The sequence below is a fragment of the uncultured Methanobrevibacter sp. genome (assembly GCF_947166415.1).
Taxonomy (GTDB): Archaea; Methanobacteriota; Methanobacteria; order Methanobacteriales; family Methanobacteriaceae; genus Methanocatella.
On sequence record NZ_CAMVEE010000012.1, the window covers coordinates 1 to 50,732 of the forward strand.

Annotated in this window: 58 protein-coding genes and 1 tRNA gene; 15 read left to right on the forward strand and 44 right to left on the reverse strand. The window is 35.8% G+C overall.

Going from position 1 to position 50,732, the window contains the following annotated elements; translation table 11 throughout:
* The 13 genes from infB to thsA form a co-directional block, all read right to left on the reverse strand.
* On the reverse strand, positions 1-1,774 hold a 1,774-nt coding region (infB, locus tag Q0W25_RS03745; RefSeq protein ID WP_298519101.1), incomplete at its 3' end, for a translation initiation factor IF-2.
* A 38-nt stretch (positions 1,775-1,812) separates the two neighbouring features.
* Positions 1,813-2,265, reverse strand: a complete 453-nt coding sequence (gene ndk / locus Q0W25_RS03750) for a nucleoside-diphosphate kinase (protein WP_297824489.1) — start codon at positions 2,263-2,265, stop codon at positions 1,813-1,815.
* Positions 2,262-2,423: a 50S ribosomal protein L24e gene (locus Q0W25_RS03755; protein ID WP_298519105.1), complete on the reverse strand. Its 162-nt coding sequence runs from the start codon at positions 2,421-2,423 to the stop codon at positions 2,262-2,264. Before Q0W25_RS03755 ends, ndk begins: the two co-directional genes overlap by 4 nt.
* A gap of 14 nt (positions 2,424-2,437) precedes the next feature.
* Positions 2,438-2,644: a 30S ribosomal protein S28e gene (locus Q0W25_RS03760; protein WP_297824492.1), complete on the reverse strand. Its 207-nt coding sequence runs from the start codon at positions 2,642-2,644 to the stop codon at positions 2,438-2,440.
* Between the two features lie 33 nt (positions 2,645-2,677).
* Positions 2,678-3,046 (reverse strand): 50S ribosomal protein L7Ae, encoded by a 369-nt coding sequence (rpl7ae, locus tag Q0W25_RS03765; protein ID WP_297824494.1) that lies wholly within the window; start codon positions 3,044-3,046, stop codon positions 2,678-2,680.
* A 465-nt stretch (positions 3,047-3,511) separates the two neighbouring features.
* Positions 3,512-3,715 (reverse strand): histone family protein, encoded by a 204-nt coding sequence (locus Q0W25_RS03770; RefSeq protein ID WP_367269911.1) that lies wholly within the window; start codon positions 3,713-3,715, stop codon positions 3,512-3,514.
* A 241-nt stretch (positions 3,716-3,956) separates the two neighbouring features.
* Positions 3,957-5,153 carry a threonine synthase gene (gene thrC, locus Q0W25_RS03775; RefSeq protein ID WP_298519109.1) on the reverse strand — a complete coding sequence of 399 codons (1,197 nt, stop codon included), beginning with the start codon at positions 5,151-5,153 and terminating at the stop codon, positions 3,957-3,959.
* A 43-nt stretch (positions 5,154-5,196) separates the two neighbouring features.
* Positions 5,197-5,823 carry a stage II sporulation protein M gene (locus Q0W25_RS03780; RefSeq protein WP_298519112.1) on the reverse strand — a complete coding sequence of 209 codons (627 nt, stop codon included), beginning with the start codon at positions 5,821-5,823 and terminating at the stop codon, positions 5,197-5,199.
* Positions 5,823-6,920, reverse strand: coding sequence for a tryptophan--tRNA ligase (locus Q0W25_RS03785; RefSeq protein ID WP_298519115.1), 1,098 nt, complete (start codon positions 6,918-6,920; stop codon positions 5,823-5,825). The genes Q0W25_RS03780 and Q0W25_RS03785 overlap by 1 nt, the downstream gene beginning before the upstream one ends.
* A gap of 96 nt (positions 6,921-7,016) precedes the next feature.
* On the reverse strand, positions 7,017-7,532 hold the full coding sequence (endA, locus tag Q0W25_RS03790; protein WP_298519119.1) for a tRNA-intron lyase: 516 nt from the start codon (positions 7,530-7,532) through the stop codon (positions 7,017-7,019).
* An 87-nt stretch (positions 7,533-7,619) separates the two neighbouring features.
* Complete coding sequence (locus Q0W25_RS03795; protein ID WP_297824504.1) at positions 7,620-8,333, reverse strand: metal-dependent transcriptional regulator; 714 nt, start codon at positions 8,331-8,333, stop codon at positions 7,620-7,622.
* A 152-nt stretch (positions 8,334-8,485) separates the two neighbouring features.
* Positions 8,486-12,223, reverse strand: a complete 3,738-nt coding sequence (locus Q0W25_RS03800) for a transglutaminase domain-containing protein (protein WP_298519121.1) — start codon at positions 12,221-12,223, stop codon at positions 8,486-8,488.
* A 418-nt stretch (positions 12,224-12,641) separates the two neighbouring features.
* Positions 12,642-14,282: a thermosome subunit alpha gene (thsA, locus tag Q0W25_RS03805; protein WP_298519124.1), complete on the reverse strand. Its 1,641-nt coding sequence runs from the start codon at positions 14,280-14,282 to the stop codon at positions 12,642-12,644.
* A 118-nt stretch (positions 14,283-14,400) separates the two neighbouring features.
* On the opposite strand from thsA, the gene Q0W25_RS03810 reads away from it, so the two are divergent.
* Genes Q0W25_RS03810 through Q0W25_RS03825 form a run of 4 tightly spaced genes read left to right on the forward strand, consistent with a single transcriptional unit; the run spans position 14,401 to position 16,752 of the window.
* Positions 14,401-15,417 (forward strand): hypothetical protein, encoded by a 1,017-nt coding sequence (locus Q0W25_RS03810; RefSeq protein ID WP_298519127.1) that lies wholly within the window; start codon positions 14,401-14,403, stop codon positions 15,415-15,417.
* A 38-nt stretch (positions 15,418-15,455) separates the two neighbouring features.
* A complete protein-coding gene (locus tag Q0W25_RS03815) occupies positions 15,456-15,611 on the forward strand; it encodes a hypothetical protein (RefSeq protein ID WP_292785600.1) in 156 nt (51 codons plus the stop codon).
* Positions 15,612-15,647: 36 nt separating this feature from the next.
* Positions 15,648-16,100 (forward strand): hypothetical protein, encoded by a 453-nt coding sequence (locus Q0W25_RS03820; RefSeq protein ID WP_298519132.1) that lies wholly within the window; start codon positions 15,648-15,650, stop codon positions 16,098-16,100.
* Between the two features lie 10 nt (positions 16,101-16,110).
* The gene (locus Q0W25_RS03825; RefSeq protein WP_298519134.1) at positions 16,111-16,752 is read left to right on the forward strand and encodes a DUF116 domain-containing protein; all 642 of its coding nucleotides are present in this window, start codon (positions 16,111-16,113) and stop codon (positions 16,750-16,752) included.
* Here Q0W25_RS03825 and Q0W25_RS03830 read toward each other — a convergent pair.
* From Q0W25_RS03830 to Q0W25_RS03845, 4 genes are read right to left on the reverse strand one after another with little or no spacing between them, the layout of a single operon-like run.
* Entirely contained in the window at positions 16,749-16,955 is a 207-nt protein-coding gene (locus tag Q0W25_RS03830; RefSeq protein WP_297824516.1) for a hypothetical protein, read from the reverse strand. The genes Q0W25_RS03825 and Q0W25_RS03830 overlap by 4 nt on opposite strands.
* 1 nt (position 16,956) lies before the next feature.
* Positions 16,957-18,159, reverse strand: coding sequence for a hydroxymethylglutaryl-CoA reductase (NADPH) (hmgA, locus tag Q0W25_RS03835; RefSeq protein ID WP_298519137.1), 1,203 nt, complete (start codon positions 18,157-18,159; stop codon positions 16,957-16,959).
* Positions 18,159-19,022 carry a succinate--CoA ligase subunit alpha gene (gene sucD, locus Q0W25_RS03840; RefSeq protein WP_297824520.1) on the reverse strand — a complete coding sequence of 288 codons (864 nt, stop codon included), beginning with the start codon at positions 19,020-19,022 and terminating at the stop codon, positions 18,159-18,161. Before sucD ends, hmgA begins: the two co-directional genes overlap by 1 nt.
* 12 nt (positions 19,023-19,034) lie before the next feature.
* The gene (locus Q0W25_RS03845) at positions 19,035-19,760 is read right to left on the reverse strand and encodes a hypothetical protein (RefSeq protein ID WP_298519139.1); all 726 of its coding nucleotides are present in this window, start codon (positions 19,758-19,760) and stop codon (positions 19,035-19,037) included.
* Between the two features lie 199 nt (positions 19,761-19,959).
* On the opposite strand from Q0W25_RS03845, the gene aroD reads away from it, so the two are divergent.
* On the forward strand, positions 19,960-20,634 hold the full coding sequence (gene aroD, locus Q0W25_RS03850) for a type I 3-dehydroquinate dehydratase (RefSeq protein WP_297824524.1): 675 nt from the start codon (positions 19,960-19,962) through the stop codon (positions 20,632-20,634).
* A 9-nt stretch (positions 20,635-20,643) separates the two neighbouring features.
* Positions 20,644-21,246, forward strand: coding sequence for a S24/S26 family peptidase (locus tag Q0W25_RS03855; protein ID WP_297824526.1), 603 nt, complete (start codon positions 20,644-20,646; stop codon positions 21,244-21,246).
* A gap of 65 nt (positions 21,247-21,311) precedes the next feature.
* On the opposite strand, the gene Q0W25_RS03860 is transcribed toward Q0W25_RS03855, so the two are convergent.
* Complete coding sequence (locus Q0W25_RS03860) at positions 21,312-21,650, reverse strand: P-II family nitrogen regulator (RefSeq protein ID WP_297824527.1); 339 nt, start codon at positions 21,648-21,650, stop codon at positions 21,312-21,314.
* A gap of 11 nt (positions 21,651-21,661) precedes the next feature.
* Positions 21,662-22,879, reverse strand: coding sequence for an ammonium transporter (locus Q0W25_RS03865; protein ID WP_298519144.1), 1,218 nt, complete (start codon positions 22,877-22,879; stop codon positions 21,662-21,664).
* A 345-nt stretch (positions 22,880-23,224) separates the two neighbouring features.
* On the opposite strand from Q0W25_RS03865, the gene Q0W25_RS03870 reads away from it, so the two are divergent.
* From Q0W25_RS03870 to Q0W25_RS03895, 6 genes are read left to right on the forward strand one after another with little or no spacing between them, the layout of a single operon-like run.
* Positions 23,225-23,557, forward strand: a complete 333-nt coding sequence (locus Q0W25_RS03870) for a hypothetical protein (protein WP_298519147.1) — start codon at positions 23,225-23,227, stop codon at positions 23,555-23,557.
* Positions 23,558-23,561: 4 nt separating this feature from the next.
* Positions 23,562-24,788: an HD domain-containing protein gene (locus Q0W25_RS03875; RefSeq protein ID WP_298519150.1), complete on the forward strand. Its 1,227-nt coding sequence runs from the start codon at positions 23,562-23,564 to the stop codon at positions 24,786-24,788.
* A gap of 8 nt (positions 24,789-24,796) precedes the next feature.
* Complete coding sequence (locus Q0W25_RS03880) at positions 24,797-25,345, forward strand: UbiX family flavin prenyltransferase (protein ID WP_298519153.1); 549 nt, start codon at positions 24,797-24,799, stop codon at positions 25,343-25,345.
* On the forward strand, positions 25,346-25,909 hold the full coding sequence (gene cbiT / locus Q0W25_RS03885; protein ID WP_298519156.1) for a precorrin-6Y C5,15-methyltransferase (decarboxylating) subunit CbiT: 564 nt from the start codon (positions 25,346-25,348) through the stop codon (positions 25,907-25,909).
* Between the two features lie 16 nt (positions 25,910-25,925).
* Complete coding sequence (locus Q0W25_RS03890; RefSeq protein WP_297824540.1) at positions 25,926-26,684, forward strand: hypothetical protein; 759 nt, start codon at positions 25,926-25,928, stop codon at positions 26,682-26,684.
* 19 nt (positions 26,685-26,703) lie between these two features.
* The gene (locus Q0W25_RS03895; protein WP_297824542.1) at positions 26,704-27,330 is read left to right on the forward strand and encodes a molybdenum cofactor guanylyltransferase; all 627 of its coding nucleotides are present in this window, start codon (positions 26,704-26,706) and stop codon (positions 27,328-27,330) included.
* On the opposite strand, the gene rrp42 is transcribed toward Q0W25_RS03895, so the two are convergent.
* The 8 genes from rrp42 to Q0W25_RS03935 form a co-directional block, all read right to left on the reverse strand.
* Positions 27,327-28,112 (reverse strand): exosome complex protein Rrp42, encoded by a 786-nt coding sequence (gene rrp42, locus Q0W25_RS03900; protein ID WP_298519160.1) that lies wholly within the window; start codon positions 28,110-28,112, stop codon positions 27,327-27,329. The genes Q0W25_RS03895 and rrp42 overlap by 4 nt on opposite strands.
* A gap of 12 nt (positions 28,113-28,124) precedes the next feature.
* Positions 28,125-28,820 carry an exosome complex exonuclease Rrp41 gene (gene rrp41 / locus Q0W25_RS03905; RefSeq protein ID WP_297824545.1) on the reverse strand — a complete coding sequence of 232 codons (696 nt, stop codon included), beginning with the start codon at positions 28,818-28,820 and terminating at the stop codon, positions 28,125-28,127.
* A 33-nt stretch (positions 28,821-28,853) separates the two neighbouring features.
* On the reverse strand, positions 28,854-29,792 hold the full coding sequence (gene rrp4, locus Q0W25_RS03910; RefSeq protein ID WP_297824547.1) for an exosome complex RNA-binding protein Rrp4: 939 nt from the start codon (positions 29,790-29,792) through the stop codon (positions 28,854-28,856).
* A gap of 29 nt (positions 29,793-29,821) precedes the next feature.
* Positions 29,822-30,523 (reverse strand): ribosome assembly factor SBDS, encoded by a 702-nt coding sequence (locus Q0W25_RS03915; protein WP_298519165.1) that lies wholly within the window; start codon positions 30,521-30,523, stop codon positions 29,822-29,824.
* A 35-nt stretch (positions 30,524-30,558) separates the two neighbouring features.
* Positions 30,559-31,341, reverse strand: a complete 783-nt coding sequence (gene psmA / locus Q0W25_RS03920; RefSeq protein WP_298519167.1) for an archaeal proteasome endopeptidase complex subunit alpha — start codon at positions 31,339-31,341, stop codon at positions 30,559-30,561.
* Positions 31,342-31,565: 224 nt separating this feature from the next.
* Positions 31,566-31,922: an Rpp14/Pop5 family protein gene (locus Q0W25_RS03925; protein WP_298519217.1), complete on the reverse strand. Its 357-nt coding sequence runs from the start codon at positions 31,920-31,922 to the stop codon at positions 31,566-31,568.
* A complete protein-coding gene (rnp3, locus tag Q0W25_RS03930; RefSeq protein WP_298519170.1) occupies positions 31,912-32,622 on the reverse strand; it encodes a ribonuclease P protein component 3 in 711 nt (236 codons plus the stop codon). Before rnp3 ends, Q0W25_RS03925 begins: the two co-directional genes overlap by 11 nt.
* Before the next feature lie 67 nt (positions 32,623-32,689).
* Entirely contained in the window at positions 32,690-33,340 is a 651-nt protein-coding gene (locus Q0W25_RS03935) for a zinc ribbon domain-containing protein (protein ID WP_298519173.1), read from the reverse strand.
* A gap of 181 nt (positions 33,341-33,521) precedes the next feature.
* Between Q0W25_RS03935 and Q0W25_RS03940 the strand changes: the two genes are divergently transcribed.
* On the forward strand, positions 33,522-33,809 hold the full coding sequence (locus tag Q0W25_RS03940) for a winged helix-turn-helix domain-containing protein (RefSeq protein WP_298519176.1): 288 nt from the start codon (positions 33,522-33,524) through the stop codon (positions 33,807-33,809).
* Here Q0W25_RS03940 and Q0W25_RS03945 read toward each other — a convergent pair whose 3' ends face one another.
* The 17 genes from Q0W25_RS03945 to aroA form a co-directional block, all read right to left on the reverse strand.
* Positions 33,810-34,784 (reverse strand): zinc ribbon domain-containing protein, encoded by a 975-nt coding sequence (locus Q0W25_RS03945; RefSeq protein ID WP_298519181.1) that lies wholly within the window; start codon positions 34,782-34,784, stop codon positions 33,810-33,812.
* An 8-nt stretch (positions 34,785-34,792) separates the two neighbouring features.
* On the reverse strand, positions 34,793-35,680 hold the full coding sequence (locus tag Q0W25_RS03950) for a zinc ribbon domain-containing protein (protein ID WP_297824562.1): 888 nt from the start codon (positions 35,678-35,680) through the stop codon (positions 34,793-34,795).
* Between the two features lie 26 nt (positions 35,681-35,706).
* Positions 35,707-37,965 (reverse strand): DHH family phosphoesterase, encoded by a 2,259-nt coding sequence (locus Q0W25_RS03955; RefSeq protein WP_298519185.1) that lies wholly within the window; start codon positions 37,963-37,965, stop codon positions 35,707-35,709.
* 12 nt (positions 37,966-37,977) lie between these two features.
* A complete protein-coding gene (locus Q0W25_RS03960; protein ID WP_297824566.1) occupies positions 37,978-38,493 on the reverse strand; it encodes a hypothetical protein in 516 nt (171 codons plus the stop codon).
* A gap of 83 nt (positions 38,494-38,576) precedes the next feature.
* The gene (locus Q0W25_RS03965) at positions 38,577-38,942 is read right to left on the reverse strand and encodes a desulfoferrodoxin family protein (RefSeq protein ID WP_298519189.1); all 366 of its coding nucleotides are present in this window, start codon (positions 38,940-38,942) and stop codon (positions 38,577-38,579) included.
* Between the two features lie 55 nt (positions 38,943-38,997).
* Positions 38,998-39,372 carry a Fe-S cluster assembly scaffold protein NifU gene (gene nifU, locus Q0W25_RS03970; protein WP_297824570.1) on the reverse strand — a complete coding sequence of 125 codons (375 nt, stop codon included), beginning with the start codon at positions 39,370-39,372 and terminating at the stop codon, positions 38,998-39,000.
* Positions 39,373-39,374: 2 nt separating this feature from the next.
* The gene (locus tag Q0W25_RS03975; RefSeq protein WP_298519192.1) at positions 39,375-40,583 is read right to left on the reverse strand and encodes a cysteine desulfurase family protein; all 1,209 of its coding nucleotides are present in this window, start codon (positions 40,581-40,583) and stop codon (positions 39,375-39,377) included.
* A 76-nt stretch (positions 40,584-40,659) separates the two neighbouring features.
* Positions 40,660-41,955, reverse strand: a complete 1,296-nt coding sequence (locus Q0W25_RS03980) for an O-acetylhomoserine aminocarboxypropyltransferase/cysteine synthase family protein (RefSeq protein ID WP_298519195.1) — start codon at positions 41,953-41,955, stop codon at positions 40,660-40,662.
* A 197-nt stretch (positions 41,956-42,152) separates the two neighbouring features.
* Positions 42,153-42,500 carry a potassium channel family protein gene (locus Q0W25_RS03985; RefSeq protein ID WP_298519198.1) on the reverse strand — a complete coding sequence of 116 codons (348 nt, stop codon included), beginning with the start codon at positions 42,498-42,500 and terminating at the stop codon, positions 42,153-42,155.
* The gene (locus Q0W25_RS03990; RefSeq protein ID WP_298519200.1) at positions 42,460-42,906 is read right to left on the reverse strand and encodes a hypothetical protein; all 447 of its coding nucleotides are present in this window, start codon (positions 42,904-42,906) and stop codon (positions 42,460-42,462) included. Before Q0W25_RS03990 ends, Q0W25_RS03985 begins: the two co-directional genes overlap by 41 nt.
* Before the next feature lie 88 nt (positions 42,907-42,994).
* Positions 42,995-44,341: a cysteine--tRNA ligase gene (cysS, locus tag Q0W25_RS03995; RefSeq protein WP_298519202.1), complete on the reverse strand. Its 1,347-nt coding sequence runs from the start codon at positions 44,339-44,341 to the stop codon at positions 42,995-42,997.
* Between the two features lie 42 nt (positions 44,342-44,383).
* Positions 44,384-44,455, reverse strand: a tRNA-Cys gene (locus Q0W25_RS04000).
* 75 nt (positions 44,456-44,530) lie between these two features.
* Positions 44,531-44,905: a transcriptional regulator gene (locus Q0W25_RS04005; protein ID WP_297824580.1), complete on the reverse strand. Its 375-nt coding sequence runs from the start codon at positions 44,903-44,905 to the stop codon at positions 44,531-44,533.
* 2 nt (positions 44,906-44,907) lie between these two features.
* On the reverse strand, positions 44,908-45,621 hold the full coding sequence (cysE, locus tag Q0W25_RS04010; RefSeq protein ID WP_297824582.1) for a serine O-acetyltransferase: 714 nt from the start codon (positions 45,619-45,621) through the stop codon (positions 44,908-44,910).
* 61 nt (positions 45,622-45,682) lie between these two features.
* On the reverse strand, positions 45,683-46,630 hold the full coding sequence (gene cysK, locus Q0W25_RS04015; protein WP_297824584.1) for a cysteine synthase A: 948 nt from the start codon (positions 46,628-46,630) through the stop codon (positions 45,683-45,685).
* 135 nt (positions 46,631-46,765) lie between these two features.
* Entirely contained in the window at positions 46,766-47,395 is a 630-nt protein-coding gene (gene nth / locus Q0W25_RS04020; protein WP_298519206.1) for an endonuclease III, read from the reverse strand.
* Positions 47,392-48,711, reverse strand: a complete 1,320-nt coding sequence (gene aroA / locus Q0W25_RS04025) for a 3-phosphoshikimate 1-carboxyvinyltransferase (protein WP_298519209.1) — start codon at positions 48,709-48,711, stop codon at positions 47,392-47,394. The genes nth and aroA overlap by 4 nt, the downstream gene beginning before the upstream one ends.
* A 45-nt stretch (positions 48,712-48,756) precedes the next feature.
* Here aroA and Q0W25_RS04030 point away from each other — a divergent pair, with 45 nt between their 5' ends.
* Positions 48,757-49,329 (forward strand): sugar O-acetyltransferase, encoded by a 573-nt coding sequence (locus tag Q0W25_RS04030; RefSeq protein WP_298519212.1) that lies wholly within the window; start codon positions 48,757-48,759, stop codon positions 49,327-49,329.
* A 292-nt stretch (positions 49,330-49,621) separates the two neighbouring features.
* On the forward strand, positions 49,622-50,732 hold a 1,111-nt coding region (locus tag Q0W25_RS04035; RefSeq protein ID WP_298519215.1), incomplete at its 3' end, for a YhgE/Pip domain-containing protein.

Genomic DNA, 50,732 nt, shown 5'->3' on the forward strand with positions numbered 1-50,732 from the left:
ATTTACCCCAATCTGGATCTTGTTTACGTTTGATTTCTAAAAATTCATATAAAGTCTCAAATTCATCCTCAGTTAATTTATCCTTGAATTCCCTTTCGATGAACTTATAATGTTTTTCAGGAATGTCAACATACAATTCATCCCCTTCTTCAAAATGTTTTCCTACAATAGCATCTTTAATAGCCATAGCAACTCTTTGACCTCTGGAAATGTCAGGCAATGTTTCGCCCTTGTCTTCCATACTTGCAATAACACCAACATATTCGCCATTCTTATTGATTAAAGTCTGGCCCTGTTTGATTGTACCGCTGATTGATTCTATTCCAATAATGGCCGGTTTGCTTTGGCGGAAAACCAATTTCGGTAAAGACATGAATTTAGCAGGCTTGATGATTGCATCATAAAATGCTTTCTTCTTAGCCTTTTCCATTTCATCAATCCATTCCTCATAATCTTCAATGATCTGATAGATTACATCACCCTTAAAGAGCTTGACATCAGAATTATTGAGGTCTTCAACTGAATTAGGATGAACATTAACGTTAAATGCAATAATTGCTCCATGCGCATCATTTTCATTTAATGCGATGGATGAATTGATAATGTCTCTACGACTTACATCACCTATGTCCGCTTCACGAATAGGAATATCCAATTCCCTCAATAACTTGACAATAGCTTCAAGAGAGCCTAATGTATCAGCTTTTACTAGGATTCCTTCATCTTCAGTGCTGATGGTAATGTCTTCAATTTCCTTCAAGATTTGTTCCTCGACATCTTCCTCATCGCTCAATACTCTGAGCGGTGAACCTGAAACGACATCATCCAAATTAGGAGCAGCAATCTTGATACCTGCAGCGGCAACCACTTCATCGAACTTTTGGAATTTCTTTTTGGAATCCCTCATCTCTTCCAGTGGAAGCGGCCTTAGGATAGACCTGATTTTAGTGGTCAGCACTTCGTTTGAAGAAGTCATTAAAGCTATTTCGTCATTAGTTCGCAAAACACCATCATAGATGATGCTATCAATAGTGAGACCTAATCCTACTTCTTCCTTAATCTCTAGAACAGTACCTTTTGCAGGAGCGTCAGCATTGATTTCTAGCTGCTCGGTCAGATATTCCTGAGCAAGCCCTAAAAGCATTGCCAAAACTTCAATAATACCTTCACCGGACCTTGCGCTAATAGGTATGATACTGATTTGTGAAGCAAAATCGCTTATCCTATCAAACCTTTCAGACTGGAAACCTTCCTTGTAGAGGGTACCAACGATTTCATAGACTTTAGCATCCAAATCCTGTTGGACACTAGGAGCCTGTTGGTTAAATGTTTCTTTAAATGAAGCTCCCTCATGGGTTTCCCATCCAAACAACATGTCAATTTTATTAGCTACAACAATGAATGGAGTCTTGTACATCTTAAGAATGTTCAATGCCTCATATGTTTGTGGCTTGAATCCATCATTAATGTCAACTATTAAAATGGCCAAATCAGCCAAAGCGCCACCACGTTTCCTTAAGCTGGTAAACGCAGCGTGTCCAGGAGTATCGATGAAGAACAATCCTGGGATTAAATCTTTAATAGTTAATCTTGATATGAAGTTTCCACAGATTTCTTCAATAGTATCGTTAGGGATTTCTGTAGCACCAATATGTTGTGTAATGCCCCCTGCCTCCTTATCGGCAATTGCACTACCTCTAATATAATCTAACAATGTAGTTTTTCCATGGTCTACATGACCTAAAACTGATACAATCGGGGATCTGATTTTCATAGTATCTTTCTTAATAATAAACTTTTAAAATATTAAATTTATTCATAAATTAAATCATTGTCGACGATTTCGTAATCGCAAATTTCATCTTCATCGAAGAATAAAGCGATTTCTCTTTCTGCAGATTCAGGAGCGTCGGATGCATGAATAATGTTTCTACCTGTATCCATACCGAAGTCTCCTCTGATAGTTCCAAGATCAGCTTCTAAAGGATTAGTTGCACCAACAATTTTTCTAATGGTGGTAATAGCTTCTTCTCCTTCAATTACCATTGCTAATGATGGTGAAGAAGTGATATATTCAACTAAACTTGGGAAAAATGGTTTTTCAGCATGTTCTCCATAATGAGTTTTAGCTAAATCTTCATCGATTTGAATTAATTTAACAGCAACAATTTGAAGACCTTTGTCTTCAAAACGGGATAATATTTTACCCATAAGACGTCTTTGTACAGCGTCTGGTTTCATCATTACAAAACTTTTTTGAATCATTCTTTAACCCATTTAACTTTTCTTGGAACTCTTCCGAGTTTAATCATATTTTTTTCACATTTACTGCTACAAAAGAAATAAATTGAACCGTCTTTTTTAACGTACATTTTTCCTGTACCTTCTTCTATTTCCTTTTTACAGAATGAACAAGTTCTCATGTTCTTACACCTTCTTATGGAGTCTTAATTTCTTTAGCTTCTCTGATTGTATCAAGTAACATTAAAATGTCACCTTCTCTAACAGGACCCATAATGTTTCTTGTTAAAATTCTTCCTTTATCTCTACCTTCGAGGATTCTGCATTTGATTTGCATTACCTCACCAGTCATACCAGTTCTTTTTAAAACTTCAATGACTTCAGCAGGAGTTCCTTCTTCCATTTAAATCACCGTATATTCATTAAAAGAATTTATCTATTCTTTTAATTCAGCAACTTTTTCAGCAATTTCACTAACAGCAGCTTCAGCGTCACCAGCGTCTACAATACATGCAGATGCAGTACCAACAGTTAAACCTGCAGCTCCACCAACTTGTTCTTTGGTAGGTAAGTATACGTAAGGAATTTCTTTTTCATCAGCGAGTACAGGAATGTGAGCAACGATTTCAGCAGGATCTACATCTTCTGCGATAACTACTAATTTTGCGTCTCCTCTTTCGATGAATTTGGTTACTTCGTTAGTACCTTTTGCTACTTTACCGGTAGCTTGTGCGGTTTCTAATGCTTCTTCAGCTTGTTTAGCTAATTCTTCAGGTGTGTCAAATTTTACATAAATGTTTGCCATAAAATATACCTCCTTTTTCATCTGGCTATGCCATCCATCGGCAGATATTATAATTCTTTTGAATCATAATATGATGTAATTATATATAGTTATATTATTTTTTAACTATAGAAATTACTCAAATTATTCAATGAGAGAATAATTTAATATAGTTTTTAATAATACTAATTCTTGAACAATTCATATATCACTAAATATAATCCCATAATAAAAAAATAAGGGGGATTAGACTTTCAATACAAATACTTCTGAATTTCATATAATTTTTAGCAAAACTAAAAATAAAAATTTAGTAATTAATGAAATAATTCTAGAGAACTAGACAATATTAAATTGGTTAGTATAGTATATAAATGTTTGTAAAAATAGGTTAAAATAAGTAATTAAGAACTAGAAAAAATAAAAAATAATTAAAAAGTGTAAAAGAGATAGTAAATTAATTACTATCTGTGACCATCAGCAAATCTATTTGATTGCTAATTTTACGTCTTCTGCTTTTACAGTTTTTCTACCAGCGTGACGAGCAAAGCCTACAGCTTTTTGAGCGATTTCGTTTCCGTAATCTTCGATAGCTTCGGTTAAAGCAACTTTTGCGTCATCACTTACTCTTTGTGCACCAGCATTTTTTAAGATTCTTCCTACAGGAGCAATTGGTAATTCACTCATAATATTCACCTCATTTTTTTGTTAATAATAGTTTTTATTTGCTTATATATAAATATATTGGTTTATTAGTTCTAATTTTGAAAGATTTCAACACTAAAAACCAAAATTTTATAACCTAAATATTGACACTAATATCTTTTGAAATGTTTTTCATAGGTTACTTTAATGCAAAATTGTATACCTTAAAATTGAAAAAATGAAAAATAAAAAGCAAAATGAAAATTAAAAAAAAGTATGAATAAAATTATTTATTCATGAGAATTTTTCTTAAAGTGTCTATATCAGCATCCACTTCAGTAGGCTGTGTACATGCTTCAATAGCAGTGTTAGGGTCTTTAAGCAAGTGTCCTGTAACAACACAGGTTATGGTCTCTCCTTTATCAATCACACCTTCATCCACAAGTTTTTTAAGTCCTGCAATGGAAGCTGCTGAAGCAGGTTCGACACCGATACCTTCTGTTCTTGCAAGCAACTTTTGAGCATCAAGGATCTCTTCGTCAGTTACTGTTTCTGAGTATCCGTTGGAATCATAAATAGCATTCAATGCCTTGATGTCACTGACCGGAGCACCTATACGAATTGCAGTAGCGATTGTTTCGGGATTTTCAACAGGAACTACCCTTTTGTCCCCTTTTCTGAATGCATTTGTAACCGGACATGCACCTTCAGCCTGAATACCTGTCATCATAGGAAGATCTTTGATGAAACCTGCATCATAGAACTCCTTTACACCTTTCCAGATAGCGGAAATGTTTCCTGCATTTCCTACAGGTAGAATAATCCTGTCAGGAGCTTGCCATCCTAAATCCCTGACGATTTCATATCCTATTGTCTTTTGACCTTCCAATCTGTATGGGTTGATTGAATTTAATAAATAAAGATGTTTTTCTAATGCCAAAGCTGTCATTGCCTCAAGTGCCTCATCAAAGTTTCCATTGATTGACATCACTTCAGCACCGTGGAACATTGCTTGAGCCAATTTTCCTAAAGCAACTTTTCCGGATGGTAAAAATACGATACAACGTAAACCTGCTCTAGCGGCATAAGCGGAAAGTGATGCAGAGGTATTTCCTGTTGAAGCACAACCTACGGTACTTACGCCTAATTCCATTGCTTTTGTCATTCCTACAGTCATTCCCCTATCCTTGAAACTTCCGGTAGGGTTGGAACCTTCCACTTTGACGTATAGGTTTACGCCAAGCTCTTCGCCTAACTTGTCGCATTTGCAAAATGGAGTTCCCCCTTCATCAAGAGAAACGATTTTGGATTCGTCAACTGGAATGCATTCTTTAAATTTCCATAAGTTGTCTCTTCTTCCATCAAAAATATCTTTAGAAACATCAATTTCATTAACGAGTTCAAGTACAGATCCACATTTTTGACAAGTGTAGATCACTTCATCGTCGTCATATTCTTCGCCACATGAAACACATCGTATCATAAATAATCACACTTATATTTTTTAAATTATTATTATTTAAAATTTAACTTAGAAACGAGAGTAAAAATTTGCCCAAAGGCAATGTAACATAAACTTCAACAATGCCTGCAATCACCATCAAAATCGAAGCGACAGCCAACAGAATAAATGCCTGCAGCAATTTATCAAAATTTTTATCATAAGCCTGCACAAATCTGTCGAAAAATTTCATTCCATTCATCTTCCAGAACGTTTTAACGAGCCGGATGACAAAATCGAACAGGACAAATCCTGATGCGCATGCCAGAATGCATGAGGAAAATTCGAATATTCCGTGAGGAACTATGAAGACCAGAACTTCCAACAGATTATCGGCAATAGCCACATAATATCCTGTAAAAAAGCCGTTGAATGCCAAAATCAATGCAGAACCGCAGCAAAATATTCCAAAAATAAACATCTCAAGAACAATAATGATATTGTTGATGAAAACGTCTCCAAAGGTCAGCTTGATTACTCCGCTTTGAACCTTGTTGGTCATGTCTTCAACAACAGGATTTAATATGCTATAGAGATACGGTTCAAACACGTAACCCAATATTATAGAAATAAAAAGGATTGATGCGGAAGCAATGATAGCTGTCTTATTCTCAATGAAAGCTGCCTTCACTTCGTTTTTTAAATCAAACATTATATCAGAGTTTTAGCTATTTCACGAGCTTCAATCTGCTTATCCTTTAGTTCATCAAAGAACTTTTCCATCAATTCACTTGCCAATGCTTTGCAATCGCCGCATCTTAAAGTTCCGTTTAAACAGCTGTTTCTGATTTTTTCAAGTTCCTTTTCATCATCCATCAGGTGGTATAAAAGCAATTCATAAACGACACATTGGTCCACTTCCCCACCTAATTCCTGCTGTTCTTTAAGGCTTTCTCTTCCACCGGTTTTTGCGCTTTTAACTTTTTTGGCGGCAACCTTGGAATCATCGTTGAGATAGATTGCAGTATTCGGCTTGGAACTGCTCATCTTATCTCCGCTCAAACCGGTCAGGAACCTGTGATATGTGGATGCAGGGGTCAGGAATCCCAATTCTTCATTCAGTTTATGGGCAATGTCCCTTGTCAATCGGATATGAGGGTCCTGGTCTATTCCAACAGGGACAACAACTTTTTTAGGACCTCCAAATTCCTCAGTTTGAGGAAGCAAGATGTCTGCAACCTGCATTAATGGAGATTGGATATGAGCTATGTTGGTGGATGGAGTAAATCCATAAATTGATTTGAGCTGGCTGAAATTGGTTTTGTTGGATGCTCTGAAGGCTAATTTTTGCAATTCAGGGTTTTGGGATTGCAAATAAACATTGACATTATCCCTTTCCAAATCAAGACCCAATGCGATCCAATTTGTCAAGTATTCATCGACAGCTATTTCCTTTGCCTTTTCAAAGCTCATTCCCCTTGCAGCATATGACTCCAAATCGGCAATTGGAAGTGACAGCATTGCGCCTTTTTCCTGATACCAGAGCAATTGGTCTACAACCATCTTGTGACCTATATGCATTTGTCCACTCGGCATCATACCGGTAACAACTGCAAAGTCCTTATTCTGATTGATTAATTTATTGATTTCATCGAATTCCCTATGTCCGAAGATGACTCCTCTTTTCATTAGTTTTTGAGGGTTTTCAATGTCTTTCAATATATCTGAAATCTTACCAATACCAAAATGATTAACCAACTTATCATAATCTAGGCTAAATGATGCCCATGGATCAATTAACTCTGCCATATTATCACCAATAACTCTTTTAAATTAAATCTTCAATTAATGTAATTAATTTTAAATAAAAACTATATAAAAATATAATAACTTCCTTTAATTAAATTATGGTCTTGTCCATTCGACATTATAGTATGTAATGTCGAAGTCCTCGTCGACAATTGCAAGGAGAAGTTTTTTGTTTACTCCGTGAGAGACTCTGACATAACTTGCAAAATCAAGAGCGCTAATGTCATAATTTTCAAATATTATTTTTACGAGATAATCTGAGTGCCCTTCACCCGGACCTCCTCCACGATTGTACAATCTAAACTCTGAACCATATTTGAATCCTGTCTTGATAACATATCCACGGTCTTTTAAATCACGAAAAACGACATATTTACTATATAATTCCTTTTCTTTCAACATATCAATCAAATAACCTACAGTGCACTCCACATCGTCTTCATAAATATTCAAACGACCTTTTTCCAAAAGATAACAAGCTTCAATCAAAGAAAGATTCAGTGCATCAGCTTCAATTTTACCGAACTTACTTTTTTCATGTAAAGCAATTGGCCTTTTACTTCCTTCTTCAATTTTGATTGATACTATTTCATTAGATAAGTTTCCGCGCATTAAAACACCGTAAAAAGAAAATAATTATATTTAATGCTAATATGTTTTAAAAAGATATTATATAAATTTTTGTAAAAAAAAGAAAAGTTAAATTTTGATGAAAATGTTATTGGCCATTTCTCTTGAAATATCCAACCTTTCATCATTGATAACTACTGAAAACTGATTGTCCTGACCTTCTTCATTAAGTTCATAGGTGATTTCAGAGCCGATAGATATGCCCAAACTTGAAATGTCATCCAAAAGTTCAGGGCTTCCGCGAATGAATGAGATTGTTCCTTCAGCATCTGAAGTCAATTCTGAAATAGACAATAAGTTGAATTGTCTGTAAATAATCTGGTCAAAATCAGTGAATGAATGACATTCTTGGCAGCTTCCAAAATCAAAGTTGCAGGCAGGAATGACGTTGTCGTCAGGACATACATCAGGATTTTTGAGCATGTTGCATAAGGCCCTTTCCGCTTCATCGGATAATGTATGTTCCATTTCACAAGCCTGATTATGGACATTTTCCTCTTTGATTTTTAAAACATCAGTTAGGAATTTTTCCAAAATCCTATGTTTTCTTGTGATTTTTTGAGCTATTTTCATACCATCGTCAGTTAAGGTAGCTCCTTTATATGGAGTATAACTAATGTAACCGAGTTTTTCTAGTTTTTTAAGCATTTGTGTTACGCTTCCAGGTGCAATACCCAAATCTTTTGATAGTTGTGTAGTGGAAACCTGTTCACCATTGCTTCCATTACGATATAAAACTTCTAAGTATTCCTCAATATTTTCACTAATTTTGCTCTCATCCATACGATTCACCTTAGACTATATTAATATAATATTTATAGCTATGAGTATAAAAAAGTTTTGGTAAACCTAAATATTTGAGGCGAAATTGTCAAAAAAAAGTTAACAAAAATTAGATTTCAAGATTTATTAAAAAAAAATAAAAAAATAATTAATTAGAACGGTAAACTAGCATAGTAACCATTGTGACTATAAGAGTTAGTATTCCAATTAACTACATTTCCAAATGAATTTCTTGTACTTGTTGGATCGCTTACTATCCATACATCATTTACTAAAACTTGAGCCCACACGTGACCATATGTACTTCCACTTGAGAATGTACATGTTCCGTGTTGATATCTGGCTGCAAGACCTGCAGTCCTAAACATGGCTACAACCAAGTGTGCTTGGTCAACACAATTTCCGGTTCCAGCATTCAATGTTCCTACAGCACCATAATGGGTGTCATAATAGAAACTGTATGAAATATGGTCCCTTACATAATTGTAGATAGCGTTAGCTTTCTGCAAATCAGTAGTTAATCCACTAGTTATGGAATTAACAACACTTCTGATAGCAGAATTGCCCACTTGACAGTTAGTAGTTGCTTTGAGATAAGGAGAAAGGTCCTTAATAGTATTTTTCACATTCAATCCACCAACAGGAATTGATGGTATTGGAGATGAAGGGTCTACATATCTGATAGCAACTGTAGTTGGCATCACATTGTCATTATTTTTATAGAAAGCCAATATACGTGATGATGAATCAATCAATTCTGAATAAATGATGCTACCTAAAGATGAAGATGCATAATTAGGTGCACGATTATAATTGCTTATATATGTGGCAACATTCTTAGCTAATGTCAGATAAGCGGATTTAGATAAAGTTGAATCTATTGAATCCCCACTTGGATCAGCTGGAGCTTTAACGCCATAAATACATTTGATTGCTTTTGTATTTGAGTTACCTAATTGATATATGGCTTGTTCCATCAGATAAAGGAATTCAGGCATAGTGTATTCGTGCTTAGCCACAGTAACTGTAGATGGAGCCTTACCATATTTAGAATAATAATTTTTTATAGTGTTTGCTCCCCCGATAATGTTGATTATTGAAAGGGAAGTAGGACCATCTGTAGTTGGAGTAGTGGAACTTGAACTGCTAGGACTTGGCATAGTTTTGAAGTCCACAGCATTTGATACGCCGTATCTGAATAAGATTACTCCATTAGCATTAGCATTTACCGCTGCTTTTGAATCAGCAGTGATTTCAGATGTTGACAACGGAGTTGGATTATCATCAGATTTATAAGCTTGTAATCCTGCCCATACTGCAGCTCCTTTTGAATTTGAAACAAACCATTTTGTAGTGGATGTAATCCAACTTGTGGTTTTGACGTAATTTCCTTTGTAAATCATAGGAACAACAACATCCAGTTCTTTACTGAGTGTAGCATAATCCTGACCATAATACTTGACGTTATCATCAGGTTCAGGCATTAATGCTGCAGAAATGATTAGGTTTGAAACAGTATTGTGGAGCCTGGAATTAGCAAGGGTTACAAATTTATTAATCGCTGCTGTACCACCTGTAGTTTTATAAGCTGTACCAGGATATCTTAAATAATCAAAATGAACACCAGAAACACCTTTAAGTTTTGCATATCCCATAGCTTCGGATATTTTATTATTAAAGTAGGTAGTGTCTGGCTGACCATTTTTGACAGGGTTGATCCAGTTACCATCGTAGAAAACCTGCATCCACATGTGCACTCTCATTCCTAACTTATTGGAACTTGCAATCCATGATTCCACAGCGGATTTACCGTGTTTTTCAATTGCATAATAATTCAAGAAGATATCAGTGACTCCGTGAGATGATAAGGTGTTCAAATTAACATCTTTCATATCTCCACCGAATACCCAGTACCCATAACCGTTATCGATTTTTTTGAGTGTGAGCACTTTAACGGATCCGCTGCTTGCACCGTCATATGAATCACCTTCGAATTTGTATGAAACTGTTTGAGTTCCTGCAGGGAATGTGATTTTGAATGTAGCATATCCGTTTGAGGCAGTTTTGGCAGAGTAAGTTTTAGAGTTTGCAATAATTTTAATAGTTTTGCCGGATACCGGCTTTTTATTAGCATCTTGCAATAATACTTTAATAATGTTACTACCTTGTGTAAAGGTTGTTCCAGCTTTCCAATAAACTGAAGAAGATGCCTTTTCAAGAACTGATATTGTTGCTGAACCAGTACTGGAAGACACTTTGGATTCAGCTTTATTAGTAAAAGTGATTGTATGTTTACCTACAGCCAAGTTGACCGCCAAAGTTGCAATACCTTTATCATCAGTGGTTCTGGTAAATTCTGTTGATTTACCGTCAATTTTGAAGGTGATTGTTCTTTTTGCTAAAGGAACACCACCTGCAGTTAAAGCAACCTTAACTGAATTATCAGCACCTTTCAATAAAGTTGTTGAACTTTTTAAGGTGAGAGTAGGAGTTTTGGTTGGTATAACCACTACCTTAAAGGAAGCTGAAGATGGGTCATAGAAAGAATTACCATCATAACTGACTTTTGTTATGTAAATTCCCTTATCCAAGTTTACATTAACAGCAGCTACACCATTACTGTTAGTAGTTGCATAATAATTGTTGTTATTAATGGTGAATTTAATAGTCTTACCTTCACCTGGTGCATAATTGAACGCATTGTTTAATGTCGCTCTTATGACTTTGGAATCGGATGTTAAAAATGTGTAATCAGTAGTGAGCAGTTTGGAACTGCAGTGACTGACAACCTTAATGGTATTAACTTCAGTTAACCCGTCATTTGTATTGTATGTAGTAATCTTGTAAGTACCTGGTTGAAGGTTCAGTAAAGAAACGTGTGCTACACCATTTTGATTGGTGGTTACCTGATAATTATTACCGTTTAAGTTGAATTTAACAGATTTACCCGCTAAAGGGTTACCATCATTTTTAAAGAATTTAGCATAGAAATTTTTACCGTCAGTATAAACTTTAGAAACATCTGCGGTCTTAATTGTAGATAATATTTTAAAAGTATTAGTTAATTGATAACCAGTGATTGGATCAGTAGATGTGACCTTGTAGGTTCCTGGTTTAAGATTAATTGCGAAATAAGCAATACCATTAGCATTAGTTTTTCTATTGTAAGTTTTACCATTAATACTAATCTTTACATATGTATTTGCCAAAGGCTTTCCGTTACCATTTAAAAATGTAGCGGAATATTGTGTATCTCCTTTATAATATTTGGAAATCGCTTTGGACTTGATAGTAGGCAATATGCTGAAGTCAATTTTAATCTGTTGAGCTTCATAAGTGGAATCTCCTGCAAACTTGATTGTTGCAGAATATTTACCTGTATACAATCCAGGTTTAACGCCTGCTACCCCGTTAGCATTAGTGGTTGCTGTATAAGTCTTACCGCTAATTGTAAAACTGACTGTTTTACCTGAAATTGCATTTCCATTAGCATCTTTCAAGACTACTTTAACCGGATAGCCGTAATAAGCATCTCCGAATGGAATCAATTGAGTAGCCTTAGCAGCAAGAATCTCTTGATTTTCATTTGTACTACTTAAACTAGTATCATTTACAGTGTTAGTTGATAAAGTATTTGAATTATCAGATTCTAAAACTTCTTCACTTGCTAGAGAAACTTTAGATGAATCATCAATATTCATATTTGAATCACTAGATACAGACATATCTGATGTGTCAGCATTTTCAACACTAACAATATCATCGGATGTGTCATCCACTAAGTTTGTAGTGTATGAATCTGTAACATTAACATCACTAGCTGAAACTGCACTGGCCGCTAAAACAAGGGCAAGCACTAACAGAAAAGTGAGTAATATTTTTCTTTTCAAAATATTTTACCTCCATAACAATTTATTCCGTGAGCTATAAAAATCTCACTTCAACAATATTTATTTATAAATATACTATATAAACCTATTTATTTAATAAATCGTGTTAAATGAGTTCAATTTCAAAAAATAAGCCTAAAAATTTATGAAAACCTCATTTCAAGTAAAAATATACTTGAAAATGAATAATATAATATAAAAATGAACGAAACTATATTTAACGATAAACAAATTTATAAAAAATTAAACAGTTGTTAGATTGCTTATCATATAAAATGAGATATAGTTTAAATATGATAAATATAAAAACATGAAGAAAACATGAGTTATGATAAAAATAAAGAAGTTTAAGGCTTTAAATAGAAAAACAAGCCAAAAAAAATAAAAAATAAAAAAATAATGTGAAAATTTAAAAATTTTACATCATTGGAGGCATACCGCCCATACCAGGTGCAGGAGGCATACCACTTGCATCGTTACCAGACTCATCAGGTCCGGTTGAATTTAATGCATTTCTTGCTGCAATCATATCGTCAATACGTAAGATCATTTCGGAAGCTTCTCCAGCAGATTGAAGTGCTTGGATTTTGACTCTTAAAGGTTCGATAACGCCAGCCTCTTTCATGTCAGCAACTTCACCGGAAAATACGTTGATACCAGTGAATGCTGAATCTTCGTGTGCAGCTTTCAAGTCAGCGATTAAGTTAATGGTGTCTAAACCTGCATTTTCAATTAAAGTTCTTGGGATAACTTCCAATGCTTCAGCATATTTTAAGATAGCTAATTGTTCCCTTCCACTTACAGATTCACCGTATTCTCTTAATCCTTTAACTAAATCAATTTCACAAGCTCCACCACCGATGAGAACTTTACCTTCTTCAATAGTAGCTGCAACAACACCTAAAGCATCATCTAATGCTCTTGCGATTTGTTCAGTTACGTAACGGGTACTTCCTCTTAACACAATGGAGGATGCTTTTGGATTTTCACAATCCTCAATGAAAGTCAATTCGTGGTCGAAGAGTTTGTCAAGGTATACGCGTCCTGCGAAACCTAATTTTTCTTCAGATAAATCATCAATATCAGTTACGTATTTAGCGCCTGTAGCTTTAGCGAGTCTTTCCATGTCAGATTTTTTAACTCTTTTGTAAGCCATGATTCCTGCTTTTTTCAAGTAGTGTTCTGCCATGTCGTCAATACCTTTTTGACAGAATAAAACATTAGCGCCTGAAGCAATAACTTTATCCACTAACTCTTTAACCATTTCCTCTTCTTTTTTGATGAAAGCTTCAAATTGATCAGGATTTGTAATGTCGATTTTAGTGTCAATATTTGTGTCTTTTAATTCGATAGGGTATTTGATGATAGCTATTTTAGCATCTTTGACTTCTTTAGGCATGTTTTTGGAAACCGGAGCCTTGTCAATTACGATACCTTCAGCTAAAAATGAATCTTCTACAGAATCTCCAGAAACCCTTTGGATATTAATATTATCGATGTCGGATTCTCCGTCTTCTTCGATTCTTAAAGCTGCTTCAACAACAATGTCTGCTAAGTGGTCTTTTGCATAGTCTGATCCTTTTCCACTCATAGCTGTAACAGCTACCTTTTTAAGAGTTTCTTTATCATCAGCATCAATAGCAATTTCATTTAAAAGTTCAATTGCTTTGTTTGTTGCATTTCTGAAACCTTTTACAACAACAGAAGTTGCAATACCATCATCTAATAATTCTTCAGCTTTAGATAATAATTCACCAGCAATTACAACAACGGTAGTAGTTCCGTCTCCAACAATTTCTTCTTGTTTTTTAGCTGTTTCTACAAGCATTCTTGCAGCTGGTTGATTGATTTCCATTTCTCTCATGATAGTTGCACCATCATTGGTGACAGTTACATCACCTAAGGAGTTAACTAACATTTTGTCCATTCCTTTAGGACCTAAAGTGGTTCTTACAATACCTGCTAATACTTTAGCAGCTGTGATATTCATTCTTAAAGCATCTCTTTTTGAATATCTTTCAGTCCCTTCAGGAAGAATAAATATTGGTTGATTTGCCATTTCATAATCACCTTTAATTTTTTTAAGAATAATATAAAAATAAGTTTTTTATATATTAATAATATGAGTTAGAGGTTATATAAAAATATTACCCATTAAAGTAACTATAGGTGTTTTAATGTATGATGAGATAATAAATGAAATTAAATCTAACTTGGGTACGAACAAGGATTTAAACAGGAAATACTTGTCTGATGAAATGGAAAAATATACAGACCATCCATACAGCAAGGAGATTATACGGGAGATTTCCAGAATGCTGTGGGACTGCCTCACCGACAGCGAAAAGGAAGAGTTCCTTGAAATTTCGAATATTGAAAATCCTATAATGGATATTCTGAACGAAATCACCCCAGATATCGAAACTGGAGAGTATAAGCTTGCATTAAATAAACTGGACAACTTTATGGAAAGTTTCTATCCGATGTTTGAAGACGATAAGGTAAGCGAATATCACTATTTCACAAATATCCTCGAGGAGATAATATTCCGGGAATATGTGGGGGCGAAAAAGGAAGTCAGATACATACCTGACAATCAGCCACTGCTCGATTTATATTACATCTACGGATTCCTGCTTTTGGAAGACCAGCAATATGAAAAATCCGAGCTTTACCTGAAAAAAGCAATCAAGATCAATCCCGTCTCATCAAGAATAATTCTCGAACTGACCGAAATCTACAAGGTGCACACTTACACTTTGAACAAATACTACATGTTCGTATCCGATGCCCTGAAATATGCATATCTTCCGCAGGACATCGCAAGGTGCTACAGGGGATTGGGCTACTACTATGTTGAAGAGGACCAGCTGGAAATAGCCTTGGCATTATTCATTTACAGTATGGAATACGAATTGAGTCCAATGGCCTACAGTGAAATGAACTACATTAAAACAAAGAATAGGGAGTTGGAGTTGGATTTGGAAAAGTCAATTGAAATAATCAAAAACAAAAACATCCAATTGGGTCCTAATCCATTCATTTTGGAGACCCTGTACAACCTCTCCAGAGAATATGAAGAAAACAGAATATACAATCCTGCAATATACTACTATGAAATTCTCTATAATCTGACAAATGACGAAAAGATTGCTGAGAAAATCAAAAACATTGCATCCGAAATAAACTATTAAATATAATATATAATATATTATAATATAGGTGATATAACATGTGTTCTAGTGGAGGGCCAATGGCCGATATCGATTTAGCGAAACTGAAAACAAAAAAATACAGATGTAAAGACTGTGGAAATACCTTTAAAGGTCTTGGAAAGAAAGTCGTTTGTCCATCCTGTCAAAGCGACAATGTAGAACTTGCAGAGTAAATTTATTTACTCTCTTTTTATTTTTTAAGTGATTTTATGAATATTGATTTTAAAGATGACGAAATACTATTTTTAGAAGGCGAGACCGGAATGGTCGGCATCGTTAAAGTGGCATATGAAAACAAGATGCTTTTCATAGCCACACAGGACAACGAGGAAATAGTTCAATTTTTAGAATCAGACGATATCATAGCGGTTTCCAACTTCAAAAAAGACAAAAGAGCAATAAGATCCCAAGCATACCTAAGCCGTGAAGAGTCATCGCCACTAGTAATTTTAAACAAGGCCCACCCGTCAACCAAACGATTGGAAACAGTAATTTCAATTGGAGATGGAGTCAATCTAAACTGCAACATCACTCCCGGAACACACCCCGAACAAAATGTCTTATGTTCCTGCGACAGCTTATCAGGCCTTGAGATATTGAAAACACCGACAGGAGTAAAATTAAATAGGGAATTTAATAATTACACAATTGAAGAATTTTAGGTTAAAAAAAATGCTATTCATTGATTCATTCTATATGTTTTTAGGCCAACTGGTTGTTTTTGTGGCCATTCTGATTATAATATTATTTATAGTTGTAGTTATTCTAGGCTATTTAATCGCAAGGAAAAATCAAATAAAATTCCCAAGATTCCTGTTATACATTGTTGATTTGCTGTATTCACCGTTTAAAACAATAGCTCATTTTTTAAAATTCGATGATGATTTAATTGATGATATTGCAATTAAGGTTAGAGACGAAATCAACAAGGAAAAGTTCAAGCAGATTCCTGCCGAAAAGACTTTAATATTCCTTCCTCACTGTTTAAGACATAAGGATTGTCCTGCAACACTTCAAAAGGAAGGTTTGAATTGCGTTGAATGCGGATTATGCTCAATTGGAGTCATCAAGAAAAAGGCAGAACCGTTAGGATACAAATTATATATTGTTCCAGGATCAAGTTTCGTTAAAAAAATAGTTATGGAAAACAAGTTTAAGGCCGTTCTTGGAGTGGCCTGCCATGAAGACCTAAATCAGATGATGATGTTACTCTCAGATTTCTGTCCGCAAGGAGTGCTTCTTGAAAAAACAGGCTGTTTTGAAACAAAAGTAAATGTTAAAAAAGTATTTGAAAAAATTGATTCCAAATACTAATCATCAAAATATCTCATGAAATCATCGGATTCGGGGGTTTGAGAAAATTCATTTATAAAGTCTTCCAAATCTTTAATGAACTCTTCTTTTCTCTTTTCAAAATCCTTGATTTCTGAATAATCTTTTTTTATAGCTAAGGTCATTAAAATATCATCAGTTTCAAGAGTTAGTTCCGGATACAACTCATCTAAAAAGTCATCCATTCTATCCTCTTCCAAGTTCCTGATGGGCTCTTGCCAAGTGTCCTGCAGCCAATGCTCCAAGTAAAGACAATTCACCTGCCATAACAGTACTTGCAACAATTTCTGCAAATTCGCGTGCTTTTCCGGAACCCGCAACACCTAAAATATTCAATCCTTCTTTAGCTACTTCCAAACTAGTTCCACCACCAACGGTAGCTATAGGCAAGTCCGGGAGATTGACTGAGAAATACAAATCTCCGTTCCTGTTTTCTGCGGTGGTAATTCCAAGGGAACCTTCAACCACGTGTGCGGCATCCTGACCGGTTGCCAAAAATATGGCTGCAACCATGTTTGCATAATGGGCATTGAATGCCATTGTGCCTGAAGCGGCAGAACCGATAAGGTTTTTGGCAATATTTACTTCTTGAATTGCTTCAGCAGTGGTTTTGAGCTTTTTAGCTACAATTTCTTTTGGAATCAATATGTCCGCCACAACGCTTTTTCCCCTTCCTTCAACAATATTTATTGAGGACGGTTTCTTGTCCACGCAAACATTTCCGCTTAACGCCAAATGAGTAGCGGTAGTTTCACTAGCTAATTTATCTAAAATCTTTTCGGATGCAATGGTAACCATGTTCATCCCCATACTGTCACCTGTAGAGTAAACGAAACGAGGATATACATAATTTCCAACAATTAAAATAGGATCTATTTTTACAAGTTTACCATGAGAAGTGGTACTTTCTGCAATTTCTTTTAATTCATCGAAATTATCAACAAACCATTGCTTGATTTTTATCGCATCAACGGCATTTTCACATTTGATGGCCGGAGCTCTTGTCATGATGTCGGATATGACCCTTGCATTTGCTCCGCCTGAAGCGGTGATTGTTGATGCACCACGATTAACTGATGCTACAAGTGCCCCTTCGGAAGTTGCAAGAGGAACATAAACTTCTCTTTGACAGTATTCGCCGTTAACCTTTAAAGGACCTGCAATTCCCATCGGCAACTGCAATACTCCAATGGAATTTTCTATATTTCTTGCTGATGCCCTTTCCATGTCCAAGGAATAGTTAGATATGTTGGATAAGTCAATCCCATATTCCTGCTCTAAAAATTCCCTTCTGATGTCTGTGGCTTCTTTAGCACTAACTTCCTTGTCAACCTGGTAAAGTTTAATTTCACCATTCAATAATTTATCAATAATTTCTTGATTTGTCATTACATAACCTTTTTAAGTAAATCTACAATTTCAGACGGTTTTTCAGCTACATCAACGCCAGCTTCATTCAAAGCTTTGGTTTTACTTGCAACAGTACCGGAATTTCCTTGGATAATAGCTCCAGCATGTCCCATTCTTTTACCTGGAGGTGCAGTTCTTCCTGCAATATATGACACGACAGGTTTGGACATCTCTTCTGCGATGAATTTTCCAGCTCTTTCTTCAGCAGTTCCTCCAATTTCACCGATTAAAACAACTGCATCTGTAGCGTCGTCCTTTTCAAATCTCTTTAAGATATCAACATAATTATCCCCAGTAACAGGGTCTCCTCCAATTCCAACAGCAGTACTCTGACCGATGCCCGCATTTGTAAGTTCACTGGCGATTTCATAAGTTAATGTACCGCTTCTTGAAATTACTCCCACATTACCTTCCTTGAAGATATGGGTTGGCATGATACCTAATTTACCAACGCCAGGGGAAATGATTCCCGGAGTGTTTGGACCGATGATGGTGGTATCCATCTCTTGTGCGTATGCCATGATTTTCATACTGTCGTGAACAGGAATATGTTCAGAAATGATTACAACCAAATCCAAATGTCTGATTGCTTCAAAAGCAGCGTCCTTTGCAAATCTAGCAGGTACAAAAATTATTGAAGCATTGATGTCTACTTCCTCTTTAGCCTCTTCAATGGAATTGAAAATCGGAACTCTATCCATGAATTTTTGGCCACCTTTTCCAGGGGTGATTCCAGCAACAATGTTTGTATTATAATTCAACATTTGTTCTGTATGGAAAGAACCCTGTTTACCAGTAATACCTTGAACTAAACATTTTGTATCTTCATTTAATAAAATCATAACAGATAACTCCTATTTTAATATTCTTGTTTTGTTTTCGAATGGAACAGCCAAATCAATTACGTTTCCATTCATAAATGCAGTGGCTGAAAATATTACACTGCCTGGCAACACATTACAAGTTGTTCCGCGTTTAACTAAATAAGTATTCTTGTTTCCGAGTGCAGCTCCAATCATCGCACTGGCAATTACTCCTACTGATTCCAAGTTTTCAATAGTTGCCACTACAACCGGATCATCGGTTTCAGGTGAAACATAACCTACACCCGGTATTTTCCTTGTTTTCGCTTCGATATAATCTGATACATCAGTCATGTTTTTCATGCCCTTCGCGGCATCGATTGCTGAGTTTGCAACGTCTGCTACGAATGATTCTCCCCCATATGTATCAAAACCCAAAACGATTGCATCTGGAAGCCTGTCTGATCTTATGTTGGCTTCGGCATAAGAGATTCCCTCACCCGCTTCATCAGGATTTTGGGAGATGCCAGACAAATCGCCAAGATTTTCCGCACTCAATTTCAAAACATTCACAATACCTTCATTTACGGATTCAAGCAAATCATCTTCAACAAATGCACTGATAACAACATCATCACCAGTGACATTGGTCAAAGCGACATCCTTTGCGCCTAACTCCTTTACTTTATGAAGGTTTTTTTCAATAGTTTCTACTAGCATAGAACTACAAGATACATCATTTCGTGAAATATCTGCACCTATTGCTGTAATTTTCAAAATAACACCTTGTATATCTGATTAATAAAATAAATAAAATATAATATTTTATTGTAATTTATTTATATTTTTTTTAATTAATAAATTTTAATAGTTTATGGAATTTTTGACTCTTTCAAAAACTTTGTTGATTTAAATATTTTGAAAGAGTCGGATTTTTAGAAACCTTAATAAAATACTAAATGTAAAATAAATATTAATGTATTCTGAAACTAAAATTGCAATTCCTATTTTTCAAGAAGATTGCAAAAAAGTTGTTGAAGTAGCTAGAGATTGTATTGACAAGGGAGCTGATGTTTTAGAATTTAGAATAGATGGCTTGAAAAACCCTGATATCGATGAAATAAAACATACAATCAAAGAAATTGATTTTCCAATGATAGCTACCAATAGAATAGAAGGAGAAGGAGGATCCTTTAAAGGTTCTGAAGAAGACCGCATAAACATTTTATATGAATGCTGCGATTTAGTTGATTATGTCGATATAGAACTTCAAAGCAACGACGAATACATAAACAAGATCCATGATACAGGAGTAAAAACCATCGTATCATATCACGATTTCGAAAAGACACCTGGCCTTGATGAAATTACATATATTGTTGAAAAGGAACATGAACTTGGAGACATCGCCAAAGTCGCATTCATGCCTCAGGATTTGGAGGACACCTTAACAATTTTGGCTATCCTTTCACACTTTGAAGATACAATTGCCATTTCAATGGGTGATTTGGGCAGCTATACCCGTATTATGGCTGCAAAATTCAATTCTCCAATAACTTTTGCAGTTGGAACCGACGTTACAGCGCCAGGCCAAATCGATATCGAAACAATGAAATCACTGATAAACATGGACCTGAACATTATGGAATAGGTGATTTAAATGGCTAAAAAAATAATTTTAGCTATAATAGCTATTATCATAATTGCATTTTTCGCATTTAACTTTTTTTTAAACGACACTGTCAATGTCTATATCGATGGTGAAAATGTCAGCGTCACAACAAACACCCTTCCAGGAGTCAACTCCAGCGGATTGAACCGTGAAATCTGTGACTATGCCATTTATGTGATGAACGATACCTCATCAAACATTACAGCTCTTAAGGAAGGCATTGAAAATATCTGCAGGGATTACGGAATGGAAAATCCAAAAGTAACAATAGACTCAAGCATCGGCAAAAATCAGATCCCTGTTATCGTACATGTTGATGGAACTTCAATGCTTCCGACACTGCAGGACGGACAAGCTGTTTTAATAAACAAAACTCACGATATACAGCCTGGAGATATCGTGGTTGCAGATTCCGATGAATACGGAGCAGTCATAAAAAGAGTCGGTGAAATCGATGGCAGCCAAGTTTACCTTGAAAGCGACAATAAAAATGTAGCGTATGAATACATAAATGGTGAATTATACGAAATCAAAGGAATAACAACCTGGGTGGACATCTCTGAAATCAATGGCGTGGCTATAGCATATTAAAAAAAAAGGAAATAATGCATTAAGCAATATTTCCTTTAGGAAGGTTTTTGTCAATGAGAGATAAGTTACACGGCATTATCCCCCTCTTCGCCTGTTCTAATTCTTATTACGTTGTCTATAGGATAAATGAATATTTTCCCATCCCCAATGTTTCCTGTGTGTGCACTCTTTTTGATTGCTTCAACAATCTCATCCACACTTTCATCTCTGACAACGACTTCAACACGTGTTTTTGGAATTAAATCAATGCAGTAACTAGATCCTCTATATGATTCCCTAATTCCTCTTTGACTTCCCCTTCCCTTAACTTCGGTTACGTTCATTCCTTCGCATCCGACAGCCAAAAGAGCATTCTTAACATCTGTATATTTTTCCGGTCTTATAATCGCGACAATACTTTTCATAATCAACACCCCTATGAGTTAAAGTTATATGCGGATTCCTCGTGAAGATTGGTGTCCAGTCCACCAATTTCTTGGTAATCTTCCACTCTTATACCGTTCATGGATTTATCTAGAACTTTGGCAAGTATAAAGCTTATTATAAATGAGTATGCAAGAGTTGCAACAACACTTATAATCTGTATCAATAACTGGTTAGGGTTGCCCGCAATTAATCCTGCAACTCCTCCGACTGTTGGCACTGCAAATATTCCTGTTGCTATTGCTCCCCATACTCCAGACATTCCGTGAATGCCCCATACATCCAAAGCATCATCATATCCAAGTTTTGCTTTCAGGTAATAGATTGCGAAATAGGATACGAACGGAGCTATAACACCAATAGCTATTGCACCTGGAACGTCAACAAATCCTGCTGCCGGAGTAATACCGACTAATCCTGCTACTGCACCGGAAATTGCGCCTAATACAGTAGGTTTTCCAACAATATAAGTATCCAATAGGGTCCATGAAATCAATCCGCATGCTGCAGCAACATTTGATACTATGATTGCATTTGCTGCAAGACCGTCTGCTGCAAGACCTGATCCTCCATTGAATCCCATCCATCCAAACCAGAGCAATGCTGCACCAAGTACTGCATATCCAAGGTTATGTGGAATCAATGAAGTGTCTTTTCTTTTACCAAGCACTAATGCGACAGCTAATGCGGCTGCACCTGAATTCATGTGCACTACTGCACCTCCTGCAAAGTCGAGTGCTCCCATTTGCATCAGCCATCCTCCACCCCATACCCAGTGGGCTACAGGGATATAGACTAAACAAATCCATAATAAGGAAAAAATTACCCATGCTCTTGTTTTCATCCTTCCAACAAGCGCTCCTGAAATAAGAGCCACTGTCAAACCGGCAAAGGCACACTGGAACATTACGAATAACAAAGTCGGAATTGTTCCAGTCAAATCATCTAATGCAATTCCCTGTAAGAAGAAATTGGTTGGAGATCCTATAAGTCCCCACATGTCGCTACCGAATGCAATTTGGTAGCCAAAAATCACCCATAATACGCTTACCATAGAAAATGCAATAAAAGTTAAAAAAATTGTGTTTAAAACATTCTTACGTTTACTTAATCCTCCATAAAAAAATGCGACTGCTGGAATACTCATCAACAATACCAATAAGCTACATACGAGTATCCAAGCTGTGTCACCTGCACTAAAAACTACCATTTTATCTTCTCATTAATTAAATTGTAAATAAAACTCGCCGGCAAAACACCGGAAGTAACATGTCGGAAGTAATGTTCCGACATATACCTATTGAACTCCATAGTATATAAACATTTTGTATGATGAAAAAAAGCAGAATATCAAAAATAAAATAAACAAAACAAAATGAAAAATCAACACTTTAAAAACTTTGTTCAGTTAAAAATTTTGAAAAAAACACATTCATTTAATGCCAAAATAAAGGCTTTTTAACAAATATTAAATATTACATTTAAATAAAAATAATAATTGTATAAATTAACTTATTTACGATGGATAAAACTAATAAAGAATGAAAGTGTTATTATGAAAGACTCTATAAAAGCTAATTTAATAATTATTTTTATAATAGCCATTGTTGCATTTGGAATCAGTTCTTCATTTGCAAAACTAACAATCTCTGAAGATGTTGATTCCTATAAACTAATTTCAATTGAAAACAATTCATTTAAACCAAATTACATAGATGAAGTGCCGACCATAATTGAAACAACAAACACTACAAACAGTACAAATAGCACCTATTCTGATAACACTACTTACACAGATAACTACACAGGCTATGACAACAATTATGGAGGCTATTCAAATTATACCTATGGAGACATAGTTACAACTACTGATTATTCGGAGTATTGATAAAATGGGTGAAAAAAAGAAATTCATAAGGGATAGTGTCTACGGAGATATTAGCTTAAGTGACTTTGAACAGCGCATTATGGATATGCCCCAATTTCAACGCTTAAGAAGAATAAAACAATTAGGACTTATCAGTTTAATTTATCCCGGCGCTACACATACCCGATTCGAACACTGTGTTGGAACAATGAATCTGGGTTCAAAATTAGCTACCGAACTGGGACTTAACGATGATGAAATCGAGCTAATTAGAGCATCCGCCCTTCTGCACGATTTAGGACACGGCCCATTTTCACATGTTTCAGAAGGAGTTTTATCAGTACCCCATGAAGAGTTGACAAAAAACGTGATAACCCAAACATCCATGAAAGATCTCCTTGAAGAGAAATTTGACGTCAACAATATAGTTGACATCATTAACGGAAGAGGATATCTGGGCCCGATTGTTTCCGGAGAATTGGATGTAGACAGAATGGACTATCTTTTAAGGGATTCCCACAATACCGGTGTAGCTTACGGAATTATCGATTATGAAAGAATCATTTCAAATCTGAAACTGGAAGACGGATTGATATTGGATATCAAAGGAGTTCAGGCTGCAGAGGGAGCCTTGGTTTCCAGATATTTCATGTATCCTAGCGTATATCAACACCACACAACACGTGTTGTCAATTCAATGTTTAGAAGAAGCCTCAAAAAGGTAATCGACCAGGGAATAATCCTTGAAAAGGACATCTACAAATATGACGATACAGACATTGTCTCAATATTCAGGAATTGCGATGACGAATATGTAAACGACATAATGCACAGGCTGGATAACAGGAAACTCCTAAAAAGAGTTAAAACAATCAGACTGGACAACTTCAAAGTTCCGGAAAAAATGTATAAAATCAAACCGGAAGAGCTTAGAAAAGCTGAAGAGGAGATTTCTGAAGATTATGATATCGACAAGGATTACGTATTCATCAACATTGCCGAATATCCTCGCTTTGACGAAATGAAAACCCAAGTGGACTTGGATGGCAAATTATATCCATTGACTGAGATTTCAAATATCATTTCAGCATTAAGCAAAGCAAGATTCAATATTCCAGATATCAGCGTTTATGTTCCTGAAGAAGAAAAGCCTAAATTTGGCAAATTCAAATTAGAACAATACCTGGATTTACCTGAAATAGACAAGGAAAAATTCCATGGAATTCACTATGATCAGATTAAATTGTTTTAGGAGATAGAATGATAATCGTTGCAATTACAGGAGCAAGCGGAGTAATATATGGAATAAGATTACTCGAAGCATTAAAAGAGCTAAAAATAGAAAGCGGATTAGTCATAAGCGATGCCGGAAAAGTTGTCATTGAATCAGAAACAGACTATTCAGTTGAAGACATTATCGGATTATCCGACAACTACTACAATTTCCATGACTTGACAGCTTCAATCAACAGCGGGTCATTTAAAGCGAAAGGCCTGGTTATCGTACCGTGTTCAATGAAAACATTATCATCAATAGCTAACGGATACGGAGCTAATACAATTACAAGAGTGGCTGATGTTAGCCTGAAAGAAAGAAGGCCAACCGTGATTGTTCCTCGTGAAACACCGCTTAGAAGCATTCATATACAGAACATGCTAACATTATCACAAGAGGGAGCCATAATTTTACCTGCAATGCCTGGTTTTTACTCAACACATGACACTGTTGACGACCAGATCAATTTCATTGTCGGGAAAATACTGGATTCCTTAAAAATTGAAAATGAATTATTTAAAAGGTGGGAGTAAATGTTAGAAGATAAGGATTTCATCAAATCCTGTGATGTGCCAGGACCTACAAAAGAAGCCATAAGGGCTATCATACTTTACAAATCCGATGTGACCTCTGCAGACAAGGTCGTTGACTGCGGATGTGGAACAGGAGGCCTAACCTGTGAATTCGCCCAAAGGGCCAGTGAAGTGATTTCAATAGACACCAATCCCGAAGCTATTGAAATGACTAAGAAAAACCTTGAAAAATTTGGTCTTGGAGACAATGTCACTTTAATAAATGATAATGGGGCAAATGCCCTGAAAGATATTGACGATATCGATATCGCTATTGTGGGAGGTAGCGGTAGAGAACTTGAAAATATCCTTGATATCATTCATTCAAAATTAAATTCAAAAGGCAGAATTATCATTACGGCTATACTGGTCGATACGAAAGTTGAGGCCATAAACAAACTCAAAGAACTCAATTACAATCCAAAAATCATGGAAGTCAATATCTCTAACGGAAGAGTCCTTGACCGAGGGATTATGATGATGAGTGAAAATCCGATAGCCATAATCACTGCCAAAAAAAGATAAGTTGGAGATTACAAAAATGGACGCTCACAAAAAATGGAAAATAAAATTTTCTATATTGATGGTTATTCTGATTATAATCATTTACGGATCCAATTACCTTGTATTGGGTGATGGGGAACATATCATATCATATGTTTGGACACATTTAGGATTTATTCCCGTTGACATTTTAATTGTCGCTTTTTTACTTGATGAAATTATAGAAAAAAAGGAAAAAGAGGCAATGCTTGAAAAATTAGATATGCTCATGAGCACATTCTTTTCTGAAGTCGGAAACGAACTCATTGAACAGTTAAGCAGTGCAAACAAATACAAAGCAAGCACTGAAAACTTAAAATCCATTAAGGATTGGGATGAAAAGGATTATGACAATAAATTGGCTGAACTTAAAAAATCAAGCCTCGATTTTACAGCAGATATTCCTCCTGAAGAGAGGGATGAATTCCTTGATAACCTAAGAACAATGCTTTCCGATAAAAGGGAATTCATTATCAACTTAATCAACAATCCGAATTTGCTTGAAAAAGAGGAATTCACCGAATTGATTAATGCAATCCTTCACTTGGATGAAGAATTGGAACACAGAAAAGAATTATCTAAAGTAACCGATGCAGACTTTGCCCATTTGAATGGGGACATGCAAAGGGTCTATAACAGATTGGTTTACGAATGGGTCTACTACCTTAAGTACCTCTACAAAAATTACCCATACATGATTGCACTTATCATACGTACCAATCCGTTCGATGAAGATGCTGATGTTTATGTAAAATAAATGAAAATGGAGATTTAATATGAGTAGTGGAAAAAATGATGAAAGTATTAAATCTTGCATTATCTTATGTGGAGGGCAGAGTAGAAGAATGGGTAAGGATAAAGGATCTCTCATTATTCAAGATAAACCTATGATCAAACACATTCTTTCTACATTAAACCATCAAATAAACGAAGTTATTATAGTTTTAAATGACAAATCTAGGATTGACAAGTATAGTGAGTTCATTGACCCTACCGATTACACCTACACCATCAGATTTGTTGAAGACAAAATAAAAAATAAGGGACCATTGCCTGGAATCATGACCGGACTTTCATACATCTCAAGTGACTATGCCCTGGTGCTGCCATGTGACAGTCCATATGTTTCAAGAGATTACATCAACATCATGTTTGGAGAAATCAGTGAAAACTCACAAGCCATCGTTCCATACCATGATGATGAAAATAAGATAAAAACCTCAGAACCACTCCATTCCATCTATGATAAAAACATCATTCCTGAAATTGAAAAATTAATTGGTGAAGATACACTTCATATCAAAGGTCTGATAGAAAAAATAGAAACAAAATTTGTTTTGATAGATAATAAAAAAATATTAAAAAAAGAATTTAGAAATCTTAATCGTCCAGAAGACATTTAAAGATATTCAATTAATTCTTTTGTTTTTGAAATTGCTATATTGACTGCTCCAAGAATTTCATCTTTGGTGAACGGTTTGGAACCGCCTTTTTGCATGGAACAGATTCTGCCGTCTTTAGTAACACCAACATTCAAACGAGCACTAGCTACTCTTTCTTCATCTAATGTTGGATCTAAAACCATCTTGTCACCAATTTTAACGAAAGTGCATAAAGCCAATTCGTTGTTGATTGGTAAATCGAAGGTTTCATCTTCACTAAGGACTACTTCTTCATCCACTATTTCAGCAACAGGCAATTTAGTGGATTTGAGTGCAGCCATAACAGCCAATTCACAAGCGTCGAAAAGGTTTCCGCAGTTGTCGATAATGTGTAAGTCAATGAATAACATCCAAACATGTTTTCCTTCTTCAACACATAACTTATCCAATTCAACCAATTCACTTTCACGGATTCCTCTGTCCACTACACGTGCAAGTTCAATGGAATCGTCACTAGGTGGACCAGGTTCAAAATTCGGATCAGCCATAGGCAACATTTCACAATTGGTCATTAACACTCCAAGGTCTGGAGTATCAGGGAATGGGCTTCCAAGTTGTGGTTTAATACCTACAATAACTTGAGTTCCACCGAGTTTTACACGAGCAGAACCTTCAGCTTTTGAAATAACATTAGTTTCAATAGAGATATCCCTATATTCATTTAATTCCCTGCCATCTTCTCTTTTATCATTTTTGACAAGGTTAGTTATACTTTGTCTTGTAATTTCTGGTACTATATCCATTTTATCCACCCACTATTCTGTAGCATATTTTTTCATTAAAGCTTCTTTTTGGAGCTCGCTTACTTGGCGACATCCTTCCATAGCTAAATCAATTGCTTTTGCAAATTCTTCTTCTGTTAAATTACCGTCACTTTGTAATAAGGTAATTTCTCCGGTTCTTGGCATCATAGCTATTGGAACATCCGCTTGACCTTCCTTATCTTCATATTCGGATAAGTCGAGTACAACTTCATCATTTACTTTACCTGCAGCGCAACCTACAACAATGTCTTTCATAGGTACTCCTGCATCCACTAAAGCAACGGAAGCCGCAGTGATTCCTGCACAACGGGTTCCTCCTTCAGCTTCAATTACTTCTATATAAATATCAATCATTGAACGAGGATAGTTTTCTAACATTAATGCTGGCCTTAATGCATCAGCAGTGATTTTAGAAATCTCTGATGACCTTCTGTCAGGTCCTGGTCTTTTTCTGTCATCTACTGAAAATGGAGCCATATTATATCTAACTCTAATTACACCTGTATTAGGTTCAAGCAATCTTCTAATATAGGATTCTCTTGGTCCATAAACAGCAACTAATATTTTATTTCCTCCAACTTCTAAATAAGCAGAACCATCTGCACGTTCAAGAACTCCTGCTTCAATTTTAATAGGACGTAATTCATCAAACTTCCTACCATCTTGTCTTATCATTTCTGACATCATATCAACCTCATTTAATATTCGAAGAATAAATAATCATTGCTTATTATTTAAAATAAAAGAATTGTTTGAGTTATCTCCATAAGATAAAGTTGTATCTTTTTTGTTTTTCCTCTTGAATTCTTCAATAACTTCAGCTATATTAGGCTTATCTTCTTTTTCTTTTTTAATTTCTTCTGCTTCTTTTTCCTGAGCTTCTCTTTCTTCTTGCTCTAATTCTTCTTTGAAATTTTGGAGCTTAGGTTTTTCTAAAACAAATTCTTCCTCTTCTTCGTTCTCTTCAGGAACTTCTTCAGGAGGAAGTTCACCATCAATAGCTAAATACAATTTGTTTTTGATTTTATTGGTTAAACCGGAAGTGTGAGCTTCAGCTTCAATTAAATGAATAACATCTTTGGTAAGCTGTTCCATGTCTTCATCTCCTTTAACCCAGACAAGACCGTTTTGACCAACGACAATTTTACATTTGGTTTTGTCCTTAATCATGTTGATCATAGAACCTTTTTTACCAATTAATCTAGGAACTTTGGTTGGAGCGATATCTACAATGATTCCTCCTTTAAATTTACCCATTCCTCTTCCTTTCAAACCGAGTTTTGCCTTTTTGATTTCATCAACATCGACAACTCTTAAAAATAGCACATCCCCAACATCATAAACCTTGTTGAGCTCTTTTTTCTCACGACCAAACACTTCAAAAGCAGGTAAAATTCCGGAATATGGTGAATTGATGTCAACATCCCACATTGAGAATCTTACATCATTAATTTTACCAATAACGACATCTCCTTTTTTAGGAACATATTTACTTTTAAGAGGAATAACTCTAATCTTCTTATTCCTTAAAGAAACAAGTCCCATTAAAGAAGAACAAACTTTACCATTCTCTTTAAAGGTACCTCTTCCTGAATAGTATTCATCATCGGATAATACTTGTCCAGGAATAACTAAATCTTTATTCTCCACATATATCATAATAATCCCATAAGTTGAAATTAATTAAATTATTTAATCGTTCTAGTTTCTGCTTCTCCGCCTGAAATTTCCGCCATTTTAGCGGCGAAAGAATCTTGAAGACCACCAGGCATTTCTATAATTCCAATCCAGAAACCGTCTTGCTGCCATTCCTCATTGATGATTTCCCCGAATCCATGAATGACTGAATAGGCGCCGCCTGCTGCTGAACCAGGAAGCCTGACCGCAACTTTGACTTTCTCAAATCTGATTGGAATAAGTGGCTTGATGGCTTTTAAGGCATTTTGCACTTGCTGGTCCACGGATGTGAATGGGTCAAACTTGACTTTTGCCTCATCAATTGCATTTTCAATTCTTTGTGCAGGATGAGGTAATCCGTTTTGAGGATTCACTGCCTCTTTAGCTATTTTAGCAATGACCATCTTTCTTTTATCCTCTTGCATGTGCCTTTTCTGTTCAGCGGTTAATTGAACAGTCCCCTTTTCAAGTATGACTTTGGAAACTTCAATAGGGTCTGTAGTTTCAAAAATTTTATTCATTGCTTCTTCTGAAGCCTTATCCCCTTTTTTGGAGTCTTTAAAAATTTCTTCAACAGCTAAAAGATCTTCAATGGCAACGTCCTTGCCATCTGGATTTCTATATTCAGCTGCTAAATCAGGGTCAACCAATATCTCAAAATGTTCACCGCAGTATTCATATTTAGCAATTATGGCTTCATCAACATTTACCATTGAAATATCCCCTAACTAACATTTTATAAGATTAATTATTCGTCTTCTTCAGAATCTTCTTCAGTTTCTTCAGCTTCTTCTTCAACTTCCTCTTCTTTTGCCAATACTTCATCGATGTATTTTTGCACTTCGTCTTGAGGGAGTTTGACATATTCGCCGTCATCTTTCTTGATGACTGCGATTTCAACATTATTAGAAGTGGTTTCGTGGTCTGTTGCATCATTGATTGCAGTGATTGCCAAACTGATTGCTCCTTCTAATGTAATGTCATCTTCATATTTTTCTTCAAAGATATCCATAGCAGCAGATCTGCCTGAACCAATAGCGGTTGCTTTATATTCGATTAATGCTCCACTAGGGTCTGTTTCGAACAGTTTGCATTTACCATCGTATACTCCTCCTATGATTAAAGCGGAACCGAATGGCCTTACACCACCGTTTTGAGTATACAATTGTAGCATGTCACATAATTTTTTGGATAAACTTTCAACCCTGATAGGTTCGCTGTATGTGATCTTATTGATTTGAGCTTCGACTCTTGCTCTTTCAACCAAAGCTCTTGCGTCTGCTACAAGACCTGAAGTAGCTGCTCCAATATGCTCATCAATCTTGAATATTTTTTCAATTGATGATGCTTCAACTAAACTAGAAGTAGTTCTTTTGTCAACAGCTAAAACAATTCCTTCGGAACTTTTAACACCGATTGATGTAGTTCCTCTTTTAACAGCTTCTCTTGCATATTCTACTTGGAAAAGTCTTCCATCTGGGCTAAATACAGTAATAGCCCTATCATATCCGGCATTTTGTAAAGGTTGCATATTAATACCTCATATTTTTATATAAATATTTTAATAAATATCAATTTTTAAATTCGACAACATAAAAAATAAAACCAAATCTTCCATGAAAAGGCAAATTTTAATTTTAATTACTACATTGTAGCATATTAAAATATTTTTTTATTCTTTTTCCATAAATCCAATTGATATTTATATTAATATATTATTTATATAGTTTTCTATTTTAAACTAACAAAAAGTAATTAAATAAATTTGTCCGATGATTTTATTGTTCCGGACAAGCCGATGGTTGTAATTGAAATCCTACTTCCATTGAACCTGTTTGCCAATGCAAGAGATGACCTGACCTCATCAACATAATCCCTTTGACACCTAATAATAGCCTTATAACTATAAAATTCACCATTATTATCGCATTCATAGAATTTCATGACCCATAAGTTGAAATTGCCTGAATTGAGTTCCCCCTGGAATCTTACACAGGCATCCCATACGATTGTAACCAAATCATCTTTAGTAATTCCGGATTCACTTTTGATATCAACAGTCAAGTATCTGTTGTTTTTCCTAAGTGTAGGCGGCAAGACTTTAAGACCCATCATCAACCCTCCTGACACCTTTAAAAATCATATTCTCCCTATTCTTATTGAATTCAAGTATTTCTGAAGCAGTATGGAATGACTTGTCAATATCTCCATCTGACAATCCTGTTTGCTTGAAAAAGGCTACAAAATCATGGGTTGTTCTGATATCAAATATGGAATGAGCCCTTGAGGATAAAATCAATGGAAAATCATATTTCCAGTATAGGGTATAAACATCCTTAAAATTAGAAATTATTTTTGATCTATATGACAAATAGCTTTTTAGAATATCATTGAAACATAATTCAACGGCAACATTGTTTTTTAACGCTTCCTTTGCAAGCACATGATTCAAGCCGCTGTCATAACGCTTTAGATATGGCCTTGATAAAACATCTATTTTCACATTCTCCAAAGAGGACCGGTTCACTTTCAAATCCCCTCCCACAACAGAGATGCATAATGCCTTGTTCCTGAATTTGGAAACGCTCTTTCTTATTTCATTAATGTTATTTGATTTTATTTCCAGAGTATAATCAATGGAGATGTCTTCGCATAACTCCTCTTGCAACTCCTTTTTAAAATTTAGCGCATTTGAAAAATCATTCTGACTATAAGAAAAATTAATATGGTCCCAGCCATATTTTGAAGCTTCCTTTGCCAGAATTATATTGTTTTCAAAGCTATTTCCCACAATGTTTAAATCAAAAAACATGTTTCATAATTTATTGTTTAAAATATTAATAATTTTTTAAAAAAAAATGAAGTGATTGAAAAATCACTTATTGGTATCTGTAGAAATCAACTTGCCAACTTACAGTCTCATAATAGTCTATAGTGATTGTTTGAGCGCTGGATGAGGTATATTCAAATGAATCAGACCTGGTTTCTACAGCACTGGTGGAACCCCACTCAACACCTCCAGAATGCCCATTAGGTGCGGTAACATACAAATGGTTGTCTGCATAATTTTTAATAGGAAATGCTGAAAGCTCAACCTTTATCTTTCCTGCAGGAACATTGATTGTTTGTGAACCTGAACCTGAACCGGAATAGCTTCCTATTGATTCCCATGACTTGGATTCTGCCGGCTTCGCCGTGGTTGTGGATTGGGAAGATGAGGAAGTTTGAGTATTCTGTGAGCCAGATTCTCCACTAGAACTGCTGGATTCTTCATTAACAGCCTGAATTGCAGAAGAAGCGGCACTATTATCCTGATTACTTGATTGTACAGAACCTGAATTCATATTCAAAGCAAAATAGCCTATTGTGGCGACAAGAATAATTATTATTGCAAGCAAAGCAATGATAATATACTTTGAATTATTGGAACTTTCCTGCACAGTTGGTTTTGGTGTTTCCAAAGAACTACCGCATTTAGTACAAAACTTTGATTTATCCTTATTTTCAAAACCGCAGTTACTACATTTCATAGTTATCATCAATACATTTAGTTACTTTTATTTTTAACACAAGATATATATTAAATTACTTATTCTAAACAATCCATTATAAAAAAAGATTATACCGATTTAAAAGGTACATAACTTAATATTAATAACATTATAACATGTTATAAAACATTTTATAGTATAAACAATATAATAGATTAGTATGACAAAAGAAAATGATGAACTTTTGAAATTAACTTCATACGTTCAAATTTCTAAATATAGGGAAAAAACTTTAAAATCTATTGGAGACGATGTTAAGATACCGACCAACATTGCAAAAGATAGTGGAATTAGAACTAACCATATTTCCAAAGTTCTAAGCGAATTAAAAAGTAAAGATATTGTCGAATGTATCAATGAAGAAGCTCGTAAAGGTAGATTATACAGGTTGACCGATACCGGCAAGGAAGTTTTAGACACTATTAAAGACAAGGAGAACAAGGAATGATCAGATATCCATTCCTTCTCTAATATGTTCTAATTCTTCTATAATATCTTCATTGGAAGCTGTTTTAAAAACATCATACAAAACTTTTAACAAAATACTATTTTTAACCCCTAACGGGAAACATTCATCTGTTTCTATTTGAATCGAATCATTTGATGGAGAGTTCAAATCTTTTCTATACTGCAATTTAATCTCTTCTCGAATGTCTTCATCAATATATTTTTCCAGATAGACAATAATTTCATTGGCAAAGCTATTGCCAAAAATAATCATTTCATTTAAAGAATCCTTATCATAGTCCAATTGATTAATCAGATTATTGAATGAACCATAATTTTGATAACCGTAAGGAATGAACCTTCCTTCAACCGTGTGGGCGCAATATTCATTCATTATCTTAAATTCAGGAAGTGTTAAAAAGAACCAGATGAAACTTTCCAATGTGGATGATGTCCTAATGTTGAATATTCTGCATAACAGGTTTTCGATTATATCAAACAGCAGGTAGTGAGCCAATTCATGAATGATTGTGGCAATCTGAGTGGAATCATCCAAACGATCATCATAGTAAATGCAGTTGCCTAAAAATATGTATCCCCTTTCAAAGCCTCTTGCTTTAGGTTTGCACTCAGTGAATATGCCTGCTAGCCTTAAAATCTTATCTTTGATTGTGCTGCCATAAATTTCAACATAGTCTGCTCTTTTAAAGATGTTGGACAGCAGTTCACCGTATTCCTCATCACTGATTTTGGCATTCAAAAGCAGATTTTCATTATATTCACTGAACAGGATGTCAAAATCTTCTATGGTAATTGGATTAATCTGCTTATTGCATCGTGTGCAGAAGACAGCATAATCAAGATTTACTTCACCGCAATAAGGACATACATGTTCCATAATCAGTTTATTACCGCAATGAGTGCAGTAATTATTTTCCTTTAAATTCAAAGTCCCGCAAATATCACAGTGTATCAAAATTACCACTACCTAAGAACGCTTTTAATGTTTTTAACTGTTTTGTGAATTGAATTAGAATAATCTATGCTTCTTTTAATATTCTTTCCGCAATTATGGCAAAAATCAGTATCCCAATCTAAGATTTCACCACAAGAACAGATTATTTTTGTTTTGATTATTTTTTGAGGATTGAGTGGCCTGTCACATGTTTCGCAAAATTTTAATCCTCTCTTATTCTTATGGCCGCAAACACAAATCAAAAGGGAATCTTCCTTATTCAAGCTTTTTCCACAACCTACACAAAAGTCGGATGTGACTTCATTGATTGTGGAGCAAGTGCATAAAATTGAAATTGAAGATGATGGCCCATAATTCTTCAATGGCCTTCCGCAGTTTTTGCAGAACTGGGAGAACTTTTCATTTTCCTCACCGCAAAAACAGAAAATTGAATCCTTGAATTCCAGATTGAAATTGCTGAAATTGTCTTTGTTTTGAAACGGAACCTCTCTCAATTGCCTTCCGCACATGTCGCAGAATAAGTTTTCTTTGGGATTTACATTGCCGCATTCGCAAAGGACATTTCCTATTTCAAATTTTGGTTTTGGTTTATGCTTTAAAATTCTTGATAGTCTACTTTGAGATCTCTTAGCACCACACATATAACAATATTCGTTATTTACATCATTCAAATAGCCGCAAGAGCATATTTCATATTTGAAATCAATGTTATCCCTTTCAATATATGGCGAAAAGTCTATGCTGAAATTAAAAAAACCGATATCGTGAATAGGCGGTATCAGAACAATTAAATCACCGCTGTCAACATGGCCTGTTTTACATCCACATTGCGTGCAGAAAGGTTCGTTTGGAAGAACTCTATGGCCACAATTATGACAAAAATTCTCTAAAGCCACTTAAAACACCCATTCACTTAATTGAATTATTTTGACATTGATTGGATTTCCTTAACAACTTCGGTCAGTACCTCTTTTCCAAGACCTTCAATATATTTGATTGATCCTGCACATTCGTGACCTCCACCGTCAACACCTGCTTGAGGGACCTTTTCGGCAATTATGGATACGATTTCATTCACATTAAATCCATACTGTTCATTGACCGCATCGGTTGCCCTGAATACTCCAAAATCAGGTCCGTGTCCTAAAGTGACAATTGGTTTATCTTCCCCTAACTCCCTAATTATCCTATCATGGACAAAGCCGCAAGTCTTTCCAGGAGCAGGGAATGTGAATTTGTGCGCATACTTTTCAACATCGATGACGTTGAAGTAAATGCCGTTTTCAAGTTGTACCTTTTTGATATTCGGAAGTGCTGCCTTAAGCTGGGTGTCAACTCTTTTTTGATATTCCTTATATAATGCACCAATCATTTTTTCATGTTTATCCAAGTTATCGACAGCCAATATGGTATCCATTATTCCTCTACCATTCATAAACCTTAGGAAAAATGCTTCAAAGTCAACGCATTCAGCTATTTTTGCCAAATGTTCTTTTGAAAACCCTTTTTGGTTTGCTAATTCAAGGTATTGGTAAACTTCACCGCATTCAGCACGGTCCCCCAATGCAGCAACAGCAGGCAAATGCTTGATTAAATCCTTTACGTTAGGATTTATAATGTGTGCCACTTCTGTTGCTAATGCTCCGGCTGTCAGCTGTGAATCTCCTCCAACCAGATAAGGGTTTACATGAGTATCAACATATTCGTCCACAGCCACAGTTGCGCCGTAAATCTCTCCATCCCTCTCGTCTTTTGTGATTAATTCACCAGGGGAGTGGTGATCTATAACTACCACTTCTATATCATAGATTTTGGCTTGCATCAATGCAACGATATCCTCTTCTGTAGATCCGTTATCCAAAAGCACGATAAGAGGCAACTTCTGACCATGTCTTTCCTGGTCTTCAAGCGCAAAGGATAAATCCTTAACAACATCCTCCAGTTCATAGAATGGAGCTTTACTCGGGGACCTCTTGAAATAGTAATATTGGGCATCATTGCTCGGATTTATTTCCTCAATCAATGGAACAATAGCTTTTTCCATTGCAACTCCTGAACAGATTCCGTCTGCATCATTGTGGTGTCTTAACAAAATTGTCCTTCCGTCAAGAATCGCCCTTCTGATTTTTTGAGCAGCCTCTCGCATCTTAGGTTTAAGCCTGTTTAAAACATCACTTTTGACCAAAAAATCGACATCTTCCGGTTCAGCTCTTTTGTTTAATGCATCATCTATCAATTTATGTAGCTTGCGAGTGTTTTCCTCATCAAGCTTTACCATTGAAGATGCTTCAATCTGTGTTTTTCCACCATGTTCGTTGACTTCACCAATGACCTGAACCGCATCGGCCAGCTCGATTTCAGGATAAGACCTCTCACCGGCCTTATCAAATGCTGCCACTTCACTGACTCCTGATTCATCGCTGATCATGAATATGGTAGGTCCAGAAGTTTGCTGAATCTGCTGAACTTCACCATCGATTCTAACGATTTTTCCCTTATTCTCTTCCAATTGACGGATAAGAGTTCTTGGAATGGATTTAGTTAATCTTTTAAGGTTGTAATCTTCAACATATGCTGGGGCAAAATCTATTTTTCCTTCTCTGGATTTTATGGAAGTGATGAACACTATCACTTCATCCCCTACCTTGTATTCGGAGACATCGCCTCTCATAAGTCCCCAAACATTATTATTCAATGATACAAAGGCTCCATAGCGTTCAACTCTTGTAATTTTACCTTTATATAACCTATCTTTATCTATGTCTCTCATTTGACATAATGAATCTAAAACGTAAACGTCACGAGTGGCTCTTCTTCGAGCTTCAAATTCGTCGTGCTTCATTTTTTCTACCTTCCTCTTTTCTTCACATTCCGGACATACGTCAATTTGTTCACTGATTATCTTTCCACAGTCTCTGCAAACATTAATCTGACCTGTCCCCTTACAGTAAAGGCACTCCTCATATACTTCAACCTGACCTTTCCCATTGCAGACTTCACAAGGGATATCCTGGTCTGAACCTAAATCAAATTTGGCCCTTGCCTTGTTGTTTATGCCTTTGAAATGACTTCCCACATCAAATGAGTCATCTTCATAACCAGTTCCCCCACAGGCATCACATTCCTTATAGTCCACAACAACGGATCCTATGCCTTTACATTTTGGACATTTTGTTTTCACTTTAAAACCTCGTTAAATAATAAAATTTTGCTTAAACATATTCGGATTTTGGGTAACTAATGAATCCCTTGCATCCCTGTATTCAAGGGATTGATCCATATAAGTATTCGCTTCATACCCATAGTTTGTACCGGTATAATTATATTCTATCTGGAAACACCCAATAGCTTCCTTTAAATTCTCTACAGCAAGAAGCTTCAATTCCACTTCGTTTATTGTGTTGTTAATGTACTGCTTATGCACTAAATTAACATCAGGAGTGAACTTATCCTTCAGAATATTGAGCTTACTCAAACTACTATTATAATTATTTCCGGCAGATGTTGCCTTTTTCATTGCTTCGGCATAATTTTTATCATTGACTAGATTAACAGCATCATTATAATCCTTATCCCCATTGACTATGTTTTCACTGATTACTGGCATCAATTCGTTCATATTATCAACTGAACTGTCAATGAATAGGATGGCTGCTGAAATAAGTAGCAAAACTAAAATAAAAATTATCAATTTAATATAGCTAGACACGATATAAATTATGTAAAATAAGTTATTTAAAATTTATTATATTGGAAAAAATAAAAAAAGAAGTTTAAAAACTAGTTTTAAACTTATTCGCTTGACCAAAGGCCGTGTAAATTACAGAATGCAAATGCTTTTACATCATCAACTGCATTTACAGTGAAAGTTGCTTCTGCAACATCTCCAGGTTTGAAGCATTTTGCGTATTGTTCTGCTCCTGCTTCAACAACTAAGAATTGAATGTAGTGGTCATCATCCATTGGGTGAGCTGCTTCACCGACTTTAACGGTTACTTTGTCACCATCAATTTCAACTACAGGTTTATGTTTAGGAGCTTTTTCCCCTTCAGTTTGAACTGGGATTTCGAGCATGTGAGCGTTACATGCGTCGCCTTCGCCGTCAACAAAAACTTGGATAATACTTCCACATTCGTCACATTTTAATATTTTTGCCATTTAAAACATCTCCTTATATAAGATACACATATTTTATTTGACAAAGTATTTATTATTATTGATTGTTTTCTTTATAGTTTTCAATTGCTGCTTGAAGCCCGTCTGCTGCAAGGTTTGAACAGTGCATTTTAATTGGTGGAAGACCATCCAATTCTTCTGCAACATCATTTCTTGAGATTTTTAAAGCTTCTTCAACAGTTTTTCCGACAGCAATTTCAGTAATCATGCTGCTGGTTGCAATAGCCGCTCCGCAACCGAATGTCTGAAAGCTGATATCTTCTATTACTTCATCATCATTGACCTTGATGTAGATTGTCATCAAATCTCCGCAGGTCGGGTTTCCGACAGTTCCAACACCATTTGCATCTTCCATTTTTCTACAGTTTCTTGGGTTTGCAAAGTGATCCATTACTTTTTCTGAATAATCCATAATTAACACATCCTACAGTTATCTCCGTGTTTTGAACACATTACACCATCATAATCTAATTCCTGATTCCAGAGAGGAGACATTTCTCTTAATCTAGCAACTGCTTCTTGTATTGTTGCTACAAATTCATCCACATCAAATTCATCGCTTTCCGGAGCTAAAGACACTCTCAATGATCCATGAACATCAACAGGGTCCAATCCTAATGAAGTTAGAACTGGGGAAGCCTCCAATTTGTTTGAAGAGCATGCTGAACCGGTTGAAGCCTGATAACCTTTAGCATCAAGCAAGAGAATTAATGATTCACCTTCAATAGCTTTAAATCGGAAGTTCACCACATTAGGTAATCTTTTTTCCTCATCTCCATTTAAATAGGCTTCAGGAATGGTAGTCAATACCTTTTCAATGAGTTCATCCCTGATTGAAGCTAATTTTTCATAATGTTCATCCAATTGGGAAGCGGCCAGCTCGCAAGCCTTTCCAAATCCTACGATTCCAGGAACATTTTCAGTACCGGATCTGATTCCTCTTTCCTGGCCTCCACCATGGATAAGCGGAACAAGACGAACACCTTTTTTAATATATATTGCTCCAACACCTTTTGGACCGTTAATCTTATGGGAGGATAAAGATAGCAAATCAACATTCAATTTTTCAACATCCACTTCAATCTTACCGAATGTCTGGACTGCATCAGTGTGGAAAATAATGCCTTTTTCACGAGCGATTTTACCAATCTCTTCAATAGGTTGGATTGTACCGATTTCGTTGTTACCGTGCATGATGGTTATCAAAATTGTTTCAGGAGTTATAGCTTCTATTAAGTCTTCAATTTTAATGATACCATTTTCATATACCTGCAAATAGGTTACCTTAAAGTCAAAGGACTCTAAAAAGTTCAAAGTATCTTTAACGGCAGGATGCTCAATTTCAGTAGTTATAATATGTTTGCCCTGATTTAGAAATTTGAAGGCAATCCCTTTAATCGCTAAATTGTCTGATTCGGATCCTCCGCTTGTGAAAATAATTTCATCCGGTTTTGCATTAATTGCATCAGCGACTCTTTGACGAGCCAAATTCAATGCCTTTTTTGATTCACGACCTATTTTATAAAGAGTGGAAGGATTTCCAAACTCTTCCATAAAATATGGTTCCATTTCCTCAAAAACTTCCTCACTAACTTGTGTAGTTGCTGAATTATCTAAATACATTCTTTATCCCCCAATTGTCGTTTTTATAAATTAATTCAATGTATAAATATTTTAAGTGAGTAAAGGATTACTTTACTCAGATACTATCTAAAGCCTGACTTAAATCATCAATCAAATCATCAACATCCTCAAGACCGATAGAAAGTCTGATGAAGTCAGGAGTTACGCCAGTTGCTTCCTGTTCTTCCGGAGACAATTGCTGATGTGTTGTACTTGCAGGGTGAATTGCAAGGCTTTTTGCATCTCCAATATTTGCAAGAATGGAGAATAATTCCAATTTTTCAATGACTTTTCTTCCGGCTTCTTCTCCGCCTTCAACACCAAAGCCTAAAATACCTGCAAAATTGTCCTTCAAGTATTTTTTGTTGATTTCATAGGTAGGATGTGATTCCAATCCAGGGTAGTTTACCCATTTAACTTTAGGATGGGATTCTAAAAATTTAGCTACTTTTAAAGCATTTTCAGAATGTCTTTTTACACGTACATCCAAACTTTCAAGACCTTGCAGGAATAGGAAACTGTGTACAGGAGCCAAAGTTGCACCTAAATCCCTTAAAAGTCTTGCTCTTATTCTTACAGTAAATGCCAAATTGCCTAGTTCAGGAACATCACCAAAAGCATCCCAGAATACCAATCCATGATAGCTTGGATCAGGTTTTGTGAAATTTGCAAACTTGCCGTTTCCCCAATTGAATTTACCTGAATCGACAATGTATCCTCCAACTGCAGTACCGTGACCGCCAACATATTTGGTAGCTGAAGATGCAATGACATCTGCACCATGTTCCAATGGCCTTACAAGACCGACACCAACAGTGTTGTCCACAATCAATGGAATGTCATGTGAATGTGCAATTTCTGCAAGGGCTTCGAAGTCCGGTACGTCCAGTTTTGGATTTCCGATTGATTCCACATAGATTGCTTTAGTTTTTTCATCGATTGCATCTTCAAAAGCCTGCAAGTCCTGTGAGTTTACGAACTTAACTTCCCTTGCCAAGTCCTTGAAAGTGTAATTGAATAGCTGGTAAGTTCCACCATAAAGGTTGTCTGCAGATACAATGTTGTCTCCAGGTTCTGTTACGTTTAAAATTGCATATGAAATTGCTGCAAGACCACTTGATGTAGAAATACCAGAGTTACCTCCTTCGATAGCAGCAATTCTTGCTTCGAATACATCACTGGTTGGGTTTGTAAGTCTGGAATAAATTTGACCAAACTCTTGAAGGGCGAATCTTCTTGCAGCCTCATCTGAGTCTTTAAATACATATGAAGTTGTTTGATAAATCGGAACAGCTTGTGCCCCAGTTACGGGGTCTGGAGTTTGTCCTGCGCGTACACCTAATGTTGCTAAACCATAATTTTTATTAGTCATTAAATATCACCTTTATAAATTTAATTTCAGTAAAATATATCACGTGTTATATTTACTATATAACAATAGTTATTTTTTATATATAAATGTTTTGGTATACCTAAAAAATACCTCAAAAATTAGATTATAACTTGCGTTATACAATTATAACATATGTTATCATAGTATATAAAGGTTATTATTTTAATTAAAAACAATCATTTATCATCTAATTTTTCATTAAGTTTAGCTATTTCCTCTTTCAGTTCCATCAGTTCTTTTTCAGTGACATCCAATTTTGATTTAATCACCTTAAGCTCTTCACTGCCTTCATACAATAATTTTTTATTGAAGTAGGATGCCATTGCGGCAGTAACTGCACTGAAAATCAACACTCCAAAAATGAGAAGAACCAATGTGATCACCTTTCCAAACAGGGAAGTAGGTAAAATATCCCCATATCCCACTGTTGTCAACGTGGATACGACAAACCACAATGAATCAAAAAGGTTGTTCATGCTCGGATCAAACAGGTACAGGCAAAGAGTAAATGAAATGATAACCATTAAAAAAAATGCTCAATATCTCATCCAGATATGTGTCCTTAAGGAATATGCCAATTATTTCAAACAGCTGTGAAAATAATATTAAAATCCTAATGAACTTAAAGAACCTCAATACCAACAATATGCTGGCATCAGCCATAAACGGCAGCATTATCAAGTCAAAAGGTATGGCTGCAACTATCTCTGTCCAATTCTCTTTAAATGACTTGTTTTTATTATCTGCCTTGAAAAATCTAAAGAAAAACTCAAGAAATAAAACGACACATAAACAAGTGTCAAAAATAATTAAGTTATAATAATGATTGAGAGAAAACTCAAAAATTAAGGAGCCTGTTAAAAAAATCACGTCAAGCAATATCCAAATTGACAATCCTATCTCAAATAACTTAATTACTTTTTCATTCATCAATTAATATTATGGAATGATTAATTAAATAATTATTGAATATCGCTTCTAAAAAAAAATAGAATAATTAAAATGAGATAAACTCGTTTTAATCATTGATTTCATAACCTAATGCCTGTAGGTCATTTCTGATTTTATCGGATAAATCGTATTGTTTGTTGGCTCTAAGCTGTGATCTGACTTCAGAAATCACATCAAGCAAATCGTCTGAGCCGGCATTGACCTCTTCAGTTTCAAAGCTGACACCGAAAATATGTGCAGCATCATCTAAAAATGCTTTGATAGCTATCTTATCTTCAACAGATAATGAATCCAAGTCATTTTTGGTATCATTGATTAATCCGAAAATTGCCGCAATGGCCTTTGGAGTGTTGAAGTCATCATCCATGCTGTTGAAGAACTCTTCCTTGTGAGGAGCCAATATTTCGCTTTCGTAAGATTCTTCTCCAACCTCAACATCTAAAAGCTCATAGTATTTTCTGATTCTGTCCAGGCTTCTTTCAGACTGGTGAAGTGAATCCTTGGAAAAGTCAATAGGGCTTCTGTAGTGGGTTGACAAAACAAAGAATCTGAAAGTTTCTGCAGCATAATCCTTAAGCAATTCGCGAATAGTAATAAAGTTGTTTAAGGATTTTGACATTTTTTCTCCGTTGACGTTTAAAAATCCTGTATGCAACCAGAATTTAACCATTGGAGCTTTTCCAGAAACCGCTTCCATTTGAGTAATTTCCGCTTCGTGGTGTGGGAAAATCAAGTCAAGGCCACCACCGTGTGCATCATATTGAGGTCCGAAGTAGTATTCAGTAATTGCAGTGTCCTCAATGTGCCATCCAGGCCTTCCATCTCCCCATGGGGACGGCCAAGTTGGTTCATCTACCCCAACACGTTTTTTCCAAAGCGCAAAGTCCTGAGGGTTTTTCTTTGTGGTTTCAGCAATGTCCCTGTGAGATTCCAATTCTTCGACATTCCTATTGGATAACTTACCGAATTCAGGGAATTTATCTATTTCGAAATAAACACCGTCTTCGGTTTCATAAGCGTAACCCTTATCGATTAATCTTTGAATTTGGTCTAAAATTTCATCAACATGATCTGTTGCTCTTGCAAATAAATTAACGCCGTTGACATTTAATTTATTCATATCTTCAATGTATCTTTTCTCGAATTTACGGGCTAACTCAGATGCAGGAATTCCGCTCTCTTTTGACCTGTTGATGATTTTATCATCGATATCAGTAATATTCTGAATATAGAATACGGCATATCCGCTGTATTCAAGATATCTTTTAATTGTATCAAAAGAAATGTAAGTTCTTCCATGCCCGATGTGAGCATCGTCATAAACGGTTGGACCGCATACAAATAAGTTAACTCTGTTTTTGTTAATAGTTTCAAAAGTTTGTTTACTACGAGTTAATGTAGAATAGACGTCCATAAAAAATAACCTCGCAAAAAAAATAATTATAGATTAAAATAAAGGCAAGTGAGGGATTTGAACCCCCGTATCATGGTCTGCAGCCACGCACCTAAGCCACTCGGTAAACTTGCCATTAAAATTAAAGTATAATAAAATATTGGTAAGCAATAGTTTAAATAGTTTACTATTTTTTCCAATATTTTGCAATTATTCTGCTTGTGAACCTAAACAAGTTTGACAATCGTCTCCAAGTTCTGATTTATCAATATTCAATTGTTTCAAAACATCCATGGTTTTTACGTTTTTGCATATAGTACATGTTCTTGAAATCAAATCAGCTTTTGTAGCTTCTCCTTCGGATAACTCACGTGCAAACTGTTTAATCATAGCGCGGACATCATCATTAAGTTTAATTCCGCTACCACGTTTATCAGTGATATACTGTGATACGGCAGGTTGAGTGATATCCATGAGTTCGGAAACATCTTTCTGTTTCATTCCTAAATTTAAAAGCTCCTTAGCCAATTCAGATCTAATAGCAGGTATTACATACCAAACAACAATTTCACAAGGTGGCTTCATAATTAATCACCATTTTTCTTAAATAAATCACCAAATTCACTTTTATCATCGATTTTTTCTTCTGTTAAACATATTCCATTTTTATCAAGTAAAATTTGAATAAGTTTCTCGTTTTCTTCTATCTGCTTTTCCAAAGACCTGATTGCAGCCGCTACAGGGTCCGGAAGTTTATTATGTTCCAAATCCACAACATGGCTTTGGTTTTTGCATTTAACAATTCTACCAGGTACGCCAACACAAGTTGATTCTGGAGGAACGTCCTTTAAAACGACCGCTCCAGTACCTATTTTGGCATATTCTCCAATGGTAATATTACCCATTACTTTAGCACCTGCGCCAATAACGGCTCCCCTTTCAATAGTAGGGTGTCTTTTGCCCTTACTGGTTGTAGTACCCCCAAGCACAACGCCTTGATAAATCAGCACATCATCGCCGACAATTGTTGTTTCACCAACAACAATACCCATGCCGTGATCTATGAAAACCCTTTTACCAAACTGCGCACCAGGGTGAATTTCAATACCTGTGAGAAAACGAGAGATGGTTGATAATACGCGAGCTAACAATTTTAAAGAGTGATTCCAGAACCAGTGACTGATTCTATGGAACAACAATGCATAAAAACCCGGATAGCATAGAAATATCTCTATTGATGAACGCATCGCAGGGTCCTTTTCTTTAAAAGTGTTGATTTCACTTTTCAAACCATCAAACATTTATTATCTCCAAAGTTACTATAATGTAATATAATATAACATATGGTATATATAGTTATTCTTATTCAAATAACCAGTCTACGGAGAGATAACGTTCACCGTTATCAGGTAAGATTGCTATTATTCTTTTACCTTTATTTTCCTCCTTCTTAGCTAATTCTAAAGCTGCCCAAGTTGCAGCACCTGAAGATATACCTGAAAATATACCCTCTTTTTTAGCAAGGGCAATTAAAGTATTTCCCGCATCTTCATTTGCAACAGGAATAATCTCATCAATTACACTGCCATCATAGATTGAAGGGACAAAACCTGCACCAATACCTTGGATTTTGTGAGGTCCTTTTTCACCTTTACCTAATGTTTGAGAGTCTTTTGGTTCTACTGCAACAATCTTTATACCCGGAACTTCCTCTTTAAGGACTTTACCTATTCCAGTTATTGTTCCTCCGGTTCCTACTCCACCAATAACAATGTCTACTTTTCCATCAGTGTCTCTTAAAATTTCCTGAGCAGTAGTTTCAGCATGGATTTTTACATTAGCAGGGTTGTCGAATTGGCCTAAAATAATTGAATCAGGAGTTTCTTCCTGTAATTGATTAGCTTTTGCAATAGCTCCGCCCATTCCATCTGCACCAGGAGTCAAGACAAGTTCTGCACCCAATACGCTTAAGAACTTCCTTCTTTCAACAGACATGGTTTCAGGCATGGTCAATATCAATTTGTAACCTTTTGCGGCTGCTGCAAATGCAAGGCCAATACCAGTGTTTCCACTGGTAGGTTCGATAATTGTTGCACCAGGCTTGAGAAGACCTTTTTCTTCTGCATCTTCAATCATTGCAACTGCAACACGGTCTTTTACACTTCCTGTTGGGTTGAATGATTCGATTTTCACATCAACTTCAGCTTCTAAGTCTTTTGTCAAATTGTTTAATCTTACGATTGGAGTATTTCCAATAGCATCGGTAATGCTATCCAAAACTCCTCTTTTTAATTTTGGAATATTTGCCATAATTTATTTCTCCTCTATAATTAATTTGTATAAGGCATATTAAAAGGGTTATTTAAAGTTATATAACATGTGTTATTATAACTATTGTTATATAACAATGTTTTACTTTATAAATGTTTTGGTGTAACTAAAAAATTAAATATTTTCCTTGAAATAATCACAGATTTCTGTACATGGACATATTTCACATTGAGGGGAGATTGGCTTGCAGATATTCTGACCGAACTGAACCATCAAATCATTTAATTTTATCCATAAATTCTTAGGGGCGATTTTGCACAATTCAACTTCAGTATCTTCAGGATCTTTTGTATCTACCAGACCTAAACGATTGGAAATCCTGTGAACATGAGTATCTACAGGAATTGCCGGAAGCTCAAAAGCAAATACCATAACACAGTTTGCGGTTTTTCTTCCAACACCCGGTAGCTTAACAAGCTCTTCGACAGTATCCGGAACTTCACCGTCATACTGGTCAATCAGAATCTGTGAAACTTCAACAATCCTTCCTGCCTTGACATTATAAAAACCGGCAGGCCTAATCAATTCCTTTATATCATCGATTGGAGCATCAACGACTTCATAAATGTCTTTATATTTAGAAAACAAGTTATCGGTAGCCTGGTCAGTATTTTCATCACGAGTTCTTTGAGATAGGATGGTCCTGACCAAAACCTTGTATGGGTCATGGTCCAAAAAGGTTCTAATTTCAAAAGTGCTTTCCAAATCCTCTATCAGTTTGATTACCCTTTCCTCTTTATTCATTCTACCAGCTCCAATTCAAATCCAAGTTCCGCCATTGATTCAATGAAATTAGGGAATGACACGTCAAAGACTTCCCCATTTGTAATTTCAATGTCATACTTAAGTCCAATCAAAGAGAATGCCATTGCCAGTCTGTGGTCTCCGTGAGAATCTACAACACCGCCTGTAACACCACCGGTTATGCTCATCCCGTCTTCATATTCAACAAGTTTACATCCTAATTTCTCGAGTTCCCTGCATGTGGTGTCAATCCTATCGGTTTCCTTAACTCTTGCATGACCCACTCCGGTGATATTGGTTGTACCCTCAGCCATGGCGGCAAGAACTGCAACGGTTATCAGCAAATCTGGAGCGTTGGACAAATCAACATCGATAGCTTTCAGCTCACCGTTTGATCCTATTTCAACATAGTCTTCACCACGTATAACTTTGGCCCCCATATCCTGAAGGATATTCAAAATTACCTTATCTCCCTGCTTTGAATCTCTGAAAAGATTCCTGATTTTGGCTTTTCCACCATTTATGGCTATCAATGCAAGAAGATATGATGCTGATGAATAATCTCCTTCCACAGTATAGTCACAGGCAACATAACCCTGTTTCATCACCTTAAATTCGTCGATTCTGCAGCTTTGATGATCCATATCGCAGGTTTCATGCTTCAGATAATAACCCTTTAAAGTTTTTGCACCAAATTTCTTCATGATATCCAAAGTCATATTAACGTAAGGCCTTGATTTGAATTCAGGCAAAACATATAATGTAACTCCTTGTTCAGACAAGGGAGATGATATCAAAATTGAAGAAATGAACTGTGAACTGACGTTTCCATAAATATTGGTTTCACCACCGAGGTACCCTGGTTTAATTAATATCGGTGCCTTTTCATTGTCATTAAGGGATTTCGTTTCAATTCCCAAAGACCATAAAGCATCCATCAGCAAACCCATCGGACGGGTTTGCAGGGACTCGTCTCCAGTCAATATAACTTCATTGTCGCTTAAGGCAGATACGGAAGTCATCAGTCTCAAGGTAGTTCCGGAATTGGCTAAATCTATCGGCTCCGATGAGGAATTATGAAGCTTGCCACCAGTACCTACAACTTCCAGACAATCATCCTTTTTTGTTATTTCAGCACCCAATGCTTTGCAAACCCTGATTGAAGATAATGTATCTTCTGAATAAAGCATATCATATAATCTGGATGTGCCTTTGGAAAGTGATGCTAAAATAACCGCTCTATGAGAATAGCTTTTGGAAGGGGGTGCCTTTACGACTCCGCCAATTTCTGAAATATTTTTTACCTTAAGAATCATTTTATCAATAAATATTTTTAATTTAATTTAATAATATAGTTAACTATGAAAGAAATAGAAAAAATGCAGGCTGGACTCGAATACTGCTATGACGATGAAGAAATATCTTTAATGAAATTACGTGCAATCGAAAATGCCAACATTTTCAATTCCCTTGATGAGGATGACTTGGACAAGCAGCATGAAGTGTTAACAGAAATTTTGGGTTCTGTAGGTGAAAAAGTTTGGATTGCAAAGAGATTCTGTTTCGACAACGGCAAAAACATTTTCATCGGCAGCAATTTTACAGCAAACTTTAATTTGACCATACTGGATATCAAAGAAGTATGGATTGGAGACAATGTAATGATTGGTCCGAATACAACCATAACAACCGTTGGCCATCCTTTATCCCCTAAAAAAAGACGTGAACATTTAGGGCAGGCATCTGAAATCCGAATCGGCAATGACGTATGGTTAGGTGCCAACGTTACAATTCTTCCGGGCGTGACCATCGGCAATAATGTGGTTGTCGGTGCCGGAGCAGTGGTCACTAAAGACATTCCAGACAATTCACTTGCACTTGGAGTTCCCGCAAGAGTTGTCAAAAAAATTGAAAATGACATTGACCAAGTTTAGCATCATTGTTCTGTAGTTTATTTTACCATGTTTTTCACCAATTATTGGCAAATATTGTATACAATGCATGAGGACTTCTTTTTCAGTGAACATAATAAAAAAAATTATGTAATGCCCTTCAAACAAGTGAAATTAAAACAAGAATGGTTAAATTAATATAATATTTAACTGAAAAATATTATTATAATAATTAATAGTAAATGAATATTTTTCTTTTTCAAAGCTGGGCATTTTGGAAAAAGGATGCTTGAAAATATTTCTTTTACTTTTTTAATGAAGCTGGAGTGATAATGTGGGTAGTAAAGACATAGGCAATATTGTCGAGATAATGAAAAATGATTTCAAATCAGCATTTTCAAACCCTATTGTAACCATCGTATTAATTGCAATAATTATTCTCCCATCCCTTTATGCTCTTTTAAACATACAAGCGTGTTGGGATCCTTACGGAAATACAGGAAACGTGGAATTTGCAATAGCTAATCTTGATAATGGTACCTCTTTCGAAGGAAATACTCTAAATGTTGGAAATGAACTTGTTAAAGAACTTAAAAATAATGATAAATTCAAATGGACATTTGTTACAGAAGACGAACTGCGGGACGGCGTTTATAGTGGAAAGTATTATGCAGGTATCATAATACCCAAAAATCTGAGCAGCAATATTATTTCGATTACTACGGATGACCCTCAACAGGCAAAATTGGAATATGTTGTAAACGTCAAATCCAATCCAGTAGCTACCAAACTGACTGATACTGGTGCAAATACCGTTTATACTACATTAAATGCTAAAATTATCGAAATCATCAACCTTGCCGCATATGGAAAACTTGGAGAATTACAGGAAGGTCTTGCCGCTGGTGCAAGTCAGTTAGCAGGCGGTGGAGCCCAACTTCAAGCCGGGGCATCACAAGTATCCTCTGGTGCCGGTCAAGTGTCATCAGGTGCCGGTCAGGTTGCAGACGGTTCAAGCCAGGTTAAAGATGCTGCAGGCCAGGTTCAACAAGGCGCATCAACAGTAAGCGAAAGTGCGAGCCAGGTTCAACAAGGCGCATCAACAGTTAGCGGAGGCGCCAGCCAAATTCAACAAGGTTCCAATGACGTCAAACAAGGAGCAAACCAAGTCCAACAAGGTTCTGAAGAATTAGATTCAGCTGTAGATCCATCCTTAATACCTGAAGGACCTGTAAAACAGTATGTGGAAAGCAGTTCTGAGCTTGCAAAAGGTACCAACAAATTAGCAGACGGATCAGTCAAGTTAGCAGATGGGTCCGTCCAATTAGCAGACGGATCAGTCAGACTAGCAGATGGTTCAGTTAGACTAGCAGACGGATCAGTCAGACTAGCAAATGGTTCAATTCAATTGGCCGACGGATCTATCCAATTGGCCGATGGGTCCC

Coding starts and splice junctions, on each gene's coding strand:
- ndk (WP_297824489.1), bottom strand. CDS start 2,265: ATGATTCAAAAAAGTTTTGTAATGATGAAACCAGACGCTGTACAAAGA.
- Q0W25_RS03755 (WP_298519105.1), bottom strand. CDS start 2,423: ATGAGAACTTGTTCATTCTGTAAAAAGGAAATAGAAGAAGGTACAGGA.
- Q0W25_RS03760 (WP_297824492.1), bottom strand. CDS start 2,644: ATGGAAGAAGGAACTCCTGCTGAAGTCATTGAAGTTTTAAAAAGAACT.
- rpl7ae (WP_297824494.1), bottom strand. CDS start 3,046: ATGGCAAACATTTATGTAAAATTTGACACACCTGAAGAATTAGCTAAA.
- thrC (WP_298519109.1), bottom strand. CDS start 5,153: ATGATACGATGTGTTTCATGTGGCGAAGAATATGACGACGATGAAGTG.
- Q0W25_RS03780 (WP_298519112.1), bottom strand. CDS start 5,823: ATGTTTGATTTAAAAAACGAAGTGAAGGCAGCTTTCATTGAGAATAAG.
- Q0W25_RS03785 (WP_298519115.1), bottom strand. CDS start 6,920: ATGGCAGAGTTAATTGATCCATGGGCATCATTTAGCCTAGATTATGAT.
- endA (WP_298519119.1), bottom strand. CDS start 7,532: ATGCGCGGAAACTTATCTAATGAAATAGTATCAATCAAAATTGAAGAA.
- Q0W25_RS03795 (WP_297824504.1), bottom strand. CDS start 8,333: ATGGATGAGAGCAAAATTAGTGAAAATATTGAGGAATACTTAGAAGTT.
- thsA (WP_298519124.1), bottom strand. CDS start 14,282: ATGGCAAATCAACCAATATTTATTCTTCCTGAAGGGACTGAAAGATAT.
- Q0W25_RS03810 (WP_298519127.1), top strand. CDS start 14,401: ATGTATGATGAGATAATAAATGAAATTAAATCTAACTTGGGTACGAAC.
- Q0W25_RS03815 (WP_292785600.1), top strand. CDS start 15,456: ATGTGTTCTAGTGGAGGGCCAATGGCCGATATCGATTTAGCGAAACTG.
- Q0W25_RS03820 (WP_298519132.1), top strand. CDS start 15,648: ATGAATATTGATTTTAAAGATGACGAAATACTATTTTTAGAAGGCGAG.
- Q0W25_RS03825 (WP_298519134.1), top strand. CDS start 16,111: ATGCTATTCATTGATTCATTCTATATGTTTTTAGGCCAACTGGTTGTT.
- Q0W25_RS03830 (WP_297824516.1), bottom strand. CDS start 16,955: ATGGATGACTTTTTAGATGAGTTGTATCCGGAACTAACTCTTGAAACT.
- hmgA (WP_298519137.1), bottom strand. CDS start 18,159: ATGACAAATCAAGAAATTATTGATAAATTATTGAATGGTGAAATTAAA.
- sucD (WP_297824520.1), bottom strand. CDS start 19,022: ATGATTTTATTAAATGAAGATACAAAATGTTTAGTTCAAGGTATTACT.
- aroD (WP_297824524.1), top strand. CDS start 19,960: ATGTATTCTGAAACTAAAATTGCAATTCCTATTTTTCAAGAAGATTGC.
- Q0W25_RS03855 (WP_297824526.1), top strand. CDS start 20,644: ATGGCTAAAAAAATAATTTTAGCTATAATAGCTATTATCATAATTGCA.
- Q0W25_RS03860 (WP_297824527.1), bottom strand. CDS start 21,650: ATGAAAAGTATTGTCGCGATTATAAGACCGGAAAAATATACAGATGTT.
- Q0W25_RS03865 (WP_298519144.1), bottom strand. CDS start 22,879: ATGGTAGTTTTTAGTGCAGGTGACACAGCTTGGATACTCGTATGTAGC.
- Q0W25_RS03870 (WP_298519147.1), top strand. CDS start 23,225: ATGAAAGACTCTATAAAAGCTAATTTAATAATTATTTTTATAATAGCC.
- Q0W25_RS03875 (WP_298519150.1), top strand. CDS start 23,562: ATGGGTGAAAAAAAGAAATTCATAAGGGATAGTGTCTACGGAGATATT.
- Q0W25_RS03880 (WP_298519153.1), top strand. CDS start 24,797: ATGATAATCGTTGCAATTACAGGAGCAAGCGGAGTAATATATGGAATA.
- cbiT (WP_298519156.1), top strand. CDS start 25,346: ATGTTAGAAGATAAGGATTTCATCAAATCCTGTGATGTGCCAGGACCT.
- Q0W25_RS03890 (WP_297824540.1), top strand. CDS start 25,926: ATGGACGCTCACAAAAAATGGAAAATAAAATTTTCTATATTGATGGTT.
- Q0W25_RS03895 (WP_297824542.1), top strand. CDS start 26,704: ATGAGTAGTGGAAAAAATGATGAAAGTATTAAATCTTGCATTATCTTA.
- rrp42 (WP_298519160.1), bottom strand. CDS start 28,112: ATGGATATAGTACCAGAAATTACAAGACAAAGTATAACTAACCTTGTC.
- rrp41 (WP_297824545.1), bottom strand. CDS start 28,820: ATGATGTCAGAAATGATAAGACAAGATGGTAGGAAGTTTGATGAATTA.
- rrp4 (WP_297824547.1), bottom strand. CDS start 29,792: ATGATATATGTGGAGAATAAAGATTTAGTTATTCCTGGACAAGTATTA.
- Q0W25_RS03915 (WP_298519165.1), bottom strand. CDS start 30,523: ATGGTAAATGTTGATGAAGCCATAATTGCTAAATATGAATACTGCGGT.
- psmA (WP_298519167.1), bottom strand. CDS start 31,341: ATGCAACCTTTACAAAATGCCGGATATGATAGGGCTATTACTGTATTT.
- Q0W25_RS03925 (WP_298519217.1), bottom strand. CDS start 31,922: ATGGGTCTTAAAGTCTTGCCGCCTACACTTAGGAAAAACAACAGATAC.
- rnp3 (WP_298519170.1), bottom strand. CDS start 32,622: ATGTTTTTTGATTTAAACATTGTGGGAAATAGCTTTGAAAACAATATA.
- Q0W25_RS03935 (WP_298519173.1), bottom strand. CDS start 33,340: ATGAAATGTAGTAACTGCGGTTTTGAAAATAAGGATAAATCAAAGTTT.
- Q0W25_RS03940 (WP_298519176.1), top strand. CDS start 33,522: ATGACAAAAGAAAATGATGAACTTTTGAAATTAACTTCATACGTTCAA.
- Q0W25_RS03965 (WP_298519189.1), bottom strand. CDS start 38,942: ATGGCAAAAATATTAAAATGTGACGAATGTGGAAGTATTATCCAAGTT.
- nifU (WP_297824570.1), bottom strand. CDS start 39,372: ATGGATTATTCAGAAAAAGTAATGGATCACTTTGCAAACCCAAGAAAC.
- Q0W25_RS03975 (WP_298519192.1), bottom strand. CDS start 40,583: ATGTATTTAGATAATTCAGCAACTACACAAGTTAGTGAGGAAGTTTTT.
- Q0W25_RS03980 (WP_298519195.1), bottom strand. CDS start 41,955: ATGACTAATAAAAATTATGGTTTAGCAACATTAGGTGTACGCGCAGGA.
- Q0W25_RS03985 (WP_298519198.1), bottom strand. CDS start 42,500: ATGGTTATCATTTCATTTACTCTTTGCCTGTACCTGTTTGATCCGAGC.
- Q0W25_RS03990 (WP_298519200.1), bottom strand. CDS start 42,906: ATGAATGAAAAAGTAATTAAGTTATTTGAGATAGGATTGTCAATTTGG.
- cysS (WP_298519202.1), bottom strand. CDS start 44,341: ATGGACGTCTATTCTACATTAACTCGTAGTAAACAAACTTTTGAAACT.
- Q0W25_RS04005 (WP_297824580.1), bottom strand. CDS start 44,905: ATGAAGCCACCTTGTGAAATTGTTGTTTGGTATGTAATACCTGCTATT.
- cysE (WP_297824582.1), bottom strand. CDS start 45,621: ATGTTTGATGGTTTGAAAAGTGAAATCAACACTTTTAAAGAAAAGGAC.
- cysK (WP_297824584.1), bottom strand. CDS start 46,630: ATGGCAAATATTCCAAAATTAAAAAGAGGAGTTTTGGATAGCATTACC.
- nth (WP_298519206.1), bottom strand. CDS start 47,395: ATGAATAAAGAGGAAAGGGTAATCAAACTGATAGAGGATTTGGAAAGC.
- aroA (WP_298519209.1), bottom strand. CDS start 48,711: ATGATTCTTAAGGTAAAAAATATTTCAGAAATTGGCGGAGTCGTAAAG.
- Q0W25_RS04030 (WP_298519212.1), top strand. CDS start 48,757: ATGAAAGAAATAGAAAAAATGCAGGCTGGACTCGAATACTGCTATGAC.